Origin of the sequence: Streptomyces sp. NRRL S-31, assembly GCF_000718775.1 — a bacterium.
Taxonomy (GTDB): Bacteria; Actinomycetota; Actinomycetes; order Streptomycetales; family Streptomycetaceae; genus Streptomyces.
The window spans coordinates 1-45,615 of the sequence record NZ_JOCB01000071.1; the positions used below are offsets into that span (position 1 = coordinate 1).

The 45,615-nt window shown below is 71.3% G+C and carries 32 protein-coding genes, 2 tRNA genes, 1 pseudogene and 1 riboswitch; of the genes and pseudogenes, 17 read left to right on the forward strand and 18 right to left on the reverse strand.

All coding sequences use genetic code 11. The annotated features are described in order from the left end of the window. Positions 1-516, forward strand: a 516-nt coding sequence (locus IF37_RS0125430) for an NPCBM/NEW2 domain-containing protein (protein ID WP_030746922.1), incomplete at its 5' end; no start/stop codon positions are given. A 132-nt stretch (positions 517-648) separates the two neighbouring features. On the opposite strand, the gene IF37_RS0125435 is transcribed toward IF37_RS0125430, so the two are convergent. Continuing rightward, positions 649-3,999 carry a BTAD domain-containing putative transcriptional regulator gene (locus IF37_RS0125435; RefSeq protein ID WP_030746925.1) on the reverse strand — a complete coding sequence of 1,117 codons (3,351 nt, stop codon included), beginning with the start codon at positions 3,997-3,999 and terminating at the stop codon, positions 649-651. A 401-nt stretch (positions 4,000-4,400) separates the two neighbouring features. Next, entirely contained in the window at positions 4,401-6,476 is a 2,076-nt protein-coding gene (locus IF37_RS0125440; RefSeq protein ID WP_030746928.1) for an asparagine synthase-related protein, read from the reverse strand. Positions 6,477-7,204: 728 nt separating this feature from the next. Here IF37_RS0125440 and IF37_RS0125445 point away from each other — a divergent pair. The 4 genes from IF37_RS0125445 to IF37_RS0125460 all read left to right on the forward strand — a co-directional run bounded on the left by IF37_RS0125445 (position 7,205) and on the right by IF37_RS0125460 (position 12,218). Continuing rightward, the gene (locus IF37_RS0125445) at positions 7,205-8,629 is read left to right on the forward strand and encodes a hypothetical protein (RefSeq protein ID WP_030746930.1); all 1,425 of its coding nucleotides are present in this window, start codon (positions 7,205-7,207) and stop codon (positions 8,627-8,629) included. A 154-nt stretch (positions 8,630-8,783) separates the two neighbouring features. Continuing rightward, complete coding sequence (lhgO, locus tag IF37_RS0125450) at positions 8,784-10,001, forward strand: L-2-hydroxyglutarate oxidase (protein WP_030746933.1); 1,218 nt, start codon at positions 8,784-8,786, stop codon at positions 9,999-10,001. Positions 10,002-10,033: 32 nt separating this feature from the next. Then, positions 10,034-10,861 (forward strand): tRNA (guanosine(46)-N7)-methyltransferase TrmB, encoded by an 828-nt coding sequence (gene trmB / locus IF37_RS0125455; RefSeq protein ID WP_030746936.1) that lies wholly within the window; start codon positions 10,034-10,036, stop codon positions 10,859-10,861. A gap of 55 nt (positions 10,862-10,916) precedes the next feature. Continuing rightward, positions 10,917-12,218 (forward strand): PrsW family intramembrane metalloprotease, encoded by a 1,302-nt coding sequence (locus IF37_RS0125460; protein WP_030746939.1) that lies wholly within the window; start codon positions 10,917-10,919, stop codon positions 12,216-12,218. A 44-nt stretch (positions 12,219-12,262) separates the two neighbouring features. Here IF37_RS0125460 and IF37_RS0125465 read toward each other — a convergent pair whose 3' ends face one another. Both IF37_RS0125465 and IF37_RS0125470 read right to left on the reverse strand, forming a co-directional pair. Then, the gene (locus tag IF37_RS0125465) at positions 12,263-13,207 is read right to left on the reverse strand and encodes an aldo/keto reductase (protein ID WP_030746942.1); all 945 of its coding nucleotides are present in this window, start codon (positions 13,205-13,207) and stop codon (positions 12,263-12,265) included. 69 nt (positions 13,208-13,276) lie between these two features. After that, positions 13,277-14,350, reverse strand: a complete 1,074-nt coding sequence (locus IF37_RS0125470; RefSeq protein ID WP_030746945.1) for a M23 family metallopeptidase — start codon at positions 14,348-14,350, stop codon at positions 13,277-13,279. 7 nt (positions 14,351-14,357) lie between these two features. Next, positions 14,358-14,526, reverse strand: a riboswitch (cyclic di-AMP (ydaO/yuaA leader). Positions 14,527-14,847: 321 nt separating this feature from the next. Here IF37_RS0125470 and IF37_RS0125475 point away from each other — a divergent pair. Further along, positions 14,848-14,921, forward strand: a tRNA-Met gene (locus IF37_RS0125475). 60 nt (positions 14,922-14,981) lie between these two features. On the opposite strand, the gene IF37_RS0125480 is transcribed toward IF37_RS0125475, so the two are convergent. Continuing rightward, positions 14,982-16,115: a dihydrofolate reductase family protein gene (locus tag IF37_RS0125480; protein ID WP_030746948.1), complete on the reverse strand. Its 1,134-nt coding sequence runs from the start codon at positions 16,113-16,115 to the stop codon at positions 14,982-14,984. A 64-nt stretch (positions 16,116-16,179) separates the two neighbouring features. Here IF37_RS0125480 and IF37_RS0125485 point away from each other — a divergent pair, with 64 nt between their 5' ends. The 5 genes and pseudogenes from IF37_RS0125485 to IF37_RS0125510 all read left to right on the forward strand — a co-directional run bounded on the left by IF37_RS0125485 (position 16,180) and on the right by IF37_RS0125510 (position 23,068). Then, complete coding sequence (locus IF37_RS0125485; protein WP_030746951.1) at positions 16,180-16,695, forward strand: MarR family winged helix-turn-helix transcriptional regulator; 516 nt, start codon at positions 16,180-16,182, stop codon at positions 16,693-16,695. 164 nt (positions 16,696-16,859) lie between these two features. Further along, on the forward strand, positions 16,860-17,552 hold the full coding sequence (ribA, locus tag IF37_RS0125490) for a GTP cyclohydrolase II (protein WP_253915847.1): 693 nt from the start codon (positions 16,860-16,862) through the stop codon (positions 17,550-17,552). Between the two features lie 37 nt (positions 17,553-17,589). Continuing rightward, positions 17,590-17,753: pseudogene (locus IF37_RS42465) on the forward strand (TetR/AcrR family transcriptional regulator); the annotation flags it as partial. 444 nt (positions 17,754-18,197) lie between these two features. Beyond that, positions 18,198-22,373, forward strand: a complete 4,176-nt coding sequence (locus tag IF37_RS0125505) for a CHAT domain-containing protein (RefSeq protein WP_158727381.1) — start codon at positions 18,198-18,200, stop codon at positions 22,371-22,373. Further along, positions 22,370-23,068, forward strand: a complete 699-nt coding sequence (locus IF37_RS0125510) for a hypothetical protein (protein WP_030746965.1) — start codon at positions 22,370-22,372, stop codon at positions 23,066-23,068. The genes IF37_RS0125505 and IF37_RS0125510 overlap by 4 nt, the downstream gene beginning before the upstream one ends. 286 nt (positions 23,069-23,354) lie before the next feature. On the opposite strand, the gene IF37_RS0125515 is transcribed toward IF37_RS0125510, so the two are convergent. From IF37_RS0125515 to IF37_RS0125525, 3 genes are all read right to left on the reverse strand, one after another. Continuing rightward, positions 23,355-25,019: a hypothetical protein gene (locus IF37_RS0125515; protein ID WP_158727382.1), complete on the reverse strand. Its 1,665-nt coding sequence runs from the start codon at positions 25,017-25,019 to the stop codon at positions 23,355-23,357. Between the two features lie 803 nt (positions 25,020-25,822). Then, a complete protein-coding gene (locus IF37_RS0125520) occupies positions 25,823-26,323 on the reverse strand; it encodes an NUDIX domain-containing protein (protein ID WP_030746970.1) in 501 nt (166 codons plus the stop codon). A gap of 35 nt (positions 26,324-26,358) precedes the next feature. Beyond that, complete coding sequence (locus tag IF37_RS0125525) at positions 26,359-27,714, reverse strand: hypothetical protein (RefSeq protein ID WP_030746972.1); 1,356 nt, start codon at positions 27,712-27,714, stop codon at positions 26,359-26,361. A gap of 225 nt (positions 27,715-27,939) precedes the next feature. Between IF37_RS0125525 and IF37_RS0125530 the strand changes: the two genes are divergently transcribed. The 4 genes from IF37_RS0125530 to IF37_RS0125545 all read left to right on the forward strand — a co-directional run bounded on the left by IF37_RS0125530 (position 27,940) and on the right by IF37_RS0125545 (position 30,978). Then, a complete protein-coding gene (locus IF37_RS0125530) occupies positions 27,940-28,689 on the forward strand; it encodes a hypothetical protein (RefSeq protein ID WP_030746974.1) in 750 nt (249 codons plus the stop codon). Between the two features lie 79 nt (positions 28,690-28,768). Then, on the forward strand, positions 28,769-29,680 hold the full coding sequence (locus IF37_RS0125535; protein WP_030746976.1) for a phosphotransferase: 912 nt from the start codon (positions 28,769-28,771) through the stop codon (positions 29,678-29,680). Between the two features lies 1 nt (position 29,681). Further along, entirely contained in the window at positions 29,682-30,374 is a 693-nt protein-coding gene (locus IF37_RS0125540) for a class I SAM-dependent methyltransferase (RefSeq protein ID WP_030746979.1), read from the forward strand. A 25-nt stretch (positions 30,375-30,399) separates the two neighbouring features. Next, entirely contained in the window at positions 30,400-30,978 is a 579-nt protein-coding gene (locus IF37_RS0125545) for an HAD domain-containing protein (protein WP_030746981.1), read from the forward strand. 90 nt (positions 30,979-31,068) lie between these two features. On the opposite strand, the gene IF37_RS0125550 is transcribed toward IF37_RS0125545, so the two are convergent. The 5 genes from IF37_RS0125550 to IF37_RS0125570 all read right to left on the reverse strand — a co-directional run bounded on the left by IF37_RS0125550 (position 31,069) and on the right by IF37_RS0125570 (position 36,577). Then, positions 31,069-32,784, reverse strand: coding sequence for a relaxase/mobilization nuclease domain-containing protein (locus tag IF37_RS0125550; RefSeq protein WP_030746984.1), 1,716 nt, complete (start codon positions 32,782-32,784; stop codon positions 31,069-31,071). Continuing rightward, entirely contained in the window at positions 32,781-33,341 is a 561-nt protein-coding gene (locus IF37_RS0125555; protein ID WP_030746987.1) for a MobC family plasmid mobilization relaxosome protein, read from the reverse strand. Before IF37_RS0125555 ends, IF37_RS0125550 begins: the two co-directional genes overlap by 4 nt. A gap of 345 nt (positions 33,342-33,686) precedes the next feature. Further along, positions 33,687-34,484 carry a DUF2637 domain-containing protein gene (locus IF37_RS0125560; protein ID WP_030746990.1) on the reverse strand — a complete coding sequence of 266 codons (798 nt, stop codon included), beginning with the start codon at positions 34,482-34,484 and terminating at the stop codon, positions 33,687-33,689. Between the two features lie 357 nt (positions 34,485-34,841). After that, positions 34,842-36,122: a DUF3631 domain-containing protein gene (locus IF37_RS0125565; protein ID WP_030746993.1), complete on the reverse strand. Its 1,281-nt coding sequence runs from the start codon at positions 36,120-36,122 to the stop codon at positions 34,842-34,844. A 224-nt stretch (positions 36,123-36,346) separates the two neighbouring features. Then, a complete protein-coding gene (locus tag IF37_RS0125570; protein WP_030746997.1) occupies positions 36,347-36,577 on the reverse strand; it encodes a hypothetical protein in 231 nt (76 codons plus the stop codon). Between the two features lie 95 nt (positions 36,578-36,672). Here IF37_RS0125570 and IF37_RS0125575 point away from each other — a divergent pair, with 95 nt between their 5' ends. Both IF37_RS0125575 and IF37_RS0125580 read left to right on the forward strand, forming a co-directional pair. Then, positions 36,673-37,359: a helix-turn-helix domain-containing protein gene (locus tag IF37_RS0125575; protein ID WP_030746999.1), complete on the forward strand. Its 687-nt coding sequence runs from the start codon at positions 36,673-36,675 to the stop codon at positions 37,357-37,359. Then, complete coding sequence (locus IF37_RS0125580) at positions 37,356-38,879, forward strand: tyrosine recombinase XerC (RefSeq protein WP_030747001.1); 1,524 nt, start codon at positions 37,356-37,358, stop codon at positions 38,877-38,879. The genes IF37_RS0125575 and IF37_RS0125580 overlap by 4 nt, the downstream gene beginning before the upstream one ends. 55 nt (positions 38,880-38,934) lie before the next feature. Here IF37_RS0125580 and IF37_RS0125585 read toward each other — a convergent pair whose 3' ends face one another. The 5 genes from IF37_RS0125585 to IF37_RS0125605 form a co-directional block, all read right to left on the reverse strand. After that, positions 38,935-39,381 carry a hypothetical protein gene (locus IF37_RS0125585; RefSeq protein WP_030747003.1) on the reverse strand — a complete coding sequence of 149 codons (447 nt, stop codon included), beginning with the start codon at positions 39,379-39,381 and terminating at the stop codon, positions 38,935-38,937. 31 nt (positions 39,382-39,412) lie between these two features. Beyond that, the gene (locus IF37_RS42470) at positions 39,413-40,948 is read right to left on the reverse strand and encodes a restriction endonuclease fold toxin-2 domain-containing protein (protein WP_030747006.1); all 1,536 of its coding nucleotides are present in this window, start codon (positions 40,946-40,948) and stop codon (positions 39,413-39,415) included. Between the two features lie 213 nt (positions 40,949-41,161). Then, positions 41,162-41,234, reverse strand: a tRNA-Lys gene (locus IF37_RS0125595). A 99-nt stretch (positions 41,235-41,333) separates the two neighbouring features. Further along, a complete protein-coding gene (locus IF37_RS0125600) occupies positions 41,334-42,857 on the reverse strand; it encodes an amino acid permease (protein WP_030747009.1) in 1,524 nt (507 codons plus the stop codon). A 118-nt stretch (positions 42,858-42,975) separates the two neighbouring features. Further along, on the reverse strand, positions 42,976-45,144 hold the full coding sequence (locus IF37_RS0125605) for a DEAD/DEAH box helicase (RefSeq protein ID WP_030747013.1): 2,169 nt from the start codon (positions 45,142-45,144) through the stop codon (positions 42,976-42,978). Positions 45,145-45,615 lie beyond the last annotated feature (471 nt).

Sequence of the window (45,615 nt, forward strand, 5' to 3'; positions counted from 1 at the left end):
CCCCCGCCCCCGCCCACCTCGGCGCCGAAGCCCGGTCCGACCCCGACCCCGACCCCGCGGCCCACCCCGCCGCCGGCGTCCACCGTCTACGAGCTGAGCGAGCTGCGCTTCGACGCCGTCGGCGACGGCACCGAGCCGGAGATCAGGCTGGGCGCCGGCAGCTGGGTGTGGCAGCGGTACGGCCTGTCGATCGGCGGCAAGCGGTACGCGCGCGGGGTCACCGTGCGCGACGAGTCCTCCGTGACCATCGCCCTCAACCGGGAGTGCACCGCGTTCGACGCGCTGGCCGGCGTGGACGACATGGCCCTCGGCCTCGGCAAGGTCTCCTTCTCCGTCTGGGCCGACGGGGTCCGGCTGTGGCGGTCCGGCACGGTCGCGGGCGGTGACCGGGCCGTCCCCGTCCATGTCGACCTCGCCGGGCGGAGCACCGTACGGCTCGTGGTGCGACCGCGCGGCGACGCCCTCGACCGGGCGGCGCCGGCGGACTGGGCGGAGTCCCGGTTCACCTGCCGGTAGCCCCGCCACACCGACCGCACGCCTCGCCGCACCGACCGGTGGCCCCGCCGCCGCTGCCGGTGCCGCTCTCCGTCGGCCGGGTCTCACCGATCAGGTCTCACCGATCAGGTCTCACTGGTCGGGTCTCACCGGTCAGGTGTCCCCCGGGGGTTCCCGCCCGGTCCCGACGTCCACCGCCGTGGCGTCCAGTTCCCGCAGGACCTCCGGCACGCCGAGACCGGCGCCCCGGGCGGACTCGGCGGCGTAGCGGGCGGCCGGGAGGGCCGCGCGGGCGTCGGCGCGCACCCGGGTGGCCTCGGTGTGCTCCGGCTCGGGCCGCGGGCGGCCGTCGCGCCAGTGGTCCGCGGCGGCGAACAGCCGGACCGCGCCCGGCAGATCGCCGAGCCGGGCCAGCAGACCGGCCGCCACGTCCACCAGGCCGGCCGTGATCGACTCCGCGCACCGGTCCTCCACGGCCTGGCGCAGCGCGTCGGCCACGACGGGCAGCCCGTGCGCGGGGCCCGACTCCTCGGCCACGAGCAGCGCCTCGATCGTCCGCCGCACGGCGCGGAACTGCGGCGGCGGGGTGCCGTCCCCCAGCAGCGCGGAGGTCGCCTCGTGCAGTTCACGGGCGCGGGCCGGCTGCCCGTCCAGGAGGGCGATGTGGGCGCTGAGCAGCGAGACGAAGGCCCGTGCCTCCGGGACGGCGTACCGGTCGGCGGCCGTCCCGGCCTCGTCCAGCAACACCCGCGCGGTGGCCCGGTCGCCGGAGCGGTGGGAGATCTCGGCGAGCCGCGCGACGAGGAACGGTGACTCGTGGTAGGCACCCACCTCGTAGGCGAGGCGCAGCGCCTCCTCGTACTCGGCGCGGGCCTCGTCGAACCGGCCCCGGGCCATGGCCGTCTCGCCGGCCGCGCTGCACACCTGCGCCCACATCCAGCGGTCGCCGACGCGCCGGCTGAGGACCCGCAGCTCGGCCAGGTCCTCGTCCACGCCCTCCAGGTTGCCCGGGGAGTCGACGGTCACGTGGGCGCGGTACATCAGCGCCACCGCGATCTCCCACTCCCCTCCGTATCTGCGGCAGTTGGCGACGGAGTCCGCCATGTGCGGGCGGATGTCCACCGGACCGCCCAGGTAGTAGGTGGTCAGCGGCCAGACGATGCCCGGGAACCGGGCCGCCCGGGGGCCGCCGTGCACATATGCCTCCCGTACGTGGGCGAGGTACTCCGGGGCCCGTTCATCGGTCGAGAGGTCGGGCACCCCCGACTCCGAGACCAGGAACAGGTGGAGCATGCGCAGGTCCATCCGCAGCTCGGCCAGCGGATGCCGGGCCTGGCCCCCGGGGTCGGCGAGGAAGGCGCCCACCGGGTCGGCGGACTCGGCCAGGGCCGGCAGGTCGTCGGGCGACGCGCCGGCGGGCAGGGCGTCCAGGGCGACGCCCAGGCCGAGCACCAGCCGCACCCAGTCCAGCGCCTCCTGCCGGTGGCTGCGCAGCCACCAGAACCAGCCGATGGTCAGGACGACGGCGCCCGCCTCCGCCTCGTCGCCCGCGCGGACCGCGCGGTCCAGGGCCGCGCGGATGTTGTCCAGCTCGGTCTCCAGGCGGGAGAACCAGGGCAGCTGGGCCGCAGACCGCAGCTGGGGCCCGGCCTCCTCCACCAGCGACCGCACCCACGCGCTGTGGCGTCGCTCGGCCGCGGCGCGCAGGGCGGGGACCTCGGCCGCGCGCTCGGCGGCGTACTCGTGGATGGTCTCCAGCATGCGGTAGCGCATGCCGGTGCCGGTGCCGTCCGGGTCGTGCGGGGCGGCGACCACGAGGGACTTGTCGACCAGCGCGCCGACGAGGTCCGCCGCGGGGCCGGTGCACACGGTCTCGGCCGCCGCGAGGTGCCAGCCGCCGGCGAACACCGACACCTCGCGCAGCACCGTCCGCTCCCGCTCGTCCAGCAGGTCCCACGACCAGTCGACGACCGCGCGCAGGGTCTGCTGGCGGGGCAGGACCGTGCGGCTGCCGGAGGTGAGCAGGCGGAAGCGGTCGTCGAGGCGGTCGGCTATCTGCCGCGGGGTCAGCAGCCTGAGCCGGGCGGCGGCCAGCTCGATGGCGAGCGGCAGCCCGTCCAGGCGGCGGCAGATCTCCGTCACCGCCGCGGTGTCGGCGAGCAGCGCGTCGGCGTCGGGGCGGACGGCCCCGGCGCGCTCGGCGAAGAGGCGGTGCGCCTGCTCCGGGACGAGGGGCTCGACCGGGCGCACCGACTCCCCGGGGACGCCCAGGGGTTCACGGCTGGTCGCGAGGATCGTGAGCCCGGGGCAGCGGGTGAGGAGGGTTTCGGCGAGGGCGGCCGCCGCACCGATGACGTGCTCGCAGTTGTCGAGGACCAGGAGTTGGCTGCGCGCGGCGCAGTACTCGATGAGCAGGGCCGTGGGGTCGGCCTGCGGGACCGCCAGCTCGTTGGTCAGGAGCACGGTCTCGCGCAGACCGAGCGCGCTGACCACCGCGCCGGGGACCGCCTCCGGCCGGTCGAGCGGGGCCAGCTCGACCAGCCAGGCCGAGGGGAGCGCCGCGGCGGCCTCCTCGGCGAGGCGGGTCTTCCCGGAGCCGCCCGGTCCGGTGAGCGTGACCAGACGGGCCCTCCGCAAGTCCGAACGGATGGCCTCCAGCTCCGGTTCCCGCCCGACGAAGGACGTCAGGCGGGGGCGCAGATTGCCGGTGCGTTCGGCGTGCCGGGCGGTGTGCGGGGGCGCCGCGGGGTGCGCCGGGGGCGCGGGGGTGCCGGGGTCCTGCTGGGCCAGCAACGCCGCGTGCAGGGCGCGCAGTTCCGGTCCGGGGTCGGTGCCGAGGGTGTCGGCGAGGGTGCGGCGGGCCGACTCGTAGGCGGCGAGGGCGTCGGCCGGGCGGCCCGTGTCGCGCAAGGCGCGGATGAGCAGCACGTGCAGCGGCTCGTCGTACGGGTGGGCCGCGGCGAGCTCCCGCAGCTCCGGTACGGCCTCCTGGGCGCGGCCGAGGTCGAGGGCGGCGGCGGCGCGGGCGCGGGCCGCCTCCAGGCGCAGGGCCTCGGGGCGGGTGGCGGCGGTGCGGTCGGGGAGGTCGGGGAGGGCCGGGCCGGACCAGAGGGACAGGGCCTCGGTGAGGACGCGGTGCGCGGTGGCGGGGTCGCCGGTGGCGAGGGCGGCGGTGCCGGTGCGGGTGAGCCGTTCGAAGACGTGGAGGTCGACGTCCTCCTCGGCGGCCTCGAGGCGGTAGCCGCCCGGGGTGGAGGTGACGGCGTGTCTGCCGAGGGTGCGGCGGAGACGGCCGACGAGCGCCTGGAGGGCGGCGGGCGCGTCCCGGGGCGGGTCGTCCGCCCAGATCTCGTCGATGAGGGTGTCGGGGGTGGCGGTGCGGCCGGGGCGCAGGGCCAGGGCGGCGAGGAGGGTGCGCAGGCGCTGGCCGCCGATGGGTACGGGGGTGCCCTGGTCGTCCGCTGCTTGGGTTACGCCCAGGATTCTGTACCGCACCCGGCCCATTGTGGCGGGGCGCGGGGAACGGGGCACGGGGGTTTCGGCACGGCCGCCGGCGGGCGCGGGGAACGGTACGGCGCGGGGTGCGCCCGGCGGTCGCGCGGAAGCAGGCCCCCGGAGGGGTCGCGCGGAGCGGCCACCGGAACTTCCGCTCACCCGCACCGACGCCCATCAGCACCGACCGGGCACACGCGGGACCGAGTCCCCGGGGGCGCGGCGGACCGCGCGACCGGCCACCACGGACCCCCGTCCGAACGGCGGCGCCCCCCTACGCCCCGCACCCGAACGACGCCCCGGACCCACTGCGAACCCCACCCGGCGAACCGCACCCGACAAACCGCACCCGACAAACCGCACCCGAGCGACGATCGGCCAGACCGCGCCCCGCACCCGGACAGCGCCCCCGCTCACACCCCCGGTGTCAGCGCGCTCCTCCTCGGCTGGATGCCCGACGGGACGGCGCGGGAGCGGGACGGGGTGCCCGTCCAGCAGGTGCCGCGGCGGGCCAGGAGGCGCCGCAGCCAGAGTTCGAGGGAGACGAGGTCGGCCAGGCCGTCCAGGGGCAGGGGCTCCCCCGCCGCGGCGCCGCGCAGCGCCTTGCGGACGACGCGGGCCTCCACCAGTCCGGCGTCGGCGAGCAGGGGCGTGGCGAAGAGGTCGAGGAGGGGGTCGGCCGCCGCGCGCAGGCCCGCGCGCGTGGCCGCCGCCGTCGAGGCGTGCGAGGGTGCGCCCCAGCCGGGCGGGAGGCCGGTGACGCCGGCGCCCTCCAGGACCGTACGGAGGATGGCGGCGCGGGCGCCGGGCTGGACGCGCAGCGCCTCGGGCAGTGCGCGGCAGGCGCGGACGACCTGGTTGTCGAGGAACGGCGCGTGCAGGCGCTGGGAGCGGATCTCCGCGGCCTGTTCCAGGACGCGGAGGTCGGCGGCGTGCCGGGCGAGTGCCGCACGCGCGCGATAGTCGCCGGGGCGCTGTACGCCGGTGCCGGAACGGTCGGCCTCCGCCTGGAGCAGAACCGATACTTCAGCCAGGGCCTCACCTGTCAGCCACCGCGCGGCGGGGCCGGGTCTCGCCCAGGTCAGCGCGGCGAGGGACGCGCCGACCGCCCCCTTGGGCTCCTCGAAGCGGCGCCGCATCAGCCGCTCGGCCAGCACCTCCAGGCCCGTCCGGTAGGGGGCGCGGGCCAGGCGCCGGGCCGCGCCGTACACGCGCGCGGGCACCAGTGCGGAGCCGTCGGCGCGGGTCAATGCGGCGACCGGCCGGACCAGGTGGCGCCGCTTGCGGTCCAGCAGCAGGTCGGCGAGGCGGGCGGGGTGGGCGTCCAGGACCTGGCGGGCGCCGTGGCCGGTGAAGTGGTCGGCGCTGCCGGCGGCGAGCCGCGCCCGGTGCCGGGCCGCCTGCACCAGGGAGGGGCCGGGCTCGTCGGTCAGCGGGCCGTCGAGGTCGGCGTACGGCAGGGTCGCCTCGCCGCCGGTGACCACGACGTGGTGCAGGCGGGGGCCCGCGGCCAGGGCCCCGGCGCGTTCCAGTTCGGCCTCGCGGCCGGCCACGGTCAGGTCGTTGAAGGTGACGGCGAGGAGGCGCTCGCCCGCGCCCGTGCCATGGCCGAGGAGCGTGCCGGGTCTGCCGGGCAGCCCGGCGGCAAGCAGGGCGAGGGTCCCGGAGGCCGGGCCGCCGGACAGGTCGGCGCCGATGCCGGGGACCGGCATCCCGCGCGCGGCCCGCCGCTCGGCCGGTCCCATGCCGGGCACCGGTCCGGGGTCCAGGTCGGGCACGTGCCGGGGGGCCGACAGCCGGGTGCGGACCGCCTCCACCAGGGCGTCCCGTACGGCGTCCACGGCGCGGTCGGGATCGGCCGGGGGCGCGGCCACGGCGAGGGAGGCGACCGGCTCGTACCCGGTGACCTCGCGCGCCCCGGCGCGCAGCACCAGCGCGTGTCCCGGCGGAATGCGCCGCACGCCCTCGTACGGGGTGCCGTCGCGCAGCGCGGCCGGCACGTCCGGGGCGGCGAGCAGGGCGGCGAGGTGGGTGAAGTCGAGGTTGGCCTCGACCAGGTCGGCGAGGGGCAGCGCGGCGGTGGCGTAGGCGGTGCCGCCGGCCCAGGGGGTGTGGAAGACCGGCCGGGCGCCCGCGAGGTCGCCGCAGACGGTGATGCGGCGGCCGACCTGGACGACGACCGTGTAGCTGCCGGACCAGGCGGTCAGGTGGCGCAGCGCGCCCCCGCGCGCGGTGACCAGGCCGCGCCGCAGTTCCTCGTCGCCGGCGCCGCAGATGCCGAGGACGGCGATCCGGTGTCCGGCGTCGCCGTGCACCACGCGCACCTCGTCCGGGCGCCAGTCGCCGACGGCCCACAGCGGGTCCGGGTCGCCCCACAGGAGCTGGGAGCCGACCGGGTGCAGCGTCTCGCCGTCGTACCCGAGGGCGCCCGCGGAGCCGGTCCCGGCGGCGCCCGCGGCGGTGCCGCTCCACCCCACCAACCACCGCATCGACGCCTCCACAGGCTGTGGACCACCAGTGCACCGCACGAACCGGACCCCATGCTGCCATGAAGGGCACGTCGCGGAGGTGCGGTGGCGCCGCCTTCGATCGAGGGAAACCCAGGGAAAACGGCGCTCCGGTCCCGGGGAGTCGGCGGGTGGCCGGCGCGCGCCGAGCGGACGCGGCGGGGGTGGCACCCGACAGGTGCGGCACGAACGCGCCCCCGTCGCGCTCCCCGAAGACGCCCTTCACGCCCCCGAGTTGCATGGTCGCGATGGCAATTCATCAGACCACAGGGGGTCAATTTTCGGCCAAATCCTGGGCGGGGCAGCGGACATGAGCACGCTCCGTACAGGCCCGCGGAGCGGCGGACGGCACACGTACGGTCCGGGAGGCGGGTGACGCCTCCCGGACCGGTCCGCCACCCGCGGGGATGAAGGCGGCGGTGTCCCCCAGCCCACTGGATCCAGTACAGCGGGCCGACCCACGCAGGAGCCATGGAACCGCTCCCCGGGATGGCCGGAGAAGAGCGCACGGACAGGCGCACGGCCACACGGACGGGGGCACGCGGCGACACCCCGTGCACGGTGCGTACAGGCCCGCGCTTCCGCACGGACCACAATCCCGCCATCCGGAACAATGCCCCTTAACGCTTGGGATGCGGCGAACTACGCTGGGTTTACGAATGCCGCGTGGTTATGCCAGCGCGGCAGCCGTCTGTGTCGAGGGGTGGCGCATGTCCAGGGAGCAACGCGGGCCGAACGAAAAGCTCGGCGCCGTTCTCGCCCTCGCGGGAATCAGCAACGCCGGCCTCGCCCGGCGTGTCAACGACCTCGGCGCCCAGCGCGGGCTGACGCTGCGCTACGACAAGACGTCGGTGGCACGCTGGGTGTCGAAGGGCATGGTGCCGCAGGGTGCGGCACCGCATCTGATCGCCGCCGCCATCGGGCAGAAGCTCGGCCGTCCGGTGCCGCTGCACGAGATCGGCCTGGCGGACGCCGACCCCGCGCCCGAAGTGGGCCTCGCCTTCCCCCGGGACGTGGGCCAGGCGGTGAAGTCGGCGACCGAGCTGTACCGCCTCGACCTCGCCGGCCGCCGGGCCGGTTCCGGCGGCATCTGGCAGTCACTGGCCGGATCGTTCGCGGTGAGCGCATACGCAACGCCCGCCTCACGCTGGCTGATAACCCCCGCCGACAGCTCGGTCGCGCGGGAGGCGGGCTCCGTGGAGGGGACCGGCGCACCGATCAAAGTCGGCCACAGCGATGTGCGGAAGCTGCGGGAGGCCGCCGAGGACGCCCGGCGGTGGGACTCCAAGTACGGCGGCGGGGACTGGCGTTCCTCGATGGTGCCGGAGTGCCTGCGGGTGGAGGCGGCACCGCTGCTGCTGGGCGCCTACTCCGACGAGGTCGGCCGCGCCCTGTTCGGCGCCTCCGCGGAACTGACCCGGCTGGCCGGCTGGATGGCCTTCGACACCGGGCAGCAGGAGGCCGCGCAGCGGTACTACATCCAGGCACTGCGGCTCGCGCGCGCGGCGGCGGACGTCCCGCTGGGCGGCTATGTGCTGGCCTCCATGTCGTTGCAGGCGACGTACCGGGGGTTCGGGGACGAGGGCGTCGACCTCGCGCAGGCCGCGCTGGAGCGGAACCGGGGGCTGGCGACCGCCCGCACCATGAGCTTCTTCCGGCTGGTCGAGGCGCGGGCCCACGCGCGCGCGGGGGACGCGCAGGCGGCGGGCGCGGCGCTGAAGGCGGCCGAGGGATGGCTGGAGCGCTCCCGGGAGGGGGACAACGACCCCTCCTGGCTCGGCTTCTACGGCTACGACCGGTTCGCCGCCGACGCGGCCGAGTGCTACCGGGACCTGAAGGCGCCGCGGCAGGTCCGGCGCTTCACCGAGCAGGCGCTGTCGAAGCCGACGGAGGAGTTCGTGCGGTCGCACGGGCTGCGGCTGGTCGTCTCCGCCGTCGCCGAGCTGGAGTCCGGGAACCTGGACGCGGCGTGCGAGCAGGGCGTGCGGGCCGTGGAGGTGGCCGGGCGGATCTCCTCGGCGCGGACGACGGAGTACGTCAAGGACCTCCTGCACCGGCTGGAGCCGTACGGGGACGAGCCGCGGGTGGTGGAGCTGCGGGAGCGGGCACGGCCGCTGCTGATGACCCCGGCGTAGGGCCGGTCGCCCGCCCGGGCGCCGGGCCGGTCCGGGCGCGGAGGACGGCGAGGAGGGGCGGCCGGGCGCGCGGCGCCCCGCGTCCCCGGGCGTTACCGCCCCGTCCGGCGTTTGAAGCCGCTGTCAGTGGCGCAGTGCACTATCGATGGCGGAGGTGGTGCAGGTGTGGGCCGGGGCGTACGACTGCGACGTGCTGGTGATCGGCGGGGGGATCGTCGGGCTGTCGACGGCGTATGCGATCACCCGGGCCGCGCCGGGTACGCGCGTGACGGTGCTGGAGAAGGAGCCCGGGCCCGCCCGGCACCAGACGGGCCGCAACAGCGGGGTGATCCACAGCGGGATCTACTACCGCCCGGGCTCGCTCAAGGCGCGGTACGCGGTGCGGGGCGCCGCCGAGATGGTGAAGTTCTGCGCCGAGTACGGCATCGCGCACGCCGTCACCGGCAAGCTGATCGTCGCCACCGAGCGGGACGAGCTGCCGCGGCTGCACGCACTCGTGCAGCGCGGGCGGGAGAACGGCATCCCGGTGCGGGAGCTGGGGCCCGCGCAGATCGCCGAGTTCGAGCCCGAGGTGCGGGGCCTCGCCGCCATACACGTCGGCACCACCGGCGTCTGCGACTTCACGGCCGTCGCCCGGGAGCTGGCCCGGGCGTCCGGGGCGGAGATCCGGTACGGCGCGCGGGTCGTGCGGGTGGACCGGCGGGCGGACCGGGGCGTGGCCGTGCTCACCGCGGCCGGCGAGGTGGTCCGCGGGCGGGTGCTGGTGAACTGCGCCGGACTGCACTGCGACGAGGTGGCCCGGCTGACCGGGGACGAGCCCGGGGTGCGGATCGTGCCGTTCCGCGGGGAGTACTACGAGCTGGCGCGGCCCGAGCTGGTGCGGGGGCTGGTGTATCCGGTGCCGGACCCGGCGTTCCCGTTCCTCGGGGTGCATCTGACCCGGGGCGTCGACGGGGGCGTGCACATCGGTCCGAACGCGGTGCCGGCGCTGGCCCGCGAGGGGTACGGCTGGGGCGTCGTACGGCCCCGGGAGCTGGCCGGGACGCTGGCCTGGCCGGGTTCCTGGGCGATCGCCCGGCGGCACTGGCGGTACGGGGCGGGTGAGCTGCGCCGCTCGGTGTCGAAGGGGGCGTTCCTGAAGGCCGTGCGCGGACTGCTGCCCGGGGTGGACGCCGGGGACCTGGTGCCGGCCCCGGCCGGGGTGCGGGCGCAGGCCGTGCTGCGGGACGGCACGCTGGTGGACGACTTCCTGATCCGGCAGGGCGCCCGGGCGGTGCACGTGCTGAACGCGCCCTCGCCCGCGGCCACCGCCTCGCTGCCGGTCGGCCGGGAGATCGGACACCGGGCGCTGGACCTGCTGGGGGCGGGGTAGTGCCCGTCCCGACCCGTAAAATCGGTCGTACTGTGTCTGATTCCGTGAACGCCCCCGACGCCCCGCCCACGACGCCCCACGACCCCGGTGTCTCCGTCCGGCACACCCGGGCCAAGGGTGAGCCGCGCTTCCCGGACGGGCCCAGGGCGGACCCCGCCGGTTCGCACTTCGAGCGGCGCATCCGCAGCTTCCAGCCGCGCCGGAGCCGGGTGACGGCCGGACAGGCCGACGCGCTCCGGCGGCTGTGGCCCGCGTGGGGGCTGGACATCGACGGACAGCGGGTGCTCGACCTCGCCGAGCTGTTCGGGAACGACCGTCCCGTGGTCCTGGAGATCGGGTTCGGGATGGGCGAGGCCACCGCGCAGATGGCCGCGGGCGACCCGGACACCAACGTGCTCGCCGTCGACGTGCACACCCCCGGCCAGGGCAACCTGCTGGCGCTCGCCGACCGCAACGGCCTGTCCAACGTCCGGGTGGCCAACGGCGACGCGATCATCCTGCTCCGCGAGATGCTCCGCCCGGACGCGCTGGACGGGCTGCGCGTCTACTTCCCCGACCCCTGGCCCAAGAAGCGGCACCACAAGCGCCGGCTCATCCAGCCCGAGTTCCTCACGCTCGCCGCGAGCCGGCTGCGGCCCGGCGCGATCCTGCACTGCGCGACGGACTGGGAGCCGTACGCGGAGCAGATGCTGGAGGTGCTCACCGCGCACCCCGCCTTCGAGAACACCCGGGCGGACGGCGGTTTCGCGCCGCGTCCGGAGTTCCGGCCGCTGACCCGTTTCGAGGGTCAGGGACTGGACAAGGGTCATGTGGTGAACGACCTGCTGTTCCGGCGCCTGCCGCACTCCCGGGACCGATGATCCGGGACCGGCGATCCGATCAGCCCCTCGCCCCGTCACCGTTAGGGTCGATGCCGTGGCCACCAGTCCTCCGTCTCCTCCGTACCTCCGGCGCACCGGTGGTACGCACCGCCACCCGCACTGGTGGCAGCGAAGGTGGGTGCGGTACGCGGCGCTGAGCACGCTGCTGGCGCTGTCCGGGCTGGTGATCCTGGCGCTGGTGCGACGGCAGACCGGCACCGAGGGGTTCCTCGTCGGGCTCGGGCTGGCCGTGCTGCCGGTGCCCTGGCTGACGGCCGCCTTCCGGTGGCTGGACCGGGTGGAGCCGGGCCCCTGGCGGAACCTGGTCTTCGCCTTCGCCTGGGGGGCCTGTGCGGCGGCGCTGATCGCCATCGTGGCCAACAGCTTCGCGACCAGGTGGATCGCCACCTCGACCGCCGACCCGGCGAGCGCCGACACCCTGGGCGCCACGGTGATAGCGCCGGTCGTCGAGGAGTCCGCCAAGGCCGCCGCCGTGCTGCTGGTCTTCCTCTTCCGCAGACGCGACTTCACCGGGATCGTGGACGGGGTGGTGATAGCGGGGGTCACCGCCACCGGGTTCGCCTTCACCGAGAACATCCTCTACCTCGGTACGGCCTTCGGGACCGACCAGCTCACCGGCGACCGCGGGATCGCCTCCGTCACCGCGGCCACCTTCTTCGTGCGCATCGTGCTGTCCCCGTTCGCGCACCCCCTGTTCACCGTCCTCACCGGCATCGGCTTCGGCGTCGCCGCGCTGTCGGCGGAGCGGCAGCACCTGCGGCGCGTCCTGCTGCCGCTCGGCGGACTGCTGCTCGCGATGGGCATGCACGCCCTCTGGAACGGCTCCGCCACCTTCGGCCGGTACGGCTTCTTCGCCGTCTACGGCGCGTTCATGGTGCCCGCGTTCGGGCTGGTGACCTGGCTGGCGGTCTGGACCCGGCAGCGCGAGCTGCGGATCGTGCGGACGGAGCTGCCGGCGTACGTGCTGGCCGGCTGGCTGGGTCCGGCCGAGCCGTTGGCGCTCGGGTCGATGCGGGCGCGGCGGATGGCCCGGGACCACGCCCGGCACCACCACGGGCGCCCGGCGGCGCGGGAGGTGGCCCGGTACGAGGCGTACGCCACCTCGCTGGCGTTCCTGCGGCGGCGGGGCCGCGCGGGCAAGGCCGGGGCGGACTTCGTCGTACGGGAGCGGGAACTGCTGGACGAGCTGTGGAAGCGGCGGGGCGTGGCCCGGCCCGCGCTGGAGTACGCGAGCAGGGCCTTCCTTCCGGCACCGGTGTACTGGGCGGCGCCGTACGGGTATCCGCCGGCGGTGCCGCGGCCCGTGCAGCCCGTGTACAACCCGTACCGGTCGTAGTGCACCCCGTGTACAACCCGTACCGGTCGTAGCCCCGGGACGGCTTACGCGGAGGCCACCGTCAGCTTCGCCACCTCGTCCTCCGTCAGCTTCAGCTCCGCCACGCCGAGCAGCGCCGGGAGCTGCTCCACCGTGCGGGCCGAGGCGATCGGGGCGGTGACCGTCGGCTGGGCCGCCAGCCAGGCCAGGGCGACCGTGGCGACCGGGGCGCCGTGGGCGTCGGCCACCTCGTCCAGGGCGGTGAGCACCTTCCGGCCGCGCTCGGAGTCCGCGTACTGCGCGACCCGGCCGGCGCGGGCGCTGTCGACGGCCTTGCCCGGCCGGTACTTGCCGGTGAGGAAGCCCGACGCGAGCGCGAAGTACGGGACGGCCGACAGGCCCTCGCTCGCGACGAGGTCCTGGAGCGGGCCCTCGTAGGTGTCGCGGGAGACCAGGTTGTAGTGCGGCTGGACGGCGACGTAGCGGGCGAGGCCCTCGCGGGCGGAGAAGTCGAGGGATTCCCGCAGCCGCTCGGCGCTGATGTTGGAGGCGGCTATGTGCCGTACCTTGCCGGCCCTCACCAGCTCGTCGAGCGCGCCGATGATCTCCTCGACCGGCACTTCGGGCTGGTCGAAGTGGGTGTAGTAGAGGTCGATGTAGTCGGTGTCCAGGCGGCGCAGGGAGGCGTCGGCGGCGGCCTTGATGTTGGCGGCGGACAGCCCCTGGTACTCGGGGTGCTGGCTGACCTTGGTGGCGATGACCACGTCGGAGCGGTTGCCGCGCGCCTTGACCCACTTGCCGATGATCGTCTCGGATTCGCCGCCCTTGTTGCCCTCGACCCAGGCGGAGTACGCGTCGGCGGTGTCGACGAAGTTGCCGCCGGCCGCGGTGTAGGCGTCGAGGACGGCGAAGGATGTCTGCTCGTCGGCGGTCCAGCCGAAGACGTTGCCGCCGAGGGAGAGCGGGAAGACCTCGAGATCGGAAGCGCCGAGTTTACGAAGTGACGTCATACGAAATGGCAACGCCGGCGGCGGGTGATCGCATCCCGTCGCCGGCGCCAAGTTCGGGCAAAGGGCGGATCAGGGGGTGAGGCCCTTGTCGCGCAGCCAGGCCATCGGGTCGATGCCGGTGGGCTGGCCGCCGGGGTGGACCTCCAGGTGCAGGTGCGGACCGGTGACGTTGCCGGTGGCGCCGACGCGGCCGATGACCTCGCCGGTGCCGACCTTCTGGCCGGCCGTGACGCTGATCGAGGACTGGTGGCAGAACCACAGCTCGGTGCCGTCGTCCAGGGTCAGGACGGTGCGGTAGCCGTAGGAGCCGGCCCAGCCCGCCTGGGTGATCGTGCCGCTGTGCACGGCCTTGATCAGGGTGCCGGTGGGGGCGGCGAAGTCGAGACCGGTGTGGTGGCCGGAGGACCACATCGAGCCGGCCTGGCCGAAGGTCGAGGTGATCGTGTACGAGGAGGTGGGCAGCGCGTACTGCTTGGCCAGCTCGGCCAGCCGCTTGGCCTCCGCCGCCTTCGCCGCCTCGGCCTCCGCCTTCTCCTTGGCGGCGGCGGCCTCGGCCTCGGCCTTCTCCTTGGCGGCGGCGGCCTTGGCGGCGGCCTCCTTCTCGGCCTGGGCGGCGGCCGCGGCGGCCTGCTTCTGCGAGGCGGCGAGCGCGGCGGCGGTGGCCTTGCTGTCGGCCTGGCCCTGCTGCTGCTCGGCCTGCGCCATGATCCGGCTGCGCAGGACCTCGCCCGCGTCGGCGCCGTCCTCGCCCTCGGCGGAGCCGGCCGCGACGGTGCTGAGGGCGGCGGCCGCGGTGGGCTCGGGAGCCTGGGCGTCGGCGGAGCCGCCCTCGAAGAGGGAGCCGACGGAGGGCAGGTCGGGCAGGGAGATGGAGACCGGCGGCTTGCCGGTGTTGGCGCTGGCCATGCCGCCCGCGCCGACCGCGGCGATGACGCCGACGCCGAGGACGGTGGAGCTGCGCGCGAGCCCGCCCCGCTGCTTGGCGACACGGTGCCGGCCCCGGACCGGGGCGACGGACTCCTCGGTGGGGTTCCACTCCTCCCAGGGGCCCTCCTCCGCACGGGGGGCGACGTAGCCGAAGGTTTCGGTCTCGCGCTGGGCGGGTATGAAGGTCGCTTCGGGGACAGGGGGGTTCGACGCCACGCGGGCGTGCTCCTTTCCTTCCTCCGCCTACCGGGTTAGCTGACGGGTTCGGAGCAGGAAGGTCTCCTACGCGCGTATACCGGTCGTGGACTCCGCGAGTTCACGACGACATCCGCGTGATTCACCCCAGGGTGGTGGTTCCCCGGCTCCCTTGCGGGATTCGGCGCGTGCGCACGGAGCCGCCTTCGGTGACGGCTGGGACGACCGCGCTGCGTTATCGAACGTTAATAGACCCGCCAGTGACTTTCCAAGCCGTCCGACTTGATCATTAACGTTCCCGGCGGCGGAGTTATCGCCCACTACACCGCCAAACCGGGCGAGTTGACCGGGGCACCGGGAATGTTCAGCAGTCACCCAAGGTTTTGATGGTGACTCAGTTGTTATGCGCACGGCGCCCACACGATCACCGTGCGTGACGACCACCGTCGTGACGGGCGGGGCTCCCGAAACCGGTGTGCGAGCACCCCCGAACATGACGTATGCTGGTCTCACAACGACGCGGGGTGGAGCAGCTCGGTAGCTCGCTGGGCTCATAACCCAGAGGTCGCAGGTTCAAATCCTGTCCCCGCTACTGAAGACTCAGGGCCCGGAATCCATCGGATTCCGGGCCCTGAGTGCGTATGGGGGAGGCTCACCCCAGCAGGTGGGCGTTGGGCTCCCGGGCGAGGGCCGCCAGCTCCGGAAGGACCACGACCCGCGCTCCCGCGGCGGCCAGCACGCCCGCCCCGTCGGCCGCGCTGACGAACGTGTCGGGCTCGCGCCAGGCGGTCACCACCCGGCGCACCCCGGCCCGCAGGATCAGCTCGGCGCAGGGGGCGGGGCGGGAGGCGCGGCGGGCGCACGGCTCCAGGCTGCTGTAGACCGTGGCACCGGCCAGCAGCGGGTCGGCGGGGTCCGTCTTGGCGAGCGCCGCCTCCTCCGCGTGCACCACGGGGTCGCCGCCCTCGCGTGAGTGGCCGCGGGCCAGTTCCGTACCGTCGGCGGCGACCACGACCGCCCCGACGCTGAACGCCGTCTTCGAGGGCGGACACAGGGCGGCGAGTTCGCAGGCGGTGCGCAGCCAGCTGCGGTCGGCGGCGGTGGCGGCCGGGCCGGTGCCGGGGGCCGTGGGCGCGTAGCGGGTGAGGACGACGTCCCCGACCCGGCGGGTGTCGAGCAGCCGCAGGCGTCCGCCCTGGTAGGCACCCGGTCCGAACAGGCGCGGGGCCGCCGGGTCGCCGACGAACAGCGGGGCGAGGGCCAGCTGGAGCTCGTCGGCGAGGCCCTGCTGGAGGAGCTGGGTGTGGACCGTGCCGCCGCCCTCGACCATCAGGCGCCGGACACCGCGCTCGTCGTGCAGGTGCTCCAGCAGGGCCCGCCAGTCGAGGGCCGGGCCGAGCGCGACCACGTCGGCCGTGCCGCCGAGCGCGCGGGCGGCCCGCACGGCCCCCTGGTCCGTCGTGCAGACCAGCCTGTCGCCGCCGGTGTGCCAGAAGCGGGCCGCCGGGTCGAGGTCGCCGGAACCGGTGACGGTGACCTTCAGCGGGTACTCCGGCAGGCCCGCCGCGACCCGGGCCGCGCGCCGCTCGGCCGAGTTGACCAGCAGGCGCGGGTTGTCGGCGCGGATCGTGCCGGCGCCGACGAGGATGGCGTCGACGGAGGCCCGCACCTCGTCGACCCGGTCGAAGTCGGCCGGGCCGGACAGCAGGAGCCGTTCGGGACCGGTGTCGTCCAGGTAGCCGTCGAGGGAGACTGCGGCGGACAGCAGCACGTACGGCAGGGGCATCGGCGCCCTCTCTTCCGGAGGCGGACGGCTTGGTTCAAGTTTGAAACAAACCTACACTGGCGGCATGACGACCCGCTGGCTCACGCCCGAGGAGCAGCGCGCCTGGCGCGCCTACATCGCCGCCTCCCGCCTTCTGGAGGACGCGATCGACCGGCAGCTCCAGCAGGAGGGCGGCATGCCGCACCTGTTCTACTCGGTGCTGGCCAACCTCTCCGACGCCCCCGACCGGCGGCTGCGCATGACCGACCTGGCCGAGACGCTGAAGATCACCCGCAGCCGGCTGACGTACGCGGTGACCCGGCTGGAACGGGACGGCCTGCTGCGCCGGGAGGACTGCCGCCAGGACCGGCGCGGCTCGGTCGCGGTGCTGACGGACGAGGGGACGGCCGTACTGGAGCGTACGGCACCCGGCCACGTCGAGACGGTCCGCACGCTGCTGTTCGACCGGCTCACCCCGGAGCAGGTGGGGCAGCTGGAGGAGATCTGCGCGGGGGTCGCGCGGGGCCTCCAGGGCGAGGACGGCACCCCGGGGACGGGTGACGTGCCGTGGCGGCGGCGCTCGCCCTGCCCCTCGTCATGATTCAACTTTCAAGCATGAGATAGGGTCCCAGGACACCACTGCTTCAAATCTGAATCACTCCGGCACTCATCCGAAGCCACTCCGTCCGAAACACTCAACCGAGCACTCGTCCCAAGCACTCAACCGAAGCACCCTGAAGCGACACCCGCCCCGAAGGGACCCGCATGCCCGACATCCCCGCCGCCACCCCGCGCGCCCGCGTCCGGGTACCGCTGCGCTTCGCCGACGGCTACGGCGCCGACGCGGACCTCGTCACCTTCCACGGCCTGGCCGACGGCCGGGAGCACGTCGCCGTCGTGCTGGGCGATCCCGGTCCCGTCCCGCTGGTGCGGCTGCACTCCGAGTGCCTGACCGGGGACGTCTTCGGCTCGGCCCGCTGCGACTGCGGCCCGCAGCTGCGCGAGGCGGTCGAACTCATCGCCGGCCGCGGCGGGATCCTGCTCTACCTCCGCCAGGAGGGCCGGGGCATCGGCCTGTACAACAAGCTCGACGCGTACGCCCTCCAGGACGAGGGGCTCGACACCTACGAGGCGAACGCCGCCCTCGGCCTCCCGGAGGACGCCCGCGACTACACGGCCGCGGCCCAGATGCTCGCCGCCCTCGGCGTCACCGAGCTGGACCTGCTCTCCAACAACCCCGACAAGGCCGGGCAGTTGCGCGCACTGGGCATCGCCGTACGGGACCGGGTGCCCACCGGCGTCTTCACCACCGCGCACAACGTCCGCTACCTGCGCGCCAAGGTCCTCCAGACCCGGCACACCCTGCCGCTGGCGGAACTCCCGGAACCGGCGGCGCCCACCGGCCACCACCACACCGGACCTGTCACCACTGCACCCGTAGCACTCTCCCCGAAGTAAGTCCCGGACCTCACCCCACTTCCCGGAGACTCGGCCCGTGGCGCGACGGAACGACCAGCGGCGCGCGGCACTCGTCGACGCCGCGATCGGGGTGCCGGGCCGGGAGGGCGCGCGAGGGCTGACGTTCCGGGCGGTGGACGCCGAGGCCGCCGCGTGCCCACCGGTACGGCCTCCAACTACTTCACCAGCCGCGCCGACCTGGCCGCCAACGTCGCCCACCACGAGTCGGCGGGCCTCCCCGGGGACGCGACGGCCGTCGAACTCCTCTGCCGAACGCCGCGGCGCCCGGTCCGACCGAAGCCGTACCGGGCGCCGCACCGCAGGTCACCGGGGTCTCCCGGCGCCCGCGAACCGTAGGCCCTGTGGGACTCGAACCCACAACCAATGGATTAAAAGTCCTGGCCAAAGCTTGCTGGGTGGTTCCGGACGGTTCTTCGGTGTCCGGAACCACCTGGTCAGGACTGATGTGACTCGTGACCTGGTGCTTCTCCGTGATGGCCTGTGCGGTTCCATCCGCTCACGCATCGCTCACGCAGAAGGACGTGCTGACCAGTACGTTCGCCAGGTCCCGCACCCTCACTGTTCTGAACCGCTCCGGGATCGATAGAGGCTCTATCCGTTGACTCCAGCCGTCGGTTGGGGCTGGTGCTGAAGACGCGCCCTCTGCCCTTGAGGTCTTCGAGAAGGGTGAGATGCCCAACCGGGGCCTCTTACCAGTACTGGCTGGCCTACTCTGGGCGCTCAGGAGGTTACGGGGTGAGGGATGCGCTACTCAGAGAACTGGCCGGCAGAGTCAGGGACTTCGGTAACGGCGCGGCTCCGGATGTCGTACTCGACGAGGCGGGCGTCAAGGCCGCTGCAGAACTGATGGCGGTCGCGGGCGAAGCCCTGGATGAGCGAGGGGCGGTGGACACCGACGTCCTGCACACGGTCGCCGCGTACCACTGGGCACGGTCTCTCGCCCACGATGACGTTGCGCTGTCGACCGCCGACCACAAGAGGGCGATGCATGCCTTCGGCCTGCTGTATTTGGTCGATCACCGGCGTGTGCCTCGCGCGTTGTGGTCCGAGCTCACCGAGGAGACCGGTCACGACCCGTGGCAGGACCCTGTGGATCACGCAAGCGACCTGGTACTGGATGCAGAGGAAGGCGGCGATCCGTCCGCACTCGACGAGGCGATAGCCCTGCTCCACGGCTCCCCTGCCGACCTTTACCGCGACACCACCCTGGGCCTCGCCCTCCGCCACCGGGCGGCGGTCGCCGCCCGCCCGCTCTCCGACCGGCTGGCCGATGCGGACTCCGCTGTCGAACTGCTGTCCAATGTTGCCGCACTTCCCGAGGAGTCGCCTACCCGGCGGGCCCGACGTCGCGTGAGCCTCGCGGGCGCCCACATCCAGCGATTCGGGCTCTCCGCCGACCACGCCGACCTCACGGCGGCGGAGTCCACCGCGCGTACGGCGTTTACCGACGCCGCGGAAGACCCCACCGGGCAGGCGGACGCGGCAGCAAGCATCGGCGTGTCCCTCGGCCGTTGCGCCGAGGAGAAACCCCTTCCGGAAGCCATCACCCTGCTGCGGGAAGCCGTCTCCTGGTTCCGCGTGGCGGTCGATCTCGAGACGGCCTCGGGACGGGAGTCGGACCACCGCTCGAACCTCCGCAAGGCGATGCAGCTCCTCCTCGACCGTACGGTTGTGGGCCCTGAGGAGGAGCGGGAAGGTGAGGTGGCAAGAGCCGGCCTGCCGCTCGCGTCAGACGGTGCGCGCCAAGCCCGGGCCCTCGCCGAGCTGGGCTCGAAGATCGCCGCGCGGATCATTCCGGAGGATGAAGCGCTCCGTCGTGCCGTGGACCCGGCCTTCGCACTCTCGCGGGAGGCCGTCGACGCGGTGGTGGCCGGTGCCATGGGCCTCGTCGGCTCCGGTGCGCCTCAGGACGCGGTGCCCGCGCTCACCCTCGCTCTGGAGGCCGCCTCCGCACGGTGGGGAACGGTGCCCGAGAGCCCTTGGTGGAGGGCTGCCGACGCCTATGTCGAGGCCGCGCGTCTGAGCCTGGTCGGACGTCCCGACGGGATGCTGTTCCGCCGCGCCCACGACGCCGTGCGGACCCAGATCGAAGTACTGCGCGAACGCGACGAGACCGACGAGCTCGCCGAGACCCTCTTCGCCGCCGGACTGCTGCACCTCAGCCCGTATTCCGGCGAAATGCCGGGGATAGCCTTCGATAGCGCGCTCAACATCTGGCGGGACCGGCAGGACCGTTATCGGTCCCTCCACCCGGACGACCCCGCCCACGCCGCGGGACCGGACATGCCGTCCCCCGCGGAAGCGGCGGCGGCCGCGGTCGAGTACCTCCGGGACGCCGCGGATCTGTCGTCGGGGCATGCGCTCGGGCGAGTCCTCAAGTCCCTGGCCGAGGGGTTGTCCTTCCTCGCCGGGATGCGGAAGGAGTCGTACGACCAGGAGATCCTGCTAACCGCCCGGAAGGCGTTCGACGTCCTGGACCCGCGGCGCGATCCACTGGGCCGTCTGTACACACTCCGCATCCTGCACCTGTTCGGCGAAGTGTCCCTCCCGGACGGACTGCCCGGCCTGCTCCCCGTCCCCCTCTCGGCCGTCCGGGCGCGACAGGGCGAGCACGAAGCCTCATGTGTCTTCGCCGAGGCACTCACCCTCGCCGACGAGGCCCACCGGCGCGACCTACAGGCCCAACTGCTCGACGCGGCCGACCGTGAACTGCCGGATCTCTCGCTGGACTCCCACCGCCAACTGCGCTGGGCGCGCGAGGTGCACTGCCTCGCCGACGACCGGCTGGCCTGTTTCCCGGAGTCGGCGCCGGTGGACGTAGTCGCCGCCGAGGTACGATCCCGCGCAGAAGCCGAGGGGTGGTCCGCCGCCGAACTCGCGGCGACATTCATTCATCTCGCGGCCCATGCCGACCCGGCTGAGACAGATAACGCCGCCCGCGATCTCATCGAAGAAGCACGACGGTTGGAGCCGGAGCTCTTCCTGCGGCACGCCGACGCGCTGCATTATCTCGACGCCGTACTCGCTCACGACCTGGGCGTGCGTGCCGAGAGGGAACAGCAACCGGAGGCCGCCGCCCGTGATTTCGCATCCGCCGCCTTCCAGTTCGGCCTGTGCGGTCAGATCGATCTCGCCCTCGCCTCCCTCGATGCCGGGCTGGAGTGTGCCCACGCCTGCGACGGAAGGTCAGCCGACCGAGCGGCCCACGCGCTGGTCCCGGCGTCCGTGTTCCTACGTCACGGGACGGACGAGACGGTGGACTGGAAACTGCGGGACCTCTACCAATCGCTGACCTTCAAACTGACCGACACCACGGTCAACTTCTCCGTGATGTCCGCAGTGCACCAAGCCGCGAAAGGCATGGACTTCACCATCGCCGCGGGGCACCCGGGCCCGCTGGAGTTCACGACCGCTCTGGACCGGATCCTCGACCGCGCACAACTCGGCGAGGCGGCGCTGCCCGGCCCGCTCCCCGACTTCGAACTGCCCGGCGGGACCGAGACAGCCATGCTGTTCTACCTGGGTTCCGGCGAGGCTGAACCGGACAGCGATGCCGAGGCCGAAGTGCGCAACCTGCAGCGTGCCGCCGATCGCAGAATCAGCCGGGAACTGCGCACGTCCCGGCAGCCCGCGCACCTCCCACTACTGCACGTCGACGAAATCCAAGCCCTGCTGCCCGATGAGACGGTGCTGCTCTCGCTCTTCCTCAGCCAGGTGCGCCACCAGAGCTCGGCCAACCCCGTCATGGCCCTGCAAGGGCTGGCGATGACCCGCGAGGGGCTCTCCTGCCGCACGACGGTGTTCCCGGACATCGAGGGCGGGCTGTACCGGGTGTTCAGGGCCGGCCACACCCTCAACGTGTCGCACGCAGCCCCACAGATCGCGGAACTGCGCCGTGAGATAACCGCCGACCCCCTGCATCGCCAAGTGACCCGCACCGCGCAGCGGGTCCTCGCCCACGACTCCCGCACCTACCTGGCCGGGTTCACCGATGCGCTGCCCTCCTGGCTCACCGAGGGCAAGACCCATCTGTGCGTCTGGCCGAACGGCCCGCTCCACTATCTCCCCTTCCACCTGCTCTCCGCCGACGGCCGCCCGGTGGCCGACGACTGGACCGTCACCCAGGTGCCCAGCCTGTCCTTCCTCAGCCGCCCGGCCCGTCCCACCCCGCCCTCACCACGTGAGGCGTTGGCCGCCTTCGCGTTCGACAGCGGCGGCACGGACTCCCTGGAGGCGAACACCGCACGGATCGCCGCCTCGATGGGCGTCGGCGACCCGGTGGTCGGGGCGGCCGCCACGCGCCGTCGTTTCCTCGAAGCGCTGCCCGGAGCCCGCTACGTCCATGTGGCGGCCCACGGGTCGCACAACGAGTGGGCACCCTGGCACCAGTGCCTGTATTTGGCACCGGATCCGGAGAACGGTGACGACGGCCGAGTCTTCGCCCACGACATCCTCAGAACCGACCTGCGCGGCGTCGAACTCGTCACCATGAGCGCCTGCGAGTCGGCCCTCGGTCGCTTCGACATCAACGACAACCTGCACGGCCTGCCCGCCGCCTTCCTCTCGGCTGGTGCCGCCGCCATCGTCGGCTGCCTCTGGCCGGTCGCCCCCGACGTGGCTACCGGATTCTTCGGCACGCTCTACGAACAGCTCGCCGCCGCTCCGGACCGGCGCACCGCCTTCCGTACCGCCCAGTCCGCGGCCCGCGCCCGCCACCCCGCCTACCGGGACTGGGGCGCCTTCTGCTTCATCGGGGACTGGCGCACGACCACCGATTCCCCCAATGGAGCCACCGCATGACCGCCCTCGACCAGCCGACCAAATCGGCAGCACCGACCTACGACATCGACCTTGTGCCGACGCTCCTCCTGCGGACGCCCACCCCCCTGCTCCCTCTGACAGGGCGGATCTCGATGGGCACCCCCCTCGTGCGTCCCCTCACCGCCGCGCAGGCCGCCGAGGGCGACGGGGACTGGCAGGATTTCCTGGAATCGCAGGCCGGTCAGTACGACTACCTTCTCCTCAGCCTGGTCTGTTCGTTCCGCCCTTCTCCCGGCGGTGCTCCCTTCGTGGATGCGGGCATTGGTATCCGGCTTGAGGCTCCCGACGAGCCAGCCGATCGGCAGCCGATCGCGTGGTCCATCTCGCCGAAGAGGCGAGCCCTCCCCGTGACGCCCTCCACCCAGCTGAAGTTGACCGCCAAGCTCATGCTCGTCGAAGCCGGTGTGGAGTACACGCCGGAACAGGGCGGTCGTGAGGAGTTGTTCGTGGTCGGCATGGGCGAACGCGACAGCGACCCGGAGTGGCGGTTCAGCGCCACCACCGGCACGCCCCTGGTCGGCGACGAGTCGCTCGCCCTTATCGTCCGGGTCCCCGCCGATGTGCCGGCGCTGGCCCACATCACGATGGCCGCAACCGTCAAGCAGCGCCGTCTCGGCCTGATCCCGTACCGGGCCGAACTTCCTCCTACCCTACGGACCATCGACTTCCGGTGATCGCAACGAAGGGGGTCAGCATTGTCGGGCGCGACGGCGTGACGTCCGGCCGAGCAGTTGCAGGCCGGCCGCCCTCGACGCCGTGCATCAGGCCCTCAACACGGACGGGGCGAGAGCGGACACGACCCCCAGCACTCGCCGCGGCCGTCGCCGAGCGCGAAACGCAGCTCACTGCCCCCCACGCATCCCCACACGTCGAACCGGAGATCGAACGAGCAGCGCACGGCTTACGCGAAGAAGGCGCCTGGGGCGAAGCATCGGCATGATGCGCCGCCCCAGGCATGGGTCAGTCGGACTCTCGCCCGAGTGACAGGACCATCTCAGGAAGCTCCCGCAGGTCAATCGAGATCTGCGTCAGCTGCACAACGAGCTCAGCCGCACGAGTTTCCGGCAGCGGCCGACCGATGCCCGCTGCACGTGCGTGAGCGCGTACCTCATCCAGGAATTCGGGTACTAGTTTGACCCCTTCCTGCAGACCGTCGATCGTCGCACCGATCTCACGAAGGAGCCGCGCCACAGCGGCAGTGTCGGTCTCCGGCGGCGGAGCCGTGGCGCCCGGGTCAGCTTTGACCACGATGCGACCCCGGACAGCCGCGGCCTTCGGGAAGACCTCGTTGAACCAATCACGGCTCGCCTCTCCCTCAACGGTGTCACCGTCCGAGTCGATTCGGCGAGGCAGGTCGCGCCCCTCGTCCATCGTCGCCGCGATCTCTCGTAGCAGGCCCAGGGCACGAGTGCGGTCAGCCCGCATCGCCTTCAGGGCGTTAGCGGTTCCCCGCCGAATTCGCAGCGCAACCTCCTCGCCATCCTCGTCCTCGCTTGCAGCAGCGTGGACTCGCTGCGCACCCATGGATCCACGGTCCGCTTCGACGATGTCGAACGCTGCCAGCCAATTGGGCGCCCGGTACAGGAGCAGTTCGTCGAAGGCCACCACATCAGTCTCGGCTTCATCCAGGAGTTGCGTCAGCGTGCGCTCAGAGAGCGTGATCCCTTCTCTGGCCGTCTTGACGTCGAGTACGTCTGCGACGCGTGGGTTCCACGGAGTTGAGAAGCTGACCGAGGTGAGAGCGGACCACGCGCGCAGTCGCTGATTCACGTGATCGCGGCTCAGCTGTGAGGGCGGGGGCTCGCTGAGTGCGGCTCGAATAGCCCTGCGTCGAGCCGTCTCCTTCTCCGTCGGGAAGAACTCCGTGAGCAGCCGCATCGACCGAAGGTCTCGCTGTACAGAGATGGGCGCATCCGCGGGCATCCCGGGGAGTTCGCTGAGAGGCAGGTCCCCCGTCAGGACATCCGCGGTGACTGGGTCGAGGATGCCCTCGTTGGCGTACGCGCCGATAATCGTGCGCCCCAGCGCCCGCGCCCGGTCATTGGGCTTGAACTGCAGGGGCGGATGTACGTGATCACGGCGGTTGCTGGTCTGCACAATCTGGTACAGCCGCTTCGGTGTCGGACTGCCGATCACGAGGTCGGCATCCACCACGGCCACCATGCGGGCACGGTAAGCACGAGCGCTCACGTCGTCGTCAGCGGCAGCCCGGCGATATTCCTCATTGAACCGTTCGGAGATCTTCTTGGACCAGAACGACGGATTGACCGACACGTCGCGTCCGCCCATGCCGAGCTTCTCCATCGGAACGCCCGTCAGCACCTCCGCTGACGTCAGCCCGAAGAGGCTCTGCTTCGCCATAGTCCGGTTGTTGCCACGTACCGCAGCCCATCCCCAGAAGTCCTGCCTAGCCTCCTCGGACTCGCTCGCCTCCGCCAGCTCGGTGATGACAGCCTGCTGAGCCACGTAGAGACACGGCTCGATCTGCCCGTTGAGCGCCAGGTCCTCTTGCAGATCGTAGGGACGGTCCCCGTCACGCGTACCGAGTTCATTGGCGGCGCGCTCCACCACAGCAATGAGGTCAGCTCGACTGACGACCTCAGTGCGCAGGGCAGCGAACGACATCTCCTCCCCCTGGGCCGAGTGAACGGTCCAAGACCTGAGAGGCGGGAGGGCACGGGAAGGCCCGCTGATGGGGTTGGCAGGGGACTGCCAGGCAGTGCTCTGGCGCTCGTTCCGTTCCCAGACCATGCCGGCGTACCCAACCAACGGAATGGTCATTACGACCATGTTCCCGGCGTTGGTAGAGATCGAACGCACTCGTTCGGGGCGCAGGCGGGCCGGGGTGTCGTGTGATGCGCGGGTGATGAGGTCCTTCGGGCGGTTGACGAACGGAGCGATAGCTTCCACTGCTGGCCGAGGCACATTGACCCCAGGCGTTGCAAGAACCGCGTCAGTGAACTTCTCCTGCCACTCCTGGGTCGGCGGTGGAGGGAAAGGGGCTTCGTTGGCCGGTGCCATCAAGGCAGTGAACCTTCCGGAATCGGCGGCACGACGCGTGCACGCTTGGCGCGTCCTGATCACGGGCCGGGCCGCTATCAACCAGCGATCCCTTCGTCCGCTGGGAAGTGGGCCCCGACCATCGGAAGGTCTGGTGCCGCCAGGCTGGTCACAATCCGCCTGACTGGCGGCACTTGCCTACCTGGACGCCCTCTGCGCTGATGCCCCGCACGGTCTTTTCCCCTGCCCGTCCGCTCAACAACGGTGTGGGGTACGGCGACGGCCCTCCTGAGACTTCTGGCATGGGCCTTGCGGGCACACGCCAGCAACGGGCGCGCTCCGTGAACTGTTGTAGCACTATGCGTTGTTAAGCACACAGGGAATGCGCAAAGTGACGAGCGCGGGAATCGTGCCGTGCTAAACCCTAGTCAACGCCACCCGTCCAACGACACAGCCGACCCGCCTGAGAGGTACTGGTGAAGGGCGCTGGCGGTGGTGTCCACGAAGCTCTCAGGGATGGCGTCGGCGGCCACCCAGCGGACCTGGGCGTGTTTGCGGGGTTCGCGGTTCTCGGGTTCGCCGGTCCATTCATGTGCGGCGAAGACAACGGTGAGGAAGCCGTTGGGGGCTTCGACGCCCCAGGCACCGTGGATGATGTGGGCGACCTTCAGGGTCTCCGGCTTCACGGTCAGGCCGGTCTCCTCGTACAGCTCACGCACCGCCGTCTCGGTGATGGGCTCGCCGGGCTCGCTCTTGCCGACAGGGAGATCCCACATGCCCTGGGCGAACTTGGCGTTCTCGCTGCGCTGGAGAAGGACAACGCGGTTGGTGGCCTTGTCGTGGACGATGACGGCGGCGACCAGAAGAGTCATGGATTCGAGAGCGGGCTTGAGGGCCTTGGGCTGATCGTCGGTTGTCGGCTGAGCCACGGTTGTGTCCCTTCGTCGGCCGGTTGGTGGGCAGTTTAGGCCAGTGCTTCGCGTGCGCGGCGGGTGAGTTCGGCGGCTCCGGGCACTTTGCGGCGCTGGTAGATCGCGAGGGTGGAGCGAAGCGACGTGATCGCTTTACGGGTGCGGTCGGACGTCATGCCCTCCATGAGGGTCAGGGCCTGAGACCAGGCGGCGACAGCCTCGTCAGCGCGGGCCTGGGCGGCGAGGCTGTCGCCTAGGTCGGCGTAGGTGAGCGCGTGGACGCGCTTGTACTTCTCGGGGTCCCAGCGCACCAGGGCGTCGCGGTGCTGTTGCTCGGTGCCCACGTGGTCGGCAAGGTCGGTCAGCGTGCGGGCGGTGTGGCTGGCGACGGTGCCGGCGGCAGGGCCGCTGACGCGGGAGTAACTGGGCTGGGGCGCGTCGTCGCGCAGAAGAGCGTCTTCGGCGGCGAGCAGTGCGCGGGCCGCTGCCGGTTTCTCTCCTACCGCGGCGTAGGCGCGGGCGTGGGTGATGTGGAGGAGCGCTTCGGTCTGGCCGTCGACGTGACCGAGGCCGCGGGTGAGGGCTCCTTCGACGAGGTCGACGCAGTGGTGGGGCTGCTTGAGGCTCAGCGCCTGATGGGCGAGGGCGCGCATCATCCAGGCGGCGTGACCTCGCGGGTCGGCTTCGCAGGCGAGCTGATAGCCGACCTGGTAGTAGCGCTGGGCAGCGCCTTCCTGGCCGAGATCGTGGTGCTTCCACCCAGCGAGGTAGGCGAGTTCAGCGACGGATCCGAAGGCAGCCTGCCGTAGGGCTTCGTTCGGGAAGCGCCCGCGGAGCATGGGGGCGGCCGTGTCTGCGAGGTAGGCGGCGACCGTGGTCAGGCCGTGGCCGCCACCGAGGCGCTCGTCGGCGCTGCTGAACGCTGCGGTGATCTGCCGTACGACATCCACGTCCTCGATCCCGACCAGGGAGCCACCGGTGCGAGCTCTGAGCATGCGGGCGGTGGCTTCGTGGTCGTACAGAAGGGGCATGGAAACGCCGGCGGTGGTGAAGGCAGCGACGGCGAGGAAGCGTTGGCGTTCAACGTCGGCACGGCCCAGGTCGGTCACCGCCAGAACAGGGTCGGGCTCCTCGGACACGGTGTTTTCGGATGCGCGAAGGCCGATCTCGGCCAAGGTGATGGTGCGGCCTGCCCTGCGGGAGAGCGCCTCGGCGAGGTACTGGTCAGTGCGACCGGTCGGCTGGCGCGTGCCGTTCACCCAGTGTGAGACGGCTGACTTGTTGGTCTGAAGGATCTCGCCGTTCTCCGCTGCGATACGCCGGATATCCCTCGCCAGTGCGTCGTAGGTGCAGCCGATCGCTTCGATGACCTCACGCAGGCGGGCGTTGGGTCTTCTCTGGGCTGCCACGATCGCCTCCGCTCCGGAGCTGTAAACCGCGTATACCGCTTCAACTGGCTCCCACCGTACCCACTGTGCGTGACGGAGGGTTCACTAAACATCAGCCGCCCGGCTCGGTCCGACACAGTGACCAGGTTCCCCCCTTCGGTCGGGCGGCTCCCCGAAGTTCCGTACAACCGCTCCGGGTTCGGGCATCACCGTGCCCGAACCCGGCCGATCAGAGACGGAGACACGGTGACCACCATCGACACCACGGCCATCACGGTCGAATTGCCCGAGGCGTTCGACGAGCGCTGGAGCCGACTGCCCGGCGTCCAGGTCGACGGCCGGCGCATCACCATCGACCCCGCCGAGTACTTCTTCCGCTTCGAGTCCAACACCTGGCTCGTCGCCGACTGGGAGCTGGTCAAGGCCCAGCTCCTGGACGTGCAGGAAACCACCGAGAGCGCGGTCGAGCAGCTCGCGCTGGACTTCATCAAGGCCCACGCCGGGTCGACCTCGGACGCCACACGTGTGCTCGCCACCGCCTACGAGGTGTACGCCTACCTCTTCCGCGACGAACACCTGGACGGCCTCGGTCTGCCGCAGATCACCGCCGACCACCTGCGGATGCTGCGTGAGGCCGCGACGCTGATGGCCCTCAACAAGGTGGAGCTGGACGGGCACATCTCCAACGTCGGCCCGTGCTGGTTCTTCCCTGCCGCCACCTCCGTCGTCTTCGACCTGGACGACGAGATGGGCGGGATGCTCGACGAGGTCTACCACGGCGGCTGGTTCAACGAGCACCGCCGCATCGAGTCCATCAAGGCTCACGCCGCCCTCGGCGGCCGGCTCGTGCACGGCTGCCAGTCCGTACCGGACCAGACCGGGGGTGTCGTCGCGCCCTACGGTGCGTCGATGAGCGCCTTCCGCGACGACCTCGCGGCCTTCAAGGCCGGCTGGATCGAGCGGGTCTACGCCCAGCGCGTGAGCCCTGCCGCGTAACCACCGCACGCCAGGCTCCGGGGCGGGCCGGCACTTCTCGCCTGCCCCGGACGCCTCCAACCGCACTGGAGCTTCCCTCATGGACGCGACCCTCAACGCCGCACTCCTGGACAACCTGCTGACCATCGCCGGCCGGACCTCGCCATCGCGTGAAGAGGTGCGTGTCTGGTCCATGTCCGGCGTCGAGCGCCTGGCCTTCACCGACGGCACCACGGCCATTTTCAAGTACGCCAAGAGGCCCTTCGAGAACGAGGACCACGCCCTCCGCCTGGCCGACTCGCTCGGCGTTCCCGTGCCTGCCGTTCACGCCTCCGCGGTCCGGGACGGCTGGCTCGGGATGCTGCTGGAAGACCTCGGCCCCGCCATCCGTGAGGCGGACGACCTCGACGGCGCAGCCGCAGCCGTGGTCCTGCACAGCACCCACACGGCAGCCGCGCTGCCGGTCCTCGATCAGGAACGGCTGCGTAGCCTCCCGACACGAGCCCTGGATCACCTCGGCCTACTCCGGAAGGCCGATCGGTGGCAGGACACCCCCGAAATCGAGGACGCGCTCGACCGCATCGCTCAAGCTGCTGAGGCACGCTCGGCCGGTGCCACGATCGGCCCGTTCGGCTGGGTGCACTCCGAGTTCCATCCGACCAGCCTCCACATCGGCCGGCGGGGCTGGCGGCTGCTGGACTTCGCCCGTGCCTTCACCGGTCCCGGCCTGCTCGACCTCGCCAGCTGGCACGGCACCCTCGACGACCCCGACCCCGTGCGCCTGCGGGTCTTCCTGGACACCTACGTCACCGAGGGCGGCACCCCTGACGCCCTCGCCCAGCGGGGTGGGCTGCCCGCCGAGAAGTGGGCGCTGGGCTGGCACCGCATGTGGGCCGTCGAGTGGTTCATGGAGCAGGCCATCCGCTGGATCAACGAACCGGCCACCGACCCCGCGTACATCAAGGCCGTACGCCGCCACCTCACCGACGTCCTCCACCTCTTGGAGGTCTGACGTGCTCGCCCAGGCTTCCCCGTGGTACGTGCACGCCCTCCAGCGCACTACGGCCAGCCCTGCCGAACCGCTGTCCGTACCCGCTCGCATGGAATGGACCACGCGGCCCGGCAGCGGGCCCGGCGCCGAGATCCTCGGCCCGGATCTGCGCCGCAAGCGGCTGCTGGAGCTCGGCTGCGGCCCGGGTCACAACGCCGCTCATCTCGCCACTCGCTACGGCGCCCAGGTGACCGGCGTCGACCTCGTGGGCCTGCAGGTCCGCCGGTCCCGATCGCACTACGGCCGGCTGAACAACCTGGCGTTCGTCGCGGGCCACGCCCTGCACTACCTGCAAGCCTCCACCGAGCAGTTCGACGCGATCTACTCCGTCTTCGGAGCCGTCGGGCTCGTAGCCCCCGAGCTTCTGCTCCCGGCCATCGCCCAGCACCTCAAGCCCGGGTGCACTCTCGCCTTCTCCGTCCCGCACCCCCAGCGCGGTGGCCTGCGCCCCGCCCCCGACGACCGGCCTCGCCGCGACTACGTCACCCTCCCCGACCGCACCCGGCTTCCCATTGCCCGCTGGGAGTTCGACGCCGAGCGCTGGGAGAGACACCTCGCCCGCGTCGGCCTCTGGCTCGTCTCGGCCCAGGAGTTCCACGACGCCCGGCACAGCCGCTGGCCCACCACCCTGCTGATCACCGCGCGCAAACTCTGACCACCCCGCTCACTGGGAGGAACCGATGCGCCCGCCCTACCTGCTCCTCGACGTCGACGGCGTCCTCATACCCTTCCCGGACACAGAAGGGGCCGGCCCGCCGACCCACAACCGCCACGACGTCGTACCCACCGGCCGGACTGCCGACGACCCGGTCGCCGTCTGGCTCAACCCCGCGCACGGCCCCTTGCTCATGCACGTGGTCCGGACCGGCTTGGTAACCCCCGTCTGGTGCACCAGCTGGCGCAAGGACGCCACCACGCTCATCGGACCGCTCATCGGCCTCCCGCCCCTGCCGTGCGTCGACCTCCCACGTCCGCAGATCACGACCAGCCACCCCAACGGCTACCTGTGGAAACGCGACTACGTCGACACCTGGCTCGGCGACGCACCCGCCATCTGGATCGACGACGACTTCACCAACCTCGACCACGACTGGGCGACGGAGCGCACCGCCCGTGGCCTGGCGACGGCCCTGGTCCAGCCTGATCCCCACGTCGGACTGCTGGCCGAGCACCTGGTCGAGGTCCTGGCTTGGGCCGCGTTGTTGCCCGTCGCGCGGGCTGACGCCCCGGACGTTCCATGCGAAGCCGAAGCCGCCTAGCGCCGACAAACCGTGGGAAGCGCTGATGCCCTCACCACCTCGAATGGCGAAGGCATCAGCCTGATAGGCAGCACCAGCTGCCTCTGGCGCCTACCGACTCCGTCGGTGCTGATGTTCGGCAGTCATCGTCGCCGCAACCGCAGTCCGGTGATCACGACTCTGCTGAGTGGTGACCGAACCCGCAAGGGTCGAGCGTCGACGAGCAGCTTCGGCACGGCGGTTTGGCGCTGGGTTTCGACCGGTGTGCTGGATCCGGGTGATCAGGACGCGGGCGGGTTGACGGGCGGTGGTCAGCTCCCGCTGAGCAGCGGCTTCCCTGAGGAGGCGGTGGGGCTGATGACCGCGGGCCTCAGCGTCGGCGAGGACGGTGGCGAGTGCGGGCCACGCCGGATCGGCGGTGATCCGCTCGGCGTGATCAGGGACGGCTGCTCGCACATCACCGGCCAGAACGCGACGGGCTTCCTCCGCGGGTGGCCTGGCTGCGAGTGCATCGAGCGTCGGGGCGAGTGCACGCTCAGCGGCCGTCTGTAGGTGCTGGACGGCTTGGCGGGCAGCATCGGCCTGATGGGCATGGTTCTTCGCTTCGTGCCAGCGTCCAGCGACGACAGCGGCCCAGACGAGGGCTGCGACCAGCGCGGCGAGCGCGCTTCCGTCGGGGTCTGTAGCGGTGTGGACGATGTCGCGTGCCGCACGACGCAACGTATAGGCGGCTCGGTCTTCCGCCCGGATTTGGGAGCGCTGGGCTCGGCTGAACACCTTGGAAGCCGCTTCGAGTTCGGTGCGCAGATCGGCGGGGGCCTTCTGGGCGGTCGCTTCGAGCAGTTCACCGAGGGCGGTGATGTGGGCTTGGGCGTGGGTGTCGTCGGCGAGGTCGGTGTGGAAGGTGTCGAGGGCGTCGGTGGCCTGATGCCAGGGAGTGCTCGGGCGGTTGCGGCGGGCGGTGGGATGCTCTTCGGGCAGGCTGGATTCGAGGCGATCCTTGATCTTGGGTAGAGAGAGGTCAGGAGCGATCTTGCCGCCGGAGTGGAAGACCTGCTCGCCGTCCTTGTTGTGGTCGCCGGGGCGGCCGACTGCGTACCCGAGTAGGTCACCTGATGGGCCGCGCCGGGCCTTGACCTCGATTCCGTCGGCTTCGAGGTAGGCGATGAACTCCTCAGCGTTGGTCACGTGGGGGATGGCGGCGCGGATGCGGTCCTGGAGCCACTCGGGGCTGGTCTGCTCCCAGCCGAGACGTTCGGCCTTGTGCATCTCGGCCTGGGTGGGCCGACGGGTGCCTGTGCGGTCGCCCTTCTTCAGTCGGCGCAGCCCGTAGTCCTTCTCGATCTGGCGGCAGGCGTCGCCGACGCGGATGCCGCTGTCGTGGAGCTTGGGGCGGCGGCCGTCTTCGCGGACGGTGGTGGCGAGGATGTGGATGTGATCGTCTGCGTGGCGTACGGCGATCCAGCGGCAGGCCAGGTCGTCACCGGCGGGGGCGATGCCGGCCGCCTCGACGATCCGCTGGGCTATCTCGCCCCACTCGGCGTCGGAAAGGCGGCGGTCCTCCGGGGCGGCACGAACGGGGCAGTGCCAGACGTGGTCGGTGACCTTCTTGCCGAACTCGCTGTTGCGCAGCCGGACCGGCTCGTCGAGATGACGGGCGAGTTCCGTGAGGGTGGCGTTCTCGTCGCGGCCGGGGTCCGGCATGCCGAGCAGGGCGAACCCCGCCACGATGTGTGGATCGAGGTGTTCGTCGTGGCGACCCGGTCCGTAGAGGTAAGCGAGCAGACCGCGGGTGTTGGACCCAGCCTGTTTGATGGCGGCGATCACGCGGCCTGGTCCTTCCTGGAGTCTGCCGGTTCGCGCAGGGCCTCGGCGATCAGCTCCAGCAGGCGGAGGAGCTCGTCGAGTCGGTGGCGGATGCCGGGCGGGGTGAGGTCGCTGTTGAGAGCGCGGGCGATCTGGTTGACGTTGACGCCGATGCGGTTGAGCTCACGCAGTACCTGGGCACGGAACATGTGGGTGCGGCGACGGTCCTCGGACAACGGCAGGTTCGCGGTGAACCGACCGGATACGAAGGCGAGGACGATGTCGGCGGCGAATCCGGATTCCCCCTTGTATCCGTGCTCGGCGGCAGCCTCCTGGAGTTCGGCGTGCTCGTCGCCGGTGAAACGCAGCGGGCCGACGCGTATGGTCCGCTTGGTGCCGGTGAAACGGCGGATCGTTGGCTGGACGCTCTGCACCGCTCGCTCGTCGGCCGTCGGCTCGGTGGCAGGTGCGGGGTGCAGGATCTGCTGCTGGACGGCGTGAAGCTCGTCCGAGTCGGGGCCGCCCTCGGTCCCGGCTACCTGGTCCGGCGCCCCCTGGCGCTGGGCCGTCTCCGCCACCCCTGGGGCGGAGACCCCCGAAGACCGGCCTTGAGTCGGACTCGGGGTACTACTGGCTCCGCCAGGAGCAGCCCGTCCGAACGCACGCCGCAAACGTCCCAGCAGCGTAGGGAACTTCGTCAGAGGCAAGGGCTCGTCGGGAGTGTGGTCGTCGTCGTAGTGCGGGTCGTGCGTCACGGGCGGTTCTCCAGGGGGCGGGTGGGGCAGGCCGACTGCGGTGGAAGGTCTGCCGGAGTGGGAGCGATTGCTGCGTCGCCCACAGGTGTGGACAGAGGTGCGGTGAGTGGAGCGGTGACAGGCGGGCTGGTGACCAGAAGGGTTCCGGTCGCCCACCGAGTCGGGCGGTCAGTTGTTGTCCGGACCGGTGTCCGCCTCCCCTTCGAATTCCGGCCGGAGGATGCCCATCACCTCGGTCAGCCGATTGCCGCTGACCTTCAGCCCCTTGTCCTGTACGGCTTTTCGGACGATGGCCCGCGTCAGTCGCCCTTTTTCAGCGGCAGCGATCCGGCCGATCTCTGCGATCTCCTCAACCGTGGCGCTAGCCGGACGGCCCCCGCGCGGCTTGCTCTCCGAAGCCGCGACCGGTGGTTCCGGCGGCTGGGCGGACGTAGCAACCAGCGGGGCGGCAGGCTGTGCGGAAGAGGTGTCCGGGTAGGCAACTGGCCGGGCGACGAGTTGGTGGACCTGCCGCATCAGGACGCCGAAGGCCAGCAGCGCTGCGTTCGGGGGGACGGCGGCGACCACGTAGTCGAGCAGCGGTACAGGGCCGGTACCGCCGGTGCCGCTGACCCCGGCCACGTTCAGTGCGATGGAGCCGATCGATCCGGTTGCCGTAAGGGCAATGGCCCATCCGTCGGTGACGCGGCGCAGGCCCGCACGGAGCATGAGCAGTTCGCCGGCAATGATGAACGCGTCCAGGGTCGCGGGCCAGGCCCAGCGGCGGGCCGGCGACCTACCCAGCCCGTGTTGTCCGGCGACCTCGGCGAGATGCGCGTACGACAGCCAGAACGCGCCGATGGTGAGGACCACGATGACCAGTCCGGCCACGGCGAGCGCGTACTTCTCGATGGCTTGCCTGGTCGCCTCCGGCCGCTCTTCATCACGACAGTGGTCCCGGCAGGTGGGGGTGGAGTGGTGCGTCAAGCGGGATGCTCCTGGGGGTGGCGGTGTGATCCGTCTTGGCCGTCTTGGCCGTTGCAAGCGCAGGTCAGCGCGGGTACGGCAGCGGCTTCGGCTTGCCGTCCCAGCGCGTGTCCTCGCGTCGGTCGGGACGGGACTCTCGCCTCGCGCCGTCCCGACCGATGGAGCCTTGACCTGCAGTGATACGGCGGGGACGCCCAGGACGGCACGAGACGGATCCGGGCGGTTCGCTGGCGGAGGCAGCGCGGTCTTCGTGATCGCGCTGCCGTCTTGTCCCTGCTTGCCGTCTTACTCATATGCCGTTTGACCTGGGAAATCACGGCAGGGACGGCAGGGACGGCCACTGGGGGATGCGGGGACTCAGCCCACTGCAGCGGCGGGTTCGGTGTCCACCGGGTGGACGGTGGGGCAGTAGCGCCGCCATGCGTCGAGGAACTTGTTCCGCATGTAGCCCTTGCGCTGGGTCCCGTCAGCGAGGCGGACGTTGCCAGGCTTGATGCCGAACTGGTTCAGCATCCTTGCGAGGTCCCGGGCGGTCAGCCCGCTGCGTCCCCATTCCGCCCAGGGGCTCTCGGCGTTCTGCCGAAGGTGGTGCAGCAGTTCGTCCGTGGAGAGGCTGTCTACCTCCCGTTGGGCGACGAAGACCCTGCGGATGTCGGCGAGGATCCGTGCTCCGCCAGGCTGTTCTTCCTCCACCTCGACCTCCGCGGCCACCATCCGCGCACATGCCTCGCGAGCGCGACGGGGCCAGGGCCCGGCAGCGAGATCGGCGACGATCACCAGGGGCTCCCAGGTGTCGGCGGCGCGGTCCTCGACCGGCATCGCCGGTTCCGGGTCGGCGGCCTCATCGAGCAGCGGCCTGGCCCATGCGGCGATCCGGTCGCGCAGATCGTGGAGGGCTGGGGTGTCGCGGCGGGAGCGGAAGGGCTTGACGCTCTCGCCCTCGGCCCGGCGGCGCATGCGGATGACCACAGACCGGTCCATGATCGTGTCGGGCAGGTCGCCGATCCCGGCCAGGGCGGCCATGGCGAAGGTGGCGAACTTGTGGGGCGTGTGGTCGTTGCCGACGACGCGGGTGACGTACCGGTTGCGCTGGTGGCCGGCGTTGAGCAGGCCGCGCATCTCCTCGTTCTTCTCCGCCATCTTCGGAGTGCCGAAGATGGTGTCCGCCTCGTCCACCAGCAGAGTGGGTGGTTCGTCGGTGATGGAGCGGAAGACCGCCGCGGGCGTGGTGTTGATGGTGAGCATCGGCTCGTGGACCGTCTCGGTGAGTACGTCCAGGAGCCGTGACTTGCCGCACCGCTTCGCCGGCCCGACGACCGCCAGACGTGGGGCGTGCTGCCAGGCGGGCTGCAGGTGGGTGGCCGCCACCCAGAGCGTGACGGCGTCCAGCGCCTGCTCGGAGGGCAGGATCACGACCTTGGCTATCTGCGCACGTAGTTCGTCCAGCAGCGCGGAACCGTACGTCGGCTCTGGAGCCGGCACTGCCTCCTCGGAGGGATCCGGCAACGGGGCAGATGCCCTGTCGTCAGTCGCCGGAGCGACTTCGGGCGGGTAGCAACCGGGGCGACCAGGCACCGCGGCCGTCGGCCATACGACTTCGGCCGGTGCGGAATCCGGCTCGGGTGTCGTAGGTTGCACAGGGCAGCTCCTATCCGGTGACTTCGGGCATGCAGGCCCAGGTCACGCAGGTGGTTCGTTGGAATGCGGGCAGTGGAGTGTGCTGAGCCTCCGGCGTTGGCGCGCCGGGGGCTCTCGCGTCCGCGGCCGGGGCGAGGGACCACGGACAGTACGTCCACGCTCGGTCACAGTCCAGCGTTTCTGTGTCAGCTCAGCGCAGAAGCGTCTGCTAAGTTGCCGCCCATTCACGCTGCCAGGCCGAGCAGATCCAGCAGGTCGGCCGTCACGACCCGGTACGCGTTGCCCAGCCGCAGGACCTTGCACGGGTACTCGCCGCGCTTGGCCAGCGCATAGCCCTTACTCCGCCCCAGGCCCAGCGCCCGATTGCCGGTGTCCAGGTCAACGGCCACGGGTAGGGTCAGCAGCTCCTCCCGCGTCATGCCCTTCGACTCCCGGTCGGTCTCGTCATTTCGCATACGGCGCTCCGTTCTTGAGTGAGCCATCGGCGAACGCAGCGTCACGTCCGGCTCCAGGCCATGAATAACCATCATCGGCGAGCTAATGTGTCTCCATGACACAACACGGTTTCGATGCTGGTAGGGACGAGGACGACGTCCCGGAGTGGGCGGATCAGGTGACGGCCACCGTGGCCGCCGAGGTCCGCAGGCGGAGAAAGGAACTGCGCATGAGCGCCCAGGACTTGGCCGACAAATGCGAGGAGATCGGCTATCTGATCCCGCGCAATGTGATCGCCAACATGGAGTCCGGCCGCCGCTCAACGCTGCCCCTGGTCGAGGTCATGGTGCTGGCCGAGGCCCTGCAGACCTACCCGGTCTGCCTGCTCTATCCAGTCGGCTATGTCGAGAGGGTTCAGCGGCTACCACTCCGGGACGACGAGGCGACATGGGACGCCTTGCACTGGTTCACCGGCGACAGCGAGGGCTTCGGCATGGAGGACGACATGCTCCGCGCCTTCCGCGCCCATGCCAGCCACCAGCGCTCCGCCCTGGCCGCCTTGAAGGGCGAGAAGCACGAGCGCTGGAAAGCCGAGACCGCACCCAACCAGGCCGAACGCGAGGAGGCCACACTCGCCCAGGCCGCCTACGCCGAAAGAGCCCTGGACGCCAAGTACCGGCTGCGCAGCGCGCGTGCCTTCATTCGCGCCGACGGTGGCACTCCCCCCTCGCTGCCGCCCGAACTCGCCGATATCGACCCGCCCCGAAGTGACGCCAACGCCAACGAGGAGAACGGTTTTTGAAGGGTTCCACCCACCGCCGCTGCTACTGCCGTGACGCTGAGACCGGCAAGCCGCTCGGCAAGTCCTGCCCCAAACTCTCCAGTCGCAAGCACGGTTCGTACTCCATACGCCAGGAGCTCCCGCCCCATGAGGACGGCACCCGCCGCTCCTTCAGCCGCGCCGGCTACGAGTCACTGAAGGACGCCCAGGCGGACCTCGATCACGTCCGTTCGCTGCTCGCCCTGGCGGACAAGGACGACCCCGACAGCCTCCAGCGCCTCGTGGACATGCTGGAGGAGGTCGGAACCGAGAAAGCCCCGCTGCCGGCCCTCGAGGAGACCCGACGCCGTCTGCGGGCGGGCCTGGCCCTCCGTGGCAGCCTCACCGTCGGCGAGTGGCTCGACCAGTGGTTCGCCGCGAAGAAGCGCCGTAAGACCACGCTCAACGGCTACGCCTCCCACATCCGCGTCCACTTGAAGCCGCGCATCGGCCGCGTACGCCTCGACCGGCTGAACGTCGGTCACCTGGTGGAGATGTTCGACGCGATCGCCGATGAGAACGAGGTGATCGCGGCCGAGAACGAGGCCCGCCGCGAGCAGATCGCGCGCTGCAAGCCGAGCAAACCCGGCCGCCCCATCGCCACCGAGCGGCAGCGGCTCGCGACCGAGCGGGCCAAGCTGGAGGAGATGAAACCGTTCCGGAAGATCACCGGCCCGGCTACCCAGCAGGCGATCCGCCGCACCCTACGCGCGGCCCTGAACGCGGCGATCGCCCAACAGCTGATCACCTTTAACCCCGCCTCCCACGTCGAGTTGGAGTCTGGCAGGCGGCCCAAGCCGCTCCTCTGGACGGCAGAACGGGTCCGGCGCTGGCGCGAAACGGGAGAGATCCCAGGCCCGGTCATGGTCTGGACTCCGCAGCAGTTCGGCGCCTTCCTCGACGCTGCCGAGGGCGACCGGCTGTACGCGATGTTCCACCTGATGGGCACTCGCGGTCCCCGTCGCGGTGAGGCGGTCGGCCAGGACTGGCATGAGATCGATCTCGACGCCGGCCTCATCACTCCTGCCAAGGAGATCGTGGTGGACGGTTGGGACCCTTACGAGTCCGAGCCGAAGACGGACGGCAGCGCGAACACGATCGCGCTCGACAGCGTGAACATCGCCGTGCTGCGCGAGCACAAGGCCCGCCAGGACAAGGAGCGTGCTGACTGGGGCGATGCATGGCAGGACACCGGCAAGGTCTTCACGAAGGAGGATGGCGCCTGGCTGCACCCGGAGACGGCCTCGGAGACCTTCCGCCGCATCCTCGCCACGACTGGCCTGCCTCCCATCACGCTGCGGGACCTACGTCACGTCGCCGCGACGCTCACGCACGGAGGCGGCGGGGACATCCACGCCGTGAAGGAGACCCTGCGGCACTCGACCATCACGCTGACCTCGGACACGTACACGAGCCTGCTCCCGGAGTTGGACCGCGAGATCGCCGAGAAGGCAGCCAAACTGGTTCCTCGCTCTACGGCAAGGCAACCGCAGAAGGCGTGACCGAGCAACGGCCGATCGGGTCGGTCAGAGGACGGCGATCTCCGCACCCTCAGGTTCAGTCGAGGTCGCCCGTTTGCACAAGGTGCTCCATGAAGGCGGCGGCGATGCGCGGGCGCGTGGCATCCGGGACGGGTGCGTCCGGGAGGTCGGCCTCCAGACCCCACTCCGTGTTGAACATGACGGCCATACCAGCCGGCACCACGATGTTCCTCAGCCAGAGGACGAACCTCGCCGCCGACTGTGCGGTGCAGTCCTTGACGGAGACGCCTTCGGGAGACAGCAGCGCCATGCCGTCCAGCTGCTCGTCGTCCAGGGCGATCCCGAAATGCATCGACGACCCGCTGATGGGACCGTCAGTTCCATCGTCGACACGGATGAACCCGTCAGGGTTGCGTTCCCGGAGCAGGGATTCCAGGCCCTCGTAGGTCAGTCCCCAGCTCTGCCCGTTCGGCGGGGTGAAGATGTACATGGTGCGCAGTTCCGCGATCTGCTCCGGTTCCATGGGGGTCTGCTTCCTGTGCGAGGGGGCGGAGTCAGGGGACGTAGCGTGCATGGCCCTTGACGCCGTAGGCAGCCATCATGATGCGCCAGTACTGGACGGCTTCCTGGTTGTTGGTGACCGTCTCCACTCCGCGCATCTCCTTGTTACGCGGGTCGCGGAGCGCGGCGGCGTACTTCTTCAGTTCGTCACGATCCGACCGATAGAGGAAGTCCTTCTTTCCGCTCTCGTGGTTCACGCGGAGTTCGTCGAGCGAGCGGTAGCACCGCTGGTTCGGCTTGTTGACGTACTTGGCCTCGATGGCCATCCCGTCGGCATCACGGAACCCGTCCACCATGAGCGTGTTGTTCACGCTGTGCCCGGTTGGGATGGGCACTTCGTATTCGGGATAGCCGGCCACCCGCATCTGGTAGGCGACCTCGGCCGGCCTGCCGCCTGAGAAGTCCCCCGTACGCAGGGAGTTCAGCCAGGTCTGGAAGTTCTTCTGTTCGCCAGGCTTGAGTAGCGGGAAACGTGGGTCCAGCGGAATCTCCGGTGAGATCGGCTGGACTCGTGGGCCGTTTGCCGGGCGGTAGGCGGCCGGCACCAGGGTCGGTATGCGGATCAGCGGACCGAGGAGCGGCGGCACGCCAGGCGCGAATCCACCGCTGTCCGGCTGCGGCATCGGCACCCGTGCCTTGGAGCTGTCCAGGGCCGGCGGGATCTTGCCGAGGGCAGCGATCCGCATGTCCCCCGCGACGAGCTCGTGCAGCCCGCCGTCGTGGCCGTCTCCTCCGAGACTCGGCTGCTCCCACGGCCAGAGATTGTCGAGGGGTGAGGTCTCCTCGTAGGGCAGCCGCCGCTTGGCTGTCTCTATGTGATCGGCGTAGGCGTCGCAGGCATTGGCGAGCATCTTGCAGGCGACGGGAAGATTCGCCATGAGGGTCTCGTGCTCGCCGACCTCACTGGGTGGCGGATTCTTGCCGACGAACTTCTTGAAGAAGCCCTCGACCGCGCTCGCTGTCTCACCGGCCTGATCCAGCGTCGCGGTCCTCCACGCGGCCTCCGAGTCCCAGTAGGCGTCTTCCAGAATCTTGGACGCCTGGCGCCACGTCTTGGCCACAGCACGAAGCTTGTGGGGCTGCCCCAGGAAGCGTTCATTGAAGAGGTACTGATCGACGCCACTGGTCTCGCCGACGACCTCAGGCAGGTCCTGCGCGTTGTGGCTGGCCCGCGGGTTGCAGTCAGGGCCGGACGGCTGTGCGCCGATCCCCATGTCCAGCGGGCTCTTCCCCAGGAGTTCCGCCGCGATCTCGCTCTCCTGCTTGAGGAGCTCCTCCGACGACTTGAGCAGAGCACCGGCGCCGTTGGCCATCACTTGATGAGCGAAGCCGGACTTGTCGAACACCGTCGCGACAGCTTCCTTATACACCTTGGCGAAGGCCCGGCCCGCATCGTTGTCGCCGGCCATGCCACCGTGCTCGCTGAGTTCCGTGAAGAGGAGACTCAGCATCTCGTAGATCAGGTCGCGCAGCCCCACCATCGACCAGGACGCGTTGACGAAGTTCGCCGTCTGATGCCGAAGATCCAACGTTTCCCCCGCTGACCGCCGTCGATACCCCAGGGAACCGTACACGCTTGCGAACTCGGCCAGTCCTGGATGCACCCGATCCGCAGGACATGCGGACGCCCGCTCACGCATCGCTCACGCAAGAGCCCGGAAACGAACCAGCGCCCGAGCCAGCCGAAGCCGACCCGGACGCTGCGCAGCAGGTCAGAGGGGTGAAGTCCTCCCCCGCACCGGTAGGCCCTGTGGGACTCGAACCCACAACCAATGGATTAAAAGTCCACTGCTCTGCCAATTGAGCTAAGGGCCCAGGCGATGTTGCCAGTCCGAGCATAGCCGGACGTGGCCGTGGAGCCGATCGGGTATCGGCGACACGGCCGCGTCGGAGGGGGCCGGACGGGGGCGAGGGTTACTTTTCGGCCGGGACGGGCGCGGGGGCGGGGGTGCGGGTCAGGAACCAGTGGCGGGCCGAGACCAGCCACCAGGTCGTGGCGGAACCGAGCACGACCAGCACGGCCACCGGGGCGTAGTTGAAGGTCTTCCAGGTGACCGGGGAGACCTGCGGGAGCATGAAGAGAACCGTGATCACGGTGACCCAGCCGACCGAGAGCACGCCGATCGCACCCGACCAGCGGCCCAGGTGCCAGGGGCCGCGCTCGAACGCGGACCCCCTGCGGACCCGCAGGAAGGTCGGGATGACGTACGCGATGTAGAGGCCGATGACCGCGATCGAGGTCACCGCCGCGTAGGCAGTCGTGTTGATCAGGTAGGGCAGGCCGAGGGCCAGCGCGCCGAGCGCGGCCAGCCAGACCGCCGCCACCGGGGTGCGGGTGCGCGGGCTGACCGTGTGCCAGAGACGGGAGAGGGGCAGCGCGCCGTCCCGGGAAAAGGCGTAGATCATACGGCTGTTGGCGGTGACGGAGGCCATGCCGCAGAAGAGCTGGGCGCCGATGACGACCAGCAGCAGGAGTTGGCCCGCCGTGGCGCCGAGGGCGTCCAGCAGGATCTGGGCGGGCGGGACGCCGGTCGGGGAGGCCAGCTCCGCGTCGTAGGACTGGATGGCGAAGGTGAAGCCGAGCAGCAGTACGAAGCCGGCGATCCAGGAGGTCCAGATCGAGCGGACGATGCCCTTCGGCCCGGCGGTGGCCGCGTCCCAGGTCTCCTCGGTCATGTGGGCGGAGGCGTCGTAGCCGGTGAAGGTGTACTGGGCCGTCAGGAGGCCGAGGAGGACCACGTACGGGCCGCTGCCCCAGCCCGTCTCGTTGACGAAGTGCGTGAAGACGAAGGACGCCGACTGGTGGTGGTCGGGGACCAGCGCCAGCGCTGCGACGATCCCCGCGACCCCGAGGACGTGCCACCACACGCTCACGCTGTTCAGGAAGGCGACGATCCGGACGCCGAAGGTGTTCAGCAGGCCGTGCAGGACGAGGATCGCCGCGAACAGCGCGACCGTGCGGCCCGGGGTCACCTCGAAGCCGAACCGGAGGTTCAGGTAGGCGCCGAGGAAGGAGGCCGCGCCGAAGTCGATGCCGGCGGTCACCGCCACCTGGCCCAGCACGTTGAACCAGCCCGTGAACCACGCCCAGGCCGCCGCCGAGCGCGGGGGCGCCAGGCTGTGGGCCCAGAAGTACAGGCCCGCCGAGGTGGGGTAGGCCGAGCAGATCTCGGCCATCGAAAGACCCACGAACAGGGTCATCAGACCGACCGCCACCCAGCCCCAGACGATCACCGCCGGGCCGCCCGTGGTCATGCCGAAGAGGTAGAGCGTCAGGCAGCCGGAGAGGACCGAGATGATCGTGAAGGAGACGGCGTAGTTCGAGAACGCCGACATACGGCGGGCGAGGACCTGGGTGTAGCCGAGCTGGGCCAGCCGTTCCTCGTCCGACGGGCCGGGCGCTTCCCGCTGTCCGCTCGCTCGCGCGTCATCTGTCATGCCCCCAGCAATTCCCTGCCCGGCGATGTGATAAGCGTCACCCAAAGGAAGGCGAAAGGGCCCGTACGAACGGTGTCGTACGGGCCCTCTCCGGCGCCTGTCAGCGCCTCACTGCGTGTCAGCCGTTGCGCTTCCAGCGCGGCTTGTCCTCGCGGCGGCCGAAGGAACCGGTGCCACGGTGGTCGTCACGGCGGCCGTAGGGGCGCTCGTGACCGCTGGTGCGGAAGCCCGGGCGGTCGTCACGGCGGTCACGGTTGAACGGACGGTCGCTGCCCCGGTGCCCGCCGCGCTCGTCCCGGCGGAAGCCGCCCCGGTCGTCCTTGCGGAAGCCGCCCCGGTCGTCGCGGCGCTCGAAGCCACGGCCACCGCGGTCACGGTCGAACGGACGGCGCTCGCCACGGTCGTCGCGGCGCTCGAAGGAACGGCCGCCCCGGTCGTCACGGCGCTCACCGCGGTCGTCGCGGCGGTCGTCACGGCGCTCGAAGCCACGGCCACCCCGGTCGTCACGGCGGTCGTCACGGCGCTCGAAGCCGCGGTCGCGGTCGCGGTCGAACGGACGGCGGTCACCACGGTCGTCACGGCGCTCGAAGGAACGGCCACCCCGGTCGTCACGACGGTCGAAGCCGCGGTCGCGGTCACGGTCGAACGGACGGCGCTCGCCACGGTCGTCGCGGCGCTCGGCGCCGCGCTCCCGGTCCCGGTCGAAGCCGCGCCGCTCCCGGCGCTCGTACGGCGCGGCCGCCGGACGCTCCTCGCGCTGGACCTCGCGCACCACCGTCTCCTCGGCCACGGCGAGCTCCTCCGCCGCCGTCGCCTGGGCCTCGGCCACCGCGGCCTCGGGGTCGTCACCGCGCTCACGGGCGACCCGGGCGACCAGCCGGTCGGCCTCCTCGCGCAGCTCGGTGGCGCGGCGCTGGGCGCGCTCCAGCTCCTTGCTGAGCTGGGCGACCTCGCGCTCGGCCTGCTGCGCGGCGTTGCCCGCGGACTCGGCCTGGACCTCGGTCATGGAGCGGGCGCCGGTGATCTCGGCGACCTCCGGGTCGAAGGCGGCGCCGCCCTGGATGATGTGGCGGGCCGCGTCGACGCCGGCGTCCTCCATCAGGCGGAAGATCTGGCGCCGCTGGTGCGGCAGGGACAGCGAGACGACCGTGCCGGTACGGCCCGCGCGGGCGGTACGGCCGGCGCGGTGCAGGTAGTCCTTGTGGTCGCCGGCCGGGTCCACGTTCAGCACCAGGTCGATGCCGTCGACGTGGATGCCGCGCGCGGCGACGTCGGTGGCGACCAGGACGTTGACGTAGCCGTCCTTGAAGTCCGCCAGGGTGCGGGTACGGGCGCCCTGGGTCATGCCGCCGTGCAGCGCGTCGGCCTTCACGCCGGACTCGCGCAGCTGCTCGGCGACGCGGTCGGCGCCCAGCTGGGTGCGGACGAAGATGATCGTGCGGCCCTTGCGGGAGGCGATCGCGGCCGTGACCGGCGCCTTGTCCTTGGGCTTCACGATGAGGATGTGGTGCGACATGGTCGTCACCGCGCCCTGGGCCGCGTCCACCTCGTGGGAGACGGGGCTGTTCAGGTAGCGGTCGACCAGGGTCTGGATCTCGTTCTCCATTGTGGCGGAGAAGAGCATCCGCTGGCCGTCCGCCGGAACCTGGTCGAGCAGCTCGGTGACCTCGGGCAGGAAGCCCAGGTCGGACATCTGGTCGGCCTCGTCCAGCACGGCGATCCGCACGTCCTCGAGGGAGCAGGCGCCGCGGTTGATGATGTCGCGCAGCCGGCCCGGGGTGGCGACGAGGATGTCGACGCCGCGCTCCAGGGCGTAGATCTGGTTGCCCATCGACGTACCGCCGCAGACGACCTTCATCTTCAGGCCGAGGACGTCGCCGTACGGCTGGAGGGCGTCGGCCACCTGCATGGCCAGCTCACGGGTCGGGGTGAGGATGACGGCGCGGGGCCGCTTCTTCTCGGTGTGGCCGCCGGCCAGCTGGGCCAGGGTCGGCAGACCGAAGGAGAGGGTCTTGCCGGAGCCGGTGCGGCCACGGCCGAGGATGTCCTTGCCCTCCAGGGCGTCCGGGATGGTCGCGGCCTGGATCGGGAAGGGGGACGTCACGCCGTTCTGCGCGAGCTTGCGCACGATGCCCTCGGGGAGGCCGAGGTCGGCGAAGGTGATCTGGGGGGACTGGGGGGTGTCAGCGGCCTCGGGGGCCTCGGTGACCTCGTTCGTCACGTCGACGAGTTCGTTCTCGTTCTCGTTCTCGGACATGACGATCTGGTCTGTACTGGACACGGACATGCGAATGCGAAACCTTCCGGAGTCTCTTCGGCACGCGCCCGTCAACTCCGTGATTCGCTCACGACCGCCTCGATGCGGTCCGCCACGGCAAAGGAGAGTACGCGCCACACGGCGCGCTGAATGATGGCGCCGGGCAAATGGGATTCAAACGATCTGCCACCATACGCACTTACCGCCCCCAAAGGCAAACCGAGCCCTGGAACCGCACGTCAGCGCGGTCCCGGCAGCGGCGGCCGACCCCTCCCGCACGCGGTCGGCCACGTCCGTCGCGCCGGGTGCGTGCCGGTGCCCGGGGACGTCCGCGCCCACGACCGGTGTCACACCGGCGCGCCCGCCGCCGGTGCCGGCTCGCGCTGGACGAGCTGCGGGCCCGTCTCCTCGTGCGCCGACGAGGACGGCTCGGCCGACGGCGGCTCCGGGTCGGGCGGCGGCGGGGTGGAGGCGGGCGGCTCGGGCGGGGCGGAGCTGGCC

Excerpts from the sequence above, each read along its gene's own strand:
- IF37_RS0125435 (WP_030746925.1), bottom strand. The coding sequence starts at position 3,999 with ATGGGCCGGGTGCGGTACAGAATCCTGGGCGTAACCCAAGCAGCGGAC.
- IF37_RS0125440 (WP_030746928.1), bottom strand. The coding sequence starts at position 6,476 with ATGCGGTGGTTGGTGGGGTGGAGCGGCACCGCCGCGGGCGCCGCCGGG.
- IF37_RS0125445 (WP_030746930.1), top strand. The coding sequence starts at position 7,205 with ATGTCCAGGGAGCAACGCGGGCCGAACGAAAAGCTCGGCGCCGTTCTC.
- IF37_RS0125465 (WP_030746942.1), bottom strand. The coding sequence starts at position 13,207 with ATGACGTCACTTCGTAAACTCGGCGCTTCCGATCTCGAGGTCTTCCCG.
- IF37_RS0125480 (WP_030746948.1), bottom strand. The coding sequence starts at position 16,115 with ATGCCCCTGCCGTACGTGCTGCTGTCCGCCGCAGTCTCCCTCGACGGC.
- IF37_RS0125485 (WP_030746951.1), top strand. The coding sequence starts at position 16,180 with ATGACGACCCGCTGGCTCACGCCCGAGGAGCAGCGCGCCTGGCGCGCC.
- ribA (WP_253915847.1), top strand. The coding sequence starts at position 16,860 with ATGCCCGACATCCCCGCCGCCACCCCGCGCGCCCGCGTCCGGGTACCG.
- IF37_RS0125510 (WP_030746965.1), top strand. The coding sequence starts at position 22,370 with ATGACCGCCCTCGACCAGCCGACCAAATCGGCAGCACCGACCTACGAC.
- IF37_RS0125515 (WP_158727382.1), bottom strand. The coding sequence starts at position 25,019 with ATGTCGTTCGCTGCCCTGCGCACTGAGGTCGTCAGTCGAGCTGACCTC.
- IF37_RS0125535 (WP_030746976.1), top strand. The coding sequence starts at position 28,769 with ATGGACGCGACCCTCAACGCCGCACTCCTGGACAACCTGCTGACCATC.
- IF37_RS0125545 (WP_030746981.1), top strand. The coding sequence starts at position 30,400 with ATGCGCCCGCCCTACCTGCTCCTCGACGTCGACGGCGTCCTCATACCC.
- IF37_RS0125570 (WP_030746997.1), bottom strand. The coding sequence starts at position 36,577 with ATGCGAAATGACGAGACCGACCGGGAGTCGAAGGGCATGACGCGGGAG.
- IF37_RS0125575 (WP_030746999.1), top strand. The coding sequence starts at position 36,673 with ATGACACAACACGGTTTCGATGCTGGTAGGGACGAGGACGACGTCCCG.
- IF37_RS0125585 (WP_030747003.1), bottom strand. The coding sequence starts at position 39,381 with ATGGAACCGGAGCAGATCGCGGAACTGCGCACCATGTACATCTTCACC.
- IF37_RS0125600 (WP_030747009.1), bottom strand. The coding sequence starts at position 42,857 with ATGACAGATGACGCGCGAGCGAGCGGACAGCGGGAAGCGCCCGGCCCG.
- IF37_RS0125605 (WP_030747013.1), bottom strand. The coding sequence starts at position 45,144 with ATGTCCGTGTCCAGTACAGACCAGATCGTCATGTCCGAGAACGAGAAC.